Source organism: Anoxybacillus mongoliensis (genome assembly GCF_014201515.1).
Lineage (GTDB): Bacteria > Bacillota > Bacilli > Bacillales > Anoxybacillaceae > Anoxybacillus > Anoxybacillus mongoliensis.
Genome location: NZ_JACHEQ010000004.1, coordinates 115,343 through 173,013 on the forward strand (window position 1 = coordinate 115,343; position 57,671 = coordinate 173,013).

59 protein-coding genes and 1 other annotated feature (2 of these 60 running past the window's edge) are annotated in these 57,671 nt (G+C 40.3%); of the genes, 51 read left to right on the forward strand and 8 right to left on the reverse strand.

Annotated features, from left to right (window positions below; translation table 11 throughout):
• From HNR43_RS05585 to HNR43_RS05595, 3 genes are all read left to right on the forward strand, one after another.
• A protein-coding gene (locus tag HNR43_RS05585; protein WP_183242012.1) for an ABC transporter substrate-binding protein crosses the window boundary here: on the forward strand, positions 1-974 show its 3' portion. 226 nt of this gene lie to the left of the window's left edge; the window shows 974 of its 1,200 coding nt (coding positions 227-1,200); its start codon lies beyond the left edge, outside the window; its stop codon occupies positions 972-974.
• Positions 975-1,035: 61 nt separating this feature from the next.
• Positions 1,036-1,824: an ABC transporter ATP-binding protein gene (locus tag HNR43_RS05590; protein WP_183242014.1), complete on the forward strand. Its 789-nt coding sequence runs from the start codon at positions 1,036-1,038 to the stop codon at positions 1,822-1,824.
• On the forward strand, positions 1,824-2,954 hold the full coding sequence (locus HNR43_RS05595; RefSeq protein WP_183242135.1) for a phenylacetate--CoA ligase family protein: 1,131 nt from the start codon (positions 1,824-1,826) through the stop codon (positions 2,952-2,954). Before HNR43_RS05590 ends, HNR43_RS05595 begins: the two co-directional genes overlap by 1 nt.
• 21 nt (positions 2,955-2,975) lie before the next feature.
• Here the strand turns inward: HNR43_RS05595 and HNR43_RS05600 are convergent, their stop codons facing one another.
• Positions 2,976-3,779, reverse strand: a complete 804-nt coding sequence (locus HNR43_RS05600; protein WP_183242016.1) for an NAD kinase — start codon at positions 3,777-3,779, stop codon at positions 2,976-2,978.
• Positions 3,780-3,905: 126 nt separating this feature from the next.
• Between HNR43_RS05600 and HNR43_RS05605 the strand changes: the two genes are divergently transcribed.
• The 5 genes from HNR43_RS05605 (at position 3,906) to HNR43_RS05625 (ending at position 7,981) form a co-directional block, all read left to right on the forward strand.
• Positions 3,906-4,544, forward strand: coding sequence for a DUF2953 domain-containing protein (locus HNR43_RS05605; RefSeq protein ID WP_183242018.1), 639 nt, complete (start codon positions 3,906-3,908; stop codon positions 4,542-4,544).
• Between the two features lie 11 nt (positions 4,545-4,555).
• Positions 4,556-4,984, forward strand: a complete 429-nt coding sequence (gene ytfJ, locus HNR43_RS05610; RefSeq protein WP_183242020.1) for a GerW family sporulation protein — start codon at positions 4,556-4,558, stop codon at positions 4,982-4,984.
• Between the two features lie 77 nt (positions 4,985-5,061).
• Complete coding sequence (tpx, locus tag HNR43_RS05615; protein WP_055440098.1) at positions 5,062-5,568, forward strand: thiol peroxidase; 507 nt, start codon at positions 5,062-5,064, stop codon at positions 5,566-5,568.
• 87 nt (positions 5,569-5,655) lie between these two features.
• On the forward strand, positions 5,656-6,630 hold the full coding sequence (locus HNR43_RS05620) for a class I SAM-dependent methyltransferase (protein WP_425486521.1): 975 nt from the start codon (positions 5,656-5,658) through the stop codon (positions 6,628-6,630).
• Positions 6,631-6,787: 157 nt separating this feature from the next.
• A complete protein-coding gene (locus HNR43_RS05625) occupies positions 6,788-7,981 on the forward strand; it encodes an acetate kinase (protein ID WP_183242024.1) in 1,194 nt (397 codons plus the stop codon).
• A 202-nt stretch (positions 7,982-8,183) separates the two neighbouring features.
• Here HNR43_RS05625 and HNR43_RS05630 read toward each other — a convergent pair whose 3' ends face one another.
• Complete coding sequence (locus HNR43_RS05630) at positions 8,184-8,498, reverse strand: hypothetical protein (protein WP_055440095.1); 315 nt, start codon at positions 8,496-8,498, stop codon at positions 8,184-8,186.
• 146 nt (positions 8,499-8,644) lie between these two features.
• Between HNR43_RS05630 and HNR43_RS05635 the strand changes: the two genes are divergently transcribed.
• Both HNR43_RS05635 and argH read left to right on the forward strand, forming a co-directional pair.
• A complete protein-coding gene (locus HNR43_RS05635) occupies positions 8,645-9,853 on the forward strand; it encodes an argininosuccinate synthase (RefSeq protein ID WP_055440094.1) in 1,209 nt (402 codons plus the stop codon).
• Entirely contained in the window at positions 9,850-11,226 is a 1,377-nt protein-coding gene (argH, locus tag HNR43_RS05640) for an argininosuccinate lyase (RefSeq protein ID WP_183242026.1), read from the forward strand. Before HNR43_RS05635 ends, argH begins: the two co-directional genes overlap by 4 nt.
• A 12-nt stretch (positions 11,227-11,238) precedes the next feature.
• Here the strand turns inward: argH and HNR43_RS05645 are convergent, their stop codons facing one another.
• Positions 11,239-11,691: a universal stress protein gene (locus HNR43_RS05645; RefSeq protein ID WP_009361531.1), complete on the reverse strand. Its 453-nt coding sequence runs from the start codon at positions 11,689-11,691 to the stop codon at positions 11,239-11,241.
• A gap of 105 nt (positions 11,692-11,796) precedes the next feature.
• Between HNR43_RS05645 and HNR43_RS14265 the strand changes: the two genes are divergently transcribed.
• Both HNR43_RS14265 and HNR43_RS05650 read left to right on the forward strand, forming a co-directional pair.
• Positions 11,797-11,925: a hypothetical protein gene (locus HNR43_RS14265; RefSeq protein WP_255350591.1), complete on the forward strand. Its 129-nt coding sequence runs from the start codon at positions 11,797-11,799 to the stop codon at positions 11,923-11,925.
• Positions 11,926-11,999: 74 nt separating this feature from the next.
• Positions 12,000-12,779: an SDR family oxidoreductase gene (locus HNR43_RS05650; RefSeq protein ID WP_183242027.1), complete on the forward strand. Its 780-nt coding sequence runs from the start codon at positions 12,000-12,002 to the stop codon at positions 12,777-12,779.
• 17 nt (positions 12,780-12,796) lie between these two features.
• Here the strand turns inward: HNR43_RS05650 and HNR43_RS05655 are convergent, their stop codons facing one another.
• Positions 12,797-13,891 (reverse strand): M24 family metallopeptidase, encoded by a 1,095-nt coding sequence (locus HNR43_RS05655; protein ID WP_183242028.1) that lies wholly within the window; start codon positions 13,889-13,891, stop codon positions 12,797-12,799.
• Positions 13,892-13,997: 106 nt separating this feature from the next.
• On the opposite strand from HNR43_RS05655, the gene HNR43_RS05660 reads away from it, so the two are divergent.
• Together HNR43_RS05660 and HNR43_RS05665 are read left to right on the forward strand one after the other, a co-directional pair.
• Positions 13,998-14,675: a metal-dependent hydrolase gene (locus HNR43_RS05660; protein ID WP_183242029.1), complete on the forward strand. Its 678-nt coding sequence runs from the start codon at positions 13,998-14,000 to the stop codon at positions 14,673-14,675.
• A 73-nt stretch (positions 14,676-14,748) separates the two neighbouring features.
• On the forward strand, positions 14,749-16,059 hold the full coding sequence (locus HNR43_RS05665) for a CBS domain-containing protein (RefSeq protein WP_183242031.1): 1,311 nt from the start codon (positions 14,749-14,751) through the stop codon (positions 16,057-16,059).
• Positions 16,060-16,074: 15 nt separating this feature from the next.
• Here HNR43_RS05665 and HNR43_RS05670 read toward each other — a convergent pair whose 3' ends face one another.
• Complete coding sequence (locus tag HNR43_RS05670; protein ID WP_183242033.1) at positions 16,075-16,374, reverse strand: YtpI family protein; 300 nt, start codon at positions 16,372-16,374, stop codon at positions 16,075-16,077.
• 99 nt (positions 16,375-16,473) lie between these two features.
• Here HNR43_RS05670 and HNR43_RS05675 point away from each other — a divergent pair, with 99 nt between their 5' ends.
• Positions 16,474-17,421 carry a DHH family phosphoesterase gene (locus tag HNR43_RS05675; protein ID WP_183242035.1) on the forward strand — a complete coding sequence of 316 codons (948 nt, stop codon included), beginning with the start codon at positions 16,474-16,476 and terminating at the stop codon, positions 17,419-17,421.
• Between the two features lie 8 nt (positions 17,422-17,429).
• Here the strand turns inward: HNR43_RS05675 and ytrI are convergent, their stop codons facing one another.
• On the reverse strand, positions 17,430-17,930 hold the full coding sequence (gene ytrI, locus HNR43_RS05680) for a sporulation membrane protein YtrI (RefSeq protein ID WP_183242037.1): 501 nt from the start codon (positions 17,928-17,930) through the stop codon (positions 17,430-17,432).
• A complete protein-coding gene (gene ytrH, locus HNR43_RS05685) occupies positions 17,927-18,265 on the reverse strand; it encodes a sporulation membrane protein YtrH (protein ID WP_043965430.1) in 339 nt (112 codons plus the stop codon). Before ytrH ends, ytrI begins: the two co-directional genes overlap by 4 nt.
• 113 nt (positions 18,266-18,378) lie before the next feature.
• Between ytrH and dnaE the strand changes: the two genes are divergently transcribed.
• From dnaE to HNR43_RS05725, 8 genes are all read left to right on the forward strand, one after another.
• Positions 18,379-21,600 (forward strand): DNA polymerase III subunit alpha, encoded by a 3,222-nt coding sequence (gene dnaE, locus HNR43_RS05690; protein ID WP_183242039.1) that lies wholly within the window; start codon positions 18,379-18,381, stop codon positions 21,598-21,600.
• Between the two features lie 88 nt (positions 21,601-21,688).
• Positions 21,689-22,942: an NADP-dependent malic enzyme gene (gene ystJ, locus HNR43_RS05695; RefSeq protein WP_183242041.1), complete on the forward strand. Its 1,254-nt coding sequence runs from the start codon at positions 21,689-21,691 to the stop codon at positions 22,940-22,942.
• Positions 22,929-23,531, forward strand: a complete 603-nt coding sequence (locus tag HNR43_RS05700; RefSeq protein ID WP_183242043.1) for a FadR/GntR family transcriptional regulator — start codon at positions 22,929-22,931, stop codon at positions 23,529-23,531. The genes ystJ and HNR43_RS05700 overlap by 14 nt, the downstream gene beginning before the upstream one ends.
• A gap of 69 nt (positions 23,532-23,600) precedes the next feature.
• Positions 23,601-24,473, forward strand: coding sequence for an acetyl-CoA carboxylase, carboxyltransferase subunit beta (gene accD, locus HNR43_RS05705; RefSeq protein WP_183242045.1), 873 nt, complete (start codon positions 23,601-23,603; stop codon positions 24,471-24,473).
• Positions 24,458-25,435 (forward strand): acetyl-CoA carboxylase carboxyl transferase subunit alpha, encoded by a 978-nt coding sequence (gene accA, locus HNR43_RS05710; RefSeq protein ID WP_183242047.1) that lies wholly within the window; start codon positions 24,458-24,460, stop codon positions 25,433-25,435. The genes accD and accA overlap by 16 nt, the downstream gene beginning before the upstream one ends.
• A 189-nt stretch (positions 25,436-25,624) precedes the next feature.
• Positions 25,625-26,584, forward strand: coding sequence for a 6-phosphofructokinase (gene pfkA / locus HNR43_RS05715; protein ID WP_055440081.1), 960 nt, complete (start codon positions 25,625-25,627; stop codon positions 26,582-26,584).
• A 48-nt stretch (positions 26,585-26,632) separates the two neighbouring features.
• A complete protein-coding gene (pyk, locus tag HNR43_RS05720) occupies positions 26,633-28,393 on the forward strand; it encodes a pyruvate kinase (protein WP_183242049.1) in 1,761 nt (586 codons plus the stop codon).
• A 45-nt stretch (positions 28,394-28,438) separates the two neighbouring features.
• Positions 28,439-28,831 carry an FxsA family protein gene (locus HNR43_RS05725; protein WP_183242051.1) on the forward strand — a complete coding sequence of 131 codons (393 nt, stop codon included), beginning with the start codon at positions 28,439-28,441 and terminating at the stop codon, positions 28,829-28,831.
• A 23-nt stretch (positions 28,832-28,854) separates the two neighbouring features.
• On the opposite strand, the gene ytvI is transcribed toward HNR43_RS05725, so the two are convergent.
• The gene (gene ytvI, locus HNR43_RS05730) at positions 28,855-29,973 is read right to left on the reverse strand and encodes a sporulation integral membrane protein YtvI (RefSeq protein ID WP_055440078.1); all 1,119 of its coding nucleotides are present in this window, start codon (positions 29,971-29,973) and stop codon (positions 28,855-28,857) included.
• Between the two features lie 87 nt (positions 29,974-30,060).
• Here ytvI and HNR43_RS05735 point away from each other — a divergent pair, with 87 nt between their 5' ends.
• From HNR43_RS05735 to HNR43_RS05870, 28 genes are all read left to right on the forward strand, one after another.
• A complete protein-coding gene (locus tag HNR43_RS05735; RefSeq protein ID WP_183242053.1) occupies positions 30,061-30,516 on the forward strand; it encodes a DUF441 family protein in 456 nt (151 codons plus the stop codon).
• Positions 30,517-30,777: 261 nt separating this feature from the next.
• On the forward strand, positions 30,778-31,896 hold the full coding sequence (gene citZ / locus HNR43_RS05740) for a citrate synthase (RefSeq protein WP_183242055.1): 1,119 nt from the start codon (positions 30,778-30,780) through the stop codon (positions 31,894-31,896).
• A 70-nt stretch (positions 31,897-31,966) separates the two neighbouring features.
• Positions 31,967-33,241, forward strand: coding sequence for an NADP-dependent isocitrate dehydrogenase (gene icd, locus HNR43_RS05745; protein ID WP_343055729.1), 1,275 nt, complete (start codon positions 31,967-31,969; stop codon positions 33,239-33,241).
• 23 nt (positions 33,242-33,264) lie between these two features.
• Positions 33,265-34,203 carry a malate dehydrogenase gene (gene mdh / locus HNR43_RS05750; protein WP_183242057.1) on the forward strand — a complete coding sequence of 313 codons (939 nt, stop codon included), beginning with the start codon at positions 33,265-33,267 and terminating at the stop codon, positions 34,201-34,203.
• Between the two features lie 53 nt (positions 34,204-34,256).
• Complete coding sequence (locus tag HNR43_RS05755; RefSeq protein WP_183242059.1) at positions 34,257-34,727, forward strand: MaoC/PaaZ C-terminal domain-containing protein; 471 nt, start codon at positions 34,257-34,259, stop codon at positions 34,725-34,727.
• 90 nt (positions 34,728-34,817) lie between these two features.
• Positions 34,818-35,534, forward strand: a complete 717-nt coding sequence (locus HNR43_RS05760; RefSeq protein WP_183242061.1) for a response regulator transcription factor — start codon at positions 34,818-34,820, stop codon at positions 35,532-35,534.
• Positions 35,527-37,290 (forward strand): two-component system histidine kinase PnpS, encoded by a 1,764-nt coding sequence (pnpS, locus tag HNR43_RS05765; protein WP_183242063.1) that lies wholly within the window; start codon positions 35,527-35,529, stop codon positions 37,288-37,290. Before HNR43_RS05760 ends, pnpS begins: the two co-directional genes overlap by 8 nt.
• Before the next feature lie 194 nt (positions 37,291-37,484).
• Positions 37,485-40,112 carry a DNA polymerase I gene (gene polA, locus HNR43_RS05770; protein WP_183242065.1) on the forward strand — a complete coding sequence of 876 codons (2,628 nt, stop codon included), beginning with the start codon at positions 37,485-37,487 and terminating at the stop codon, positions 40,110-40,112.
• Between the two features lie 16 nt (positions 40,113-40,128).
• Positions 40,129-40,950: a DNA-formamidopyrimidine glycosylase gene (gene mutM, locus HNR43_RS05775; RefSeq protein WP_183242067.1), complete on the forward strand. Its 822-nt coding sequence runs from the start codon at positions 40,129-40,131 to the stop codon at positions 40,948-40,950.
• A 67-nt stretch (positions 40,951-41,017) separates the two neighbouring features.
• On the forward strand, positions 41,018-41,641 hold the full coding sequence (gene ytaF, locus HNR43_RS05780; RefSeq protein WP_055440071.1) for a sporulation membrane protein YtaF: 624 nt from the start codon (positions 41,018-41,020) through the stop codon (positions 41,639-41,641).
• An 8-nt stretch (positions 41,642-41,649) separates the two neighbouring features.
• Positions 41,650-42,255, forward strand: a complete 606-nt coding sequence (gene coaE, locus HNR43_RS05785) for a dephospho-CoA kinase (protein WP_183242139.1) — start codon at positions 41,650-41,652, stop codon at positions 42,253-42,255.
• Positions 42,256-42,362: 107 nt separating this feature from the next.
• The gene (locus HNR43_RS05790) at positions 42,363-43,391 is read left to right on the forward strand and encodes a glyceraldehyde-3-phosphate dehydrogenase (RefSeq protein ID WP_183242069.1); all 1,029 of its coding nucleotides are present in this window, start codon (positions 42,363-42,365) and stop codon (positions 43,389-43,391) included.
• Between the two features lie 240 nt (positions 43,392-43,631).
• On the forward strand, positions 43,632-44,006 hold the full coding sequence (gene speD, locus HNR43_RS05795; RefSeq protein WP_012574217.1) for an adenosylmethionine decarboxylase: 375 nt from the start codon (positions 43,632-43,634) through the stop codon (positions 44,004-44,006).
• 74 nt (positions 44,007-44,080) lie between these two features.
• Complete coding sequence (locus tag HNR43_RS05800) at positions 44,081-44,473, forward strand: cytosolic protein (protein WP_183242071.1); 393 nt, start codon at positions 44,081-44,083, stop codon at positions 44,471-44,473.
• Positions 44,474-44,535: 62 nt separating this feature from the next.
• Positions 44,536-45,006 (forward strand): transcriptional regulator NrdR, encoded by a 471-nt coding sequence (nrdR, locus tag HNR43_RS05805; RefSeq protein WP_032100345.1) that lies wholly within the window; start codon positions 44,536-44,538, stop codon positions 45,004-45,006.
• Between the two features lie 33 nt (positions 45,007-45,039).
• On the forward strand, positions 45,040-46,437 hold the full coding sequence (locus tag HNR43_RS05810; protein ID WP_183242074.1) for a replication initiation and membrane attachment family protein: 1,398 nt from the start codon (positions 45,040-45,042) through the stop codon (positions 46,435-46,437).
• Between the two features lie 10 nt (positions 46,438-46,447).
• Entirely contained in the window at positions 46,448-47,380 is a 933-nt protein-coding gene (gene dnaI, locus HNR43_RS05815) for a primosomal protein DnaI (protein ID WP_183242076.1), read from the forward strand.
• Positions 47,381-47,442: 62 nt separating this feature from the next.
• Positions 47,443-48,297, forward strand: a complete 855-nt coding sequence (gene ytxC / locus HNR43_RS05820) for a putative sporulation protein YtxC (RefSeq protein WP_183242079.1) — start codon at positions 47,443-47,445, stop codon at positions 48,295-48,297.
• A 295-nt stretch (positions 48,298-48,592) separates the two neighbouring features.
• A complete protein-coding gene (gene thrS, locus HNR43_RS05825; protein ID WP_183242081.1) occupies positions 48,593-50,524 on the forward strand; it encodes a threonine--tRNA ligase in 1,932 nt (643 codons plus the stop codon).
• A 118-nt stretch (positions 50,525-50,642) separates the two neighbouring features.
• Positions 50,643-50,766 (forward strand) — a sequence feature (ribosomal protein L20 leader region).
• Positions 50,765-51,334, forward strand: a complete 570-nt coding sequence (gene infC, locus HNR43_RS05830) for a translation initiation factor IF-3 (RefSeq protein ID WP_183242141.1) — start codon at positions 50,765-50,767, stop codon at positions 51,332-51,334. (Overlaps the previous feature by 2 nt.)
• Positions 51,335-51,353: 19 nt before the next feature.
• Positions 51,354-51,554, forward strand: a complete 201-nt coding sequence (rpmI, locus tag HNR43_RS05835) for a 50S ribosomal protein L35 (RefSeq protein ID WP_003397838.1) — start codon at positions 51,354-51,356, stop codon at positions 51,552-51,554.
• Between the two features lie 18 nt (positions 51,555-51,572).
• Positions 51,573-51,932 carry a 50S ribosomal protein L20 gene (gene rplT / locus HNR43_RS05840; protein ID WP_003397837.1) on the forward strand — a complete coding sequence of 120 codons (360 nt, stop codon included), beginning with the start codon at positions 51,573-51,575 and terminating at the stop codon, positions 51,930-51,932.
• Positions 51,933-51,992: 60 nt separating this feature from the next.
• A complete protein-coding gene (locus tag HNR43_RS05845; RefSeq protein WP_183242083.1) occupies positions 51,993-52,481 on the forward strand; it encodes a dUTP diphosphatase in 489 nt (162 codons plus the stop codon).
• A gap of 55 nt (positions 52,482-52,536) precedes the next feature.
• Positions 52,537-53,622, forward strand: a complete 1,086-nt coding sequence (locus HNR43_RS05850; RefSeq protein WP_183242085.1) for a M20/M25/M40 family metallo-hydrolase — start codon at positions 52,537-52,539, stop codon at positions 53,620-53,622.
• Positions 53,623-53,765: 143 nt separating this feature from the next.
• Positions 53,766-55,076 (forward strand): ABC transporter substrate-binding protein, encoded by a 1,311-nt coding sequence (locus HNR43_RS05855; RefSeq protein WP_183242087.1) that lies wholly within the window; start codon positions 53,766-53,768, stop codon positions 55,074-55,076.
• A 154-nt stretch (positions 55,077-55,230) separates the two neighbouring features.
• Positions 55,231-56,097 (forward strand): carbohydrate ABC transporter permease, encoded by an 867-nt coding sequence (locus HNR43_RS05860; protein WP_183242089.1) that lies wholly within the window; start codon positions 55,231-55,233, stop codon positions 56,095-56,097.
• A complete protein-coding gene (locus HNR43_RS05865; protein ID WP_183242091.1) occupies positions 56,094-56,900 on the forward strand; it encodes a carbohydrate ABC transporter permease in 807 nt (268 codons plus the stop codon). Before HNR43_RS05860 ends, HNR43_RS05865 begins: the two co-directional genes overlap by 4 nt.
• Position 56,901: 1 nt before the next feature.
• Positions 56,902-57,671: the 5' end (the start) of an alpha-galactosidase gene (locus HNR43_RS05870; protein ID WP_183242093.1), read on the forward strand. The gene runs 1,492 nt beyond the window's last position; the window shows 770 of its 2,262 coding nt (coding positions 1-770); its start codon is at positions 56,902-56,904; its stop codon lies off the right edge, out of view.

Below are 57,671 nucleotides of genomic sequence, written 5' to 3' on the forward strand. Positions count from 1 at the left end.
GTGGGGTAAACGGTTATAAAATTGAGCTTGTTGGTCAAGATTACGCATACAAAATTCCAGAAGCGCAAAAGTTGTATCAAAAGTACAAATCGAGTGATAAAGTATCCGCTATTTTAGGATGGGGAACAGCGGATACGGAAGCGTTGCGTCAACAAGTTGCAACAGATAAAATACCATTTTTCTCAGCTTCTTATTCAGAAAATTTAAAAAATATAAAAGAAAGCCCATATAACTTTTTAACAGCTGCATCGTATTCTGATCAAGCTCGGTCGGTGCTTCGTTGGATTAAAGAAAATCATACAGGGGGTACGCCGAAAGTCGCTCTTATTTACAATGACACAGCATTTGGAAAATCGCCAATTCAAGATGCAAAAGATTTTGCGAAAGAAATTGGGGTGGAGATTGTAGACGAACAAATTGTTGATTTAAAAGCGCTTGACGCGACGTCACAGCTTCTAAATATGAAGAAAAAAGCACCTGATTATGCAATTATTCAACAAACTTGGGGCGCGACAGCAACCATTTTAAAAGATGCAAAAAAACTAGGCATTGAAACGCAATTTATTGGTTTAAACTGGACAACGGGCGAAGGATTACTTCCGATTGCTGGAGATGCGGCAGAAGGGTTTATTGGTGTTGTCACGCATGCATTTCCATATGAAGATTTACCAGGCATGGCTGAAGTCAAAGAGTATTTAACAAGCAAAGGTGAGAAATTAGAGGATAAAAACCAAAAGTTTATTCAAGGATGGGTGACAGCGAAAATTCTAGTAGAAGGAATTAAGCAAGCAGACGATCCAACGACGGGAGAAGGCATTCGTCAAGGATTAGAAAAATTAAAAGATCTTGATTTAGGTGGATTAGCTGCGCCTGTTACGTTTACAGCTGACAACCATGCTGGAACAAATCAAATTCGTTTAGCAAAAGTAGAAAACGGACAGTTTAAAGTGTTTACAGACTACTTCGGATATTAAAGTGAATGAAAGGGTGTTTTCAACAGGAAGCACCCTTTCGCTTTCAGAAAGGGGGAAAACTATGCTTACGTTAAATAATGTGGAAGTTATGTATAATCGCGTCATTCTCGTGCTCAAAGGGATGTCGATGGTCATTCCGGAAGGAAAAATTGTCGCTTTGCTTGGCAGCAATGGGGCAGGAAAAACGACAACATTAAAGGCGATTTCAGGATTGTTAAGAAGTGAAGATGGGGAAGTGACGGACGGATATATTGAGCTATATGGAGAACGAATTGAAGGAAAAGATGCAGAGGAAATTGTGAAGAAAGGTATTTTTCAATGTATGGAAGGGAGACGAGTATTCGAGCATTTGACGGTAGAAGAAAATTTAATCGTCGGTGCCCATACACGAAAAGATCGTCACAACATAAAAGCAGATTTACAAAAAGTGTATCATTACTTTCCGAAACTTCATATGTTGCGTCATCGGCAAGCGGGGTACTTATCGGGCGGAGAACAACAAATGTTAGCGATCGGTCGTGGGATGATGGCAAAGCCGAAAATTTTATTGCTTGATGAACCATCGCTAGGGATTGCCCCGCTACTTGTAAAAGAAATTTTTTCAATCATTAAAAAGATTAACGAAGAGGAAGGAACGACCATTCTCGTCGTTGAACAAAATGCGAATATCGCCTTATCGATTGCCCATTATGGATACATTATGGAAAATGGTCGCATTGTGATGGACGGTCCGATTGAGAGACTACTTGAAAATGAAGATGTAAAAGAATTTTACCTTGGTATGAGCGAAAAGGGGCGTAAAAATTATCGCGAAGTAAAGTCGTATAAACGGAGAAAGCGGTGGTTGTAATGGAAGGATGGAAATCGTTCTTGATAGACGCATACAAACTGTCGCCAGCATTACGTGAGCGGTTAGACGCTGAAAACATCAATCCGCATGAACTGAAAACGATTGAACAGCTTAGCCGTATCCCTGTATTGAAAAAAGAACAATTACCTCTTCTACAAAAACATGAGTTGCCATTTGGAAAGATGATCACAAAAAAAACAAATGAACTTGCGCGCATATTTATGTCCCCTGGTCCGATTTATGATCCACAAGGAGATGAGCAAGATGAATGGGGATTTTCAGAGGCGCTTCAAGCAGCAGGGTTTACGAGAGATGACATCGTTCAAAATACATTTTCTTATCATTTATCTCCGGCAGGTTTTATGTTTGATAGTGCCCTCCGTCAGATCGGAGCAACTGTCATTCCAGCCGGTCCGGGCAATCGTGAATTGCAAGTGCAACTTATGAATGATTTGCAAGTTACAGGGTATGTTGGTACGCCAAGTTTTCTACACTTATTGTTGCAGTATGCCGACGAAAAAAGGTTACATGTAGCGGTGAAGAAGGCGTTTTTTACCGCAGAAAAACTAACAGAAAGTATGCGTGAACAGTTTGAACAAAGAGGTATTCGTGTTTTTGAAGGATATGGAACGGCTGATTGTGGTTGTATCGCATTTGAGGATCGGAAAGGCCCGGGCTTAAAAATTAGTTCACGTGCGATCGTTCAACTGTGCGACCCAATTACAGGAGTGCCGCTTGATGAAGAAGGTGAAATCGTTGTTACAATATTTGATCGTACGTATCCGCTTGTTCGGTTTGGCACAGGGGATGTTTCGCGTTGGGTAGAAGGTTATAAAGGTGAGCGTATCGTCGGTGTGCTTGGACGTGTCGGTACGAGTGTAAAAGTGAAAGGGATGTTTGTTCATGAACAACAGTTAAAGCAAGTGATGACTGAAGTAGGATGCCCAATATTTCAAGCGGTTGTGACGAAGGAAAATGATCGTGATCAATTAACGATTTACATCGAAAAAGAACTTGATGAAGAAGCGAAACAAAAAATTAACAACGTGATTCGTGTAACGCCAACATTCGTTTGCGTACATCGTGTAAACGAAGAGGAACGGTGTCTTGTTGATCGAAGAAAATGGTAAAAAGAGGCGTTATGCCTCTTTTTACAAAAATGTTCGTTTTACTTTTTCCCAAAATGAGTTATCTTTTAGTTTGACGGTTTTAATGACTTTTCCACTTAATGCAATATCAATTTTTTCGACATGTTGAATGCTTAATGCTTCATTATCCATACCGATAATTGGATAATCATTTCCGTCTTGTACTACTTTCAATGTAAGTTTGCGATTTCCGCTTAAAATAAATGATGAGCCGAGGGTACGATAACGATTATTGTTCAATGATGCTAATTCGCTTACTTGAAAGCAAGGGAGCATGGGATCAACGACTGCACCATTGACTGATTTATTGTAAGCGGTACTTCCTGTAGGTGTAGCAATGATCATTCCATCACCACGGAATGTTTCAAAATGCAAATGGTCAATAAATACGTCCATGACAAACGTTTTAATAACACTTGAACGAATTGAGCACTCATTTAAACAATAAAAAGATGTCGAGTCATTGACTGTAACATAAATCGTTGGATATTTACGCACTTCAATTTGTTCCGTTGTCATCGCTTCAATCATTTTTTCTGTATCGTGAATATGGAAATCACAATACATACTTAATGAACCTAAGGTTGAAATACCAGCGTATAAGCAGTCGTCACGAAAACCTGTTTTTCTGACGGCTTGTAAAAATGTTCCGTCTCCACCAACGCTTACAATAATGTTTGCATGTTTAGCATCGTCTACAACTTCAAATTCGTACTGTTTAGCCAGTTCAATAAGTGGTTGTACTTGTTTTTTCGTTTCGTCATCATGTTTATGAAAGAAGTACATACGATTGCGTCGTTCAGTCATCGACTTTCCCTCCGTTAAAATGTCCTCATGCTTATTTTATCATTTATTTTCCATTCATAGCGAATTTATTCGTTTAATTTCACTCATTTTTGTCGAAAATGTCATCGGGAGGGAAGTGAACAACCGATGATTTTCGTTATTGTCATCATCCTTATAGCCTTCTTAGCGCTTATTCCTTTTTTATATGTGCACATTACGATTCAATTTCAACATGCACAAGATAATGATCAATTAACTATACACATTCGTATTCTCCGTTTTTTTCACTACCGTTTTACCGTTCCTCTTATTGAAATATCGAAAAGAGAAGCGGGTATTGTGACAGAACAAAAAACGAATACCGGGAAAGATGAAAAAACGACGTTTACTGTTACGGATGCTCGTGAGCGTCTAGTCCAAGTGAGGCAGTGGCTAAATCGAATCGTTCATTTACATACAATCATAAAAAAGTTTTTACAAAAAGTTTCTGTTTTACAGCTTCAATGGCATACGCAAATTGGGGTGGGTGACGCCGCGAAAACAGGGATGATTGTAGGAATTGGTTGGTCGATTAAATATTATATCGTAGCCATGGTCAGTAAATATATGAATGTTTGTATCGCTCCTTCTATTTCAGTTATTCCTTTTTTTCAAGGAGCGGTATCGCGTACGTCGTTTACATGTATGATCCGATTTCGAATCGGTTATGCTATATTAGCAGGACTGAAGGTCGTCAAACATTGGAAAAAAGGAACACGGATCACGAACGACGTGGAAAGTTGTTAGGAGGAATGAAAATGAGTGGACATCCAATTGAAGGATTAATGACGACAGCGATGGAAAACTTAAAGCAAATGATCGATGTCAATACGATTATTGGTGATCCTGTGGAGACACCAGATGGAAGTGTCATTTTAACTGTATCGAAAGTCGGTTTCGGTTTTGCAGCAGGCGGCAGTGAGTTTATGTTAAACAACGGAAATGAACAACAAAAAGAAGCGCATCCGTTTGGTGGCGGAAGCGGTGGTGGTGTGTCGATTACCCCGATTGCTTTTTTAATTGTAAATAGTTCGGGTGTGAAACTGTTGCATGTTGATGAAAGTACGCATTTGTATGAGAAAATTTTAGATCTCGCCCCACAGGCGATTGAAAAAATTCAGCAAATGTTTGAGAAAAAAGAAAAACCGAAGCAACAACATGATGCAGCATCTGATTTTGATATTTAGTCTCAATCGAAATAATTGAATTTTTCATCTAATTACGTTATGATGAGCCTGTATCTTATATAAAGAGGAGGCTTACTATGGCGAGTGTTACATTTAAAGGAAATCCTGTCACATTAATCGGTCAAGAAGTGAAAGTCGGTGATGTCGCTCCGAATTTCACCGTACTTGCAAACGATTTATCGCCAGTGACATTAGATGATACAAAAGGATTCGTTCGTTTAATTAGCGTTGTCCCATCGATCGACACGGGGGTTTGTGATGCCCAAACACGTCGTTTTAATGAAGAAGCAGGAAGCATTGAAGGAGTAAAGGTATTAACGATTAGCGTTGATTTGCCATTTGCTCAAAAACGCTGGTGCGCAGCGAACGGATTAGAAAACGTTGTCACATTATCTGATCATCGCGACGTATCGTTTGGTCAAGCCTACGGTGTGCTTATTCAAGAGTTACGTTTACTTGCTCGTGCTGTATTTGTCGTAGATCGCAATGATCGTGTGACATATGTCGAGTATGTATCGGAAGCGACAAACCATCCAAACTATGAAGCGGCGATCGAAGCTGCGAAACAAGCGGCTCAACAATAATTGTGAGAGGCTATCTCAAAAAAAGGGATAGCCTTTTTCGTTTACATTCTCTAAAATAAAATGTCGGACAGAAAGGAGTGAATGATATTGGAAAAGCTATTTACAGTCATTGATGAAACAGCAACATGGCTTCAAGAAGAATTGAAATGTTCTTATTTAGAAGCTGTCGCTGAAACGGGTGAAAACATATTTCATGAAGAAATTCTGCAAGAAGAAGTAAGTGAGTTGTTAAAAAAACGACTGAAAAAAGCGTATGAATCTATCAGTTTACACGATTGGAAAAATGAACATATTCGTAAAGCGTTGCAATTAGCGATGTTAAAAGGAATGAAGGAATATGTACAGCCTCACCATCAAATGACACCAGATGCAGTATCAGTATTTATCGGTTATTTAGTTGATGAATTTACAAAAACGTATTTTTCGCTATCGCTTCTCGATCCTGCTATTGGCACAGGAAATTTAATGACGGCTGTACTAAATCAACTGACAAATAAAAAAGTAAGAAGTTACGGAGCGGATGTAGACGATTTATTATTGAAACTCGCTTATGTAAGTGCAAATTTACAACAACATGAAATTCAACTATTTCATCAAGATAGTTTAAAGCCGTTGTTTATTGAGCCAGTTGACGTAGTTGTGTGCGATTTGCCGATCGGATATTATCCAGATGACGAAAACGCCAAGTCGTTTCGCCTACATGCAAAAAGCGGTCATTCATATGCTCATTATTTGTTTATCGAGCAAAGTATTCGTTATACGAAAGAAGGTGGGTATTTATTTTTCTTAGTTCCAAATACGCTGTTTACATCAGATGAATCAAAAGATTTGCATGCGCTCATCAAAGAAGAAACGTTTATTCAAGGTTTGTTGCAGCTTCCGCTTTCGATGTTTAAAAATGAAGCGGCAGCGAAAAGTATTTTTATTTTGCAAAAGAAAGGTACATATGCAAAAGCTCCAAAACAAACGTTGCTTGCTCAACTTCCTAGCTTTTCAAATAAGCAGGCGATGCAAGCGATGGTGTTGAAGCTCGAACAATGGCTAAAAGAAAATCGTTCATAACCTTCTGAATATAACAAATATGTGAAGAAAACGTTTTCGTCAAGTTTGTGTACTTGAAAAGAGCGACGAACGACCCGTAAAATGAGAAACGTACCGATGAAATTCGCATATTTGCATACAATAACTGTGAACGATGTTAAAGGAGCTGTTTAGTCAAATGCCAAAAGTCATAGCCATTAATGCGGGAAGTTCTTCGTTAAAGTTTCAATTGTTCAACATGCCGAGTGAAGAAGTATTAACAAAAGGTGTTGTTGAGCGAATTGGTTTTGAAGATGCGATTTTTAATATTACAGTAAATGGTGAAAAAATAAAAGAAGTAACACCAATTCCGGATCATGCGGTTGCTGTAAAAATGTTACTTGATAAATTAATTGAGCTTGGCATTATTCAATCGTTTGATGAAATCGAAGGAATCGGTCATCGCGTTGTGCATGGTGGTGAGAAATTTAGCGACTCGGTTTTAATTACAGATGAAACGTTAAAAGAAATTGAAGATTTATCTGACTTAGCGCCATTACACAACCCAGCGAACGTTGTTGGCATTAAAGCGTTCCGTGAAGTGTTGCCGAACGTACCAGCTGTTGCGGTGTTTGATACAGCATTCCATCAGACGATGCCAGAGCAGTCGTTTTTATATAGCTTGCCGTATGAGTATTATGAAAAGTTTGGCATTCGTAAATACGGATTCCACGGCACATCGCATAAATATGTGACACAACGGGCAGCTGAACTATTAGGTCGCCCAATTGAGCAACTTCGCTTAATTTCTTGTCACTTAGGAAATGGAGCGAGCATTGCAGCAGTAGAAGGTGGAAAATCGATTGATACGTCGATGGGCTTTACGCCGCTTGCTGGTGTAGCGATGGGAACGCGTTCTGGAAACATTGACCCAGCGTTAATCCCATACATTATGCAAAAAACAGGAAAAACAGCAGAAGAAGTGATTGATATTTTAAATAAGAAAAGTGGTATGCTCGGCTTAACTGGTTTTTCAAGCGATTTACGCGATATTGAAGAAGCGGCGGCTAAGGGCGATCAACGTGCGGAATTAGCGCTTGAAGTGTTTGCAGGGCGCATTCATAAATATATCGGTTCATACGCAGCGCGCATGTGTGGTGTAGATGCGATTATCTTCACAGCGGGCATTGGAGAAAACAGCGATGTTGTGCGCGCAAAAGTATTACGTGGTCTTGAATTCATGGGTGTTTACTGGGATCCAGCATTAAATAAAGTGCGCGGCAAAGAAGCGTTCATTAGCTATCCACACTCTCCGGTAAAAGTATTAGTCATTCCGACGAATGAAGAAGTGATGATCGCTCGCGACGTCATGCGATTAGCAAACTTGGTGTAAAAAAGGTGTCCTTATGGGCACCTTTTTTAAAAGATAAGAAAGTATAAAATTTCAGATTTGGGGAGCTGTCTAGCTCCAAGCGCCATCTGCTCGAGTCGCTCCGCCCCACGCTGCGGCGGCGACAGCCTCCTCGGTGGGGCTTGTGCGCTCTTCGGTGGGGCTTGTGCGCTCTTCGCCGATAGGCGGGCGCTTTGCGTTTTTCCTATTGATGTATGCGATTTGTAACCGTTTGGTTCATCCGATACCAAATCCATAAATCGTTAATGATTGAAGCGAGGGCCGCGATTTCAAAGTTGAGCGTGCATGAACGAGCAAAATCATTTTCTTCCCCAAGCTGTCTTTGTTTTTCATTAATTTGCTGTTCTAGCTCGATAATTCGATCAGGGATTTTTCCACGAATCGTCTCCCACTCTAATAAAATCGCCGCTTGTTCTTCTTTTGTATACATCTCCCACGCCTTCTGTAAATGTGGCAGTCGAATGCCTAGCCGTTCATCATATATAAAATGTGTACTCATTTTATTCTCCCATCCTTTTCATTTATTAATTTTTATTTTAATCAAAATAGTTATTGAAAAAAAGAAAAATAGTTGTTACATTATTAATATGCAAAATGAATAAATATTAAAAAACAAGTATTTTTATTCTTTAAGGAGGAACGATCATGGCAAATCCAAAAGTAGTGCTCGCTTATTCAGGAGGTTTAGATACATCGGTAGCTATTAAATGGCTGCAGGAACAAGGATATGATGTTGTTGCTTGTTGTTTAGACGTCGGTGAAGGGAAAGATTTAGAGTTTGTGAAAGAAAAAGCGTTAAAAGTAGGCGCTGTACAATCATATATGATTGATGCGAAAGAAGAGTTTGCGAATGAATATGCGCTTGTTGCTCTGCAAGCACATGCGCTGTATGAAGGAAAATATCCGCTCATCTCTGCGTTGTCCCGTCCGTTAATTTCAAAAAAACTCGTTGAAATTGCTGAATTAGAAGGAGCAGTTGCTGTGGCGCACGGTTGCACAGGAAAAGGGAATGACCAAGTGCGCTTTGAAGTGTCCATTCAAGCATTAAATCCAAATTTAAAAGTGATTGCACCTGTTCGTGAATGGAAATGGTCGCGTGAAGAAGAAATTGAATATGCGAAACAACATAACATTCCGATTCCAATCGATTTAGATAGCCCATTTTCCATTGATCAAAACTTATGGGGAAGAAGTAACGAGTGCGGCATTTTAGAAGATCCATGGGCAGCACCGCCAGAAGAAGCATACGAGTTAACAGTTGCACTTGAACATACACCAAATGAGCCAGATATCATTGAAATCGGCTTTGAGCAAGGGGTACCGAAAACAATTAATGGAAAAGCGTATTCGCTCGCAGAGCTTATTCTTGAACTGAATGCATTAGCTGGCAAACACGGTGTTGGTCGCATCGACCATGTTGAAAACCGACTCGTTGGGATTAAATCGCGTGAAGTATACGAATGCCCAGGAGCGATGACACTTATTAAAGCGCATAAAGAATTAGAGGACTTAACACTTGTCAAAGAAGTCGCTCATTTCAAGCCGATCATTGAGCAAAAAATTGCGGAAGTCATTTATAACGGTCTTTGGTTTTCCCCATTAAAAGATGCGCTTGTCGCATTTTTGAAAGAAACACAAAAAAATGTCACCGGTGTTGTTCGAGTGAAATTATTTAAAGGTCATGCCATTGTAGAAGGTCGGAAATCACCGTTTTCGCTATACGATGAAAAATTGGCGACGTATACATCAGAAGATGAATTCGATCATCAAGCAGCTGTTGGGTTTATTTCTCTATTTGGTTTGCCGACAAAAGTGTACAGTATCGTCAACAGCCAAAAGAAGGTGAACGTGTGAAAAAGTTATGGGGAGGACGGTTTACAAAAACAGCAGCACAATGGGTCGATGATTTTGGCGCATCGATCCATTTTGACCAACAACTCGTCGAAGAAGACATTGAAGGAAGTATCGCGCATGTGACGATGCTCGGTGAATGTGGCATTTTACCAAAAGAAGATGTCGAAACGATTAAAAAAGGGTTAATGGAGTTATTAGAAAAAGCGAGAAATGGTGAACTTTCCTTTTCTGTTGCCTATGAAGATATTCATTTAAACATTGAAAAAATGTTGATTGATGAAATTGGTTCTGTTGGAGGGAAACTTCATACAGGAAGAAGTCGAAACGATCAAGTTGCGACGGATATGCATTTATATTTGCGAAAACGGGTCATCGAGATCATCGAGCTAATTCGTCAATTGCAACATGTGCTTGTGGAAAAAGCAGAACAGCATATTGAAACGCTTATTCCTGGTTATACGCACTTGCAACGAGCACAACCGATTTCATTTGCTCATCATTTGATGGCGTATGTATGGATGTTTGAACGTGATCGAGAGCGATTTAAAGAATCGTTAAAGCGGATTAACAAATCGCCGCTTGGTGCGGGAGCGCTCGCAGGGACGACGTTTCCGATCGATCGTCATTTGACAGCCAAACTTCTCGGTTTTGATAGCATATATGAAAACAGCTTAGATGCGGTGAGCGATCGTGACTTTATTATCGAATTTTTAAGCCATAGTTCCCTTTTGATGATGCATTTATCTCGCTTTTGTGAAGAGCTTATTCTTTGGTCGAGTCAAGAGTTTCAGTTTATTGAAATAGATGATACGTTTGCGACAGGAAGTAGCATAATGCCGCAAAAGAAAAATCCGGATATGGCGGAGCTCATTCGTGGAAAAACAGGACGAGTGTATGGGCATTTAATGGCCCTACTGACCGTTATGAAAGGGTTGCCCCTCGCTTACAACAAAGATATGCAAGAAGATAAAGAAGGCATGTTTGACACGGTTCAAACGGTCATTGGTAGCTTAAAAATTTTCACCGGCATGATTGAAACGATGACGGTTCGTACTGATGTAATGGAAAAAGCAACGAGACAAGATTTTTCAAATGCAACAGAACTGGCGGATTATTTAGCGAAAAAAGGTGTGCCGTTTCGTGAGGCGCATGAAATCGTCGGGAAACTCGTGCTTACATGCATTGAACGAGGCCTTTTTTTAGCCGATTTACCACTTGATGTATATCAACAAGCTTCGCCATTATTTGAGGAAGATATTTATGAAGCACTTGATCCGTATACAGCTGTCAACCGTCGCATGAGTGCAGGTGGAACGGGATTTAAAGAAGTGAAGCAAGCAATCGAAAAAGCGAAACAAATAATAGAGGCATAAAAGCGAACGCTTTTATGCCTCTGTTTGTTCTGGTGTACGTACGACAAGTACATCGCATTTTGCATATCGTGTAATATGTTCAGAAACGCTTCCAATGAAGAAACGTTCCACAGCGCTCATTCCTGTTGCGCCACAAACGATTAGATCGACCTCATATTTTGGAGCGACTTCTTTTGAAATTTTCACTTTTGGGGAACCGTACTCGATATCTGTGACAACCTCTTTGACGCCTGCATCGACTGCTTGTTTTTCATACGATTGCAACAATTCTTTAGCAAATTTTTCTGCTCGCTCTGCCACCGTTCGATCGTATGCTTCAATGGTCGCGAATGAACGAACGTCAATAATGTGTGAAAGAACGAGTGAAGCATCGTTTCGTTTAGCAATTTCAATTGCTTTTTTAAACGCCCATTCTGCTTCTTTTGAGCCGTCAACTGCCACTAAAATTTTTTTATACTTGTACATAAACATTCCCCCAATAAAAAATTTTCCTTCCAATTCAAGTATATCATTTTTTGTAAAACAAACACTACGTATTGTCGAAAAATTTATGACGAAAGGGGTAAAACAATGCGTGAGAAGGAACAAAAAGAACAACTGTATTATGATGAAAACGGCGTTTCAGAAGTGACCGAACAAATTACAGATGCATACATTAGCGGGGTCATTGAACAGGAAGATGAACAAAAGAGGCGATAACGCCTCTTTTGTTTCTAGCGAGCATAACAAGTGTTTTCCTCCGCCTATTTGTAGTACGATAAACATAGCAAAGCATGGATGGAGGGATGAGTGTGAGACATGCCATTATAACCGCAGGATCGAAAGGACTAGGAAAAAAAGTGACGGAACGATTTTTAAACAAAGGATATGCCGTTACTGTCCATTATCGAAGTGACATACAAGCTGTTGAAGCGTTGAAAGAAATGTATCGTGATTGTCACGACCGACTTCATTTTGTACAAGGGGATGTGACGAATAAAGAAGATTTAATTCGCCTTGTCGATGAAGCCGTTGCCAAATTCGGACGTATCGATTATTTAATTCATAATGCAGGACCTTACATATTTGAACGAAAAAAGTTAGCCGATTATACCGACGGTGAGTGGTATGAGATGATTGAAGGAAATTTAAGCGCCATGTTTCACCTGTTTAAACGTGTAGTACCGATTATGCGTAACCAACATTTCGGTCGCATTGTGACATACGGTTTTCAAGGAGCAGATCACGCCCCGGGGTGGATGTATCGTTCAGCATTTAGTGCAGCGAAAGTGGGGCTCGTTTCACTTACAAAAACGATTGCGCTTGAAGAAGCGGAGTATGGCATTACAGCAAATATGGTTTGTCCGGGAAATATTATTGGAGAAATGAAAGAAGCGACCATTGCATATGCTCGCCAGATGAAAGATAATATGACGCCGATTGGTCGTTCAGGGACAGGGGAAGATATTGCCCGCGTCGTTGAATTTTTATGTGATGATCACTCCGATATGATTACAGGGACAGTCATTGAAGTGACAGGCGGTCTTGATGTCATTCATCGGTATCGAAAATAGGCTGCCAAGATGACAGCCTATACGATTTGTAGCTCTTTTGGATATGTTGTTAAAATGAGCGGTCCTTTTTCAGTCATATATACATCGTCTTCAATGCGTACGCCACCGATCGATGGGACGTAAATACCAGGCTCAATTGTAAATACCATTCCAGCTTGAAGAGCCATCGAGTTTGTTGCGTTCATAGAAGGATATTCATGAACATCAATGCCAAGACCATGACCAATTCGATGCGGGAAGTACGCACCGTAACCTTCTTGTTCAATCCGTAAGCGAGCTGCCTGATCGATGCTCCCAATCGTCACGCCAATTTGGCAAGCATCAATTGCTGCTTGTTGTGCTTCGAGAACAATATTGTATATTTGCTTTTGTTGTTCGCTTGGTTGCCCGAATACGACTGTGCGCGTAATATCGGAACAATATCCATCAAGTACGACACCGAGGTCAAATAACACGAAATCGCCTGCTTGAATGCGATTCATTCCTGGGACACCATGGGGATGTGCGCTATTTGTTCCGGTAAGAACCATCGTATCAAACGCCATCGCGCGCACCCCTTGTTTTTTTAATTCATATTCAATAGTGGCGATGATTTCTAATTCTGTTTTCCCTTCCTTCAGCGAACGGACACCGACATCGACGCCGAAGTCAGCTAATTCGGCTGCCTGCCGAAGCGTTTGTAGCTCTTTTTCATCTTTTGTCATACGTAGTTTATGGATTGTGTCTGTCAAATCGAAACATGATGCATGAGAAAAGCACGAACGAAGTTGATCGAAACGGCTTACGGTCATATGAGATTTTTCGATACCGATTCGTTCTGTTTGTACATTTCGTCTATTTAATTCATCGCGCAACATATGCCATGGATCATGCACATCATCATAGCTGACGATGGAATATGACCAACCTGACTGTTTAGCTTGATTCACATCCATTTCTGGACAAATGAGAAACGGTTCGTCATTTGGAAATACGACAATAGCTAATAGCCGTTCATGTGGGTTGGTGTAAAAGTTGCTAAAATAAAAAACGTTTGCTGTCGATGTAATGAACGCCCACGATGCATTTGTTTCTTTCAGTTTTTGTTGAAGTTTACTTATCCGTTCCATCATACTCACATCCTTTCTTTTTCAGCTTATCATGAACGAAAAAAGAAGGAAATAGTGCAAAAATGAAGAAACAAAATCATGTAAAAAAACGAAGAAAGGAGAATGAAAAATGAAACTGACTTACCACGGACATTCAGTCGTAAAAATTGAAACGAACGGAAAAACGATTTTCATTGATCCTTTTATTACAGGAAACCCACTAACAGATTTAAAAGCAGAGGATGTTCATGTCGATGTTATTTTATTAACACATGGTCATAATGATCATGTCGGAGATACAGTTGCATTAGCAAAGCAAAACGATGCGCTTGTTATTGCTCCTTATGAATTGGCTACATATTTAAGTTGGAAAGGTGTTCGGACTCATCCGATGCACATCGGTGGATCATTTACGTTTGAGTTCGGTAAAATAAAGTTGACACAAGCGTTTCACGGCTCTAGCTATGTAGAAGAAGACGAAACGATTGTTTATACAGGAATGCCAAGTGGCATTTTATTTCATGCAGAAGGGAAAACGATTTATCATGCCGGGGATACAGCGTTATTTTCTGATATGAAGCTCATCGGCGAAATGAATGATATTGATGTTGCCTTTTTGCCAATTGGAGATAATTTTACGATGGGGCCAGAGGATGCAGCGATTGCAGCAAAATGGTTAAAGGCGAAAATAGTTGTTCCAATTCATTACAATACATTCCCTATCATTCAGCAAGATCCTCAACAGTTTGTAGAAATGATTGGACGGGTCGGACGCGTTTTACGTGTTGGGGAAAGCATTGAACTGTGAAAACGTTCATTGAATGCAGTCATGCACACCCTTATAATAAGAGTAAGAAACTGTCGAAAAAGGGTGGGGCAACTTGACGATTACGAAGCACGAACAAATTTTGCAATATATTGAGAGCTTACCGATCGGAGAAAAAATATCCGTTCGCCAAATCGCAAAAGAAATGGGAGTAAGTGAAGGAACGGCTTATCGTGCTATTAAAGATGCTGAAACAAAGGGATATGTAAGCACGATCGAACGGGTCGGGACGATTCGAATTGAACAAAAAAAGAAAGAAAATATTGAAAAGCTAACGTATGCTGAAGTTGTTAATATTGTTGATGGGCAAGTGCTCGGAGGAAAAGAAGGATTACATAAAACGTTAAATAAATTCGTCATCGGTGCGATGAAGCTTGAAGCAATGATGCGTTATACAGGTGCAGGCAATTTGTTGATCGTTGGGAACCGAACGAAAGCACACGAATTAGCCCTTGAAGCCGGGGCAGGCGTGCTCATTACAGGCGGTTTTGATACAGAAGAACATGTAAAAAGATTAGCAGATGAGCGGCAGTTACCAATTATTTCGACAAGTTACGACACGTTTACGGTTGCGACGATGATTAATCGTGCTATTTATGACCAGTTAATTAAAAAAGAGATTGTGCTCGTTGAAGATATTTTAACGCCATTTGAAAAAACAGCATATTTGTATGTGACAGATCCAATCGAGCGGTGGTATGAACTTAATCGCGAGACGAAGCATAGCCGTTTTCCAGTCATTGATCAGCAATTAAAAGTGCAAGGAATTGTGACGGCAAAAGATATTATGGGATATGAGCGTGACGTGCTCATTGAAAAAGTGATGACGAAACATCCGATTACGGTAAGTGGGAAAACATCAGTCGCTTCCGCTTCACATATGATGGTGTGGGAAGGCATAGAAGTGTTGCCTGTAGTCGATGAATACAATCGACTTCAAGGAATTATTAGTCGTCAAGACGTATTAAAAGCGTTACAAATGGTCCAACGTCAGCCACAAGTCGGGGAAACTATTGATGATATTGTCACAACCCAGTTTTTAACTGAAACAGTTGATGGTTTTTTTCGTTGTAACATTACTCCGCAAATGACAAATCATTTAGGAACATTATCGTACGGCGTATTTACGACGATTGTAACCGAGGCTGCTACGCGTGCGCTTCGTTTGCATAAACGAGGTGATCTTGTTGTAGAAAATATTACCATTTACTTTATTAAACCCGTACAGATTGATACCGTCATCGATATTAAGCCAAAGTTGTTAGAAATCGGTCGTAAATTTGGGAAGGTTGACGTTGAAGTGTTTAATGAAGGGACGCTTGTCGGAAAGGCGTTAATGATGTGTCAATTGTTTGAACGACAATAGGCTGCATACGGCAGCCTATTTCGTTTCTTCCGCTTCTTTTACTGCAAGCGGAAAATAATAGCGATGGGCACGGTAACCTGCCCATATGCTTCCCGCACCGACAAGAAGAAGCACAATACCAACGATGAGAGATACCGTTGACCGATGAATGAAAAATTGGTTGATCGCAAAGAAAAATACAAATGAGCCGAGCGCAATGCTTGATTTTGCGCTAATCCATTTCCGCTCCATCGGTTTTTTACTTCGGAAATATTTTATTTTGTAATACAAATAAAACGAAAGCGAAAAAACGATAAGTATAACAAATATTGGCATATTCAGTCCTCCAAAAGAAAAAATTGTTGCGTGATTATTTTACATCTTTTCGAATCATAATAAAATATGTTTTAATGGAGAAAAAAAGGGAGAAGCGCCATGGAACAAAAAGTTTTGGAAATTATTGATCATATTCGGCAATTTGATACGATTATTATTCATCGGCACGTTCGACCGGATCCCGATGCGTACGGTTCACAAGGAGGATTAGCCGAGATCATTCAAGCGTCGTTTCCAGAAAAACGAGTATATACAGTTGGAAAGGACGAGCCATCGCTTGAATTTTTACGTAAAATGGATGTTATTTCGGATGAAATGTATAACGATGCGCTTGTGATTGTTTGTGATACAGCAAATGAAGAGCGCGTATGTGACCAACGCTATAAACTAGGGAAAGAGATTATTAAAATCGACCATCATCCAAATGAAGATCCATACGGTGACATCTTGTGGGTAGATACAAATGCAAGTTCCGTTAGCGAAATGATTTATGAGTTATATTTAATTGGAAAGGAACATGGTCTTGTTTTAACGAAAGAAGCTGCTCGGCTTATTTATGCGGGCATTGTTGGTGATACAGGACGTTTCCTTTTCCCAAGTACAAATCCGAAAACATTTAAATATGCAAGCGAGTTAGTTGAATACGGGTTTTCGTTTGTCGATTTATATGATCAACTGTATCGGACGAAATTATCGATTGCCCATTTAAGTGGATATGTGTTGCAAAATTTTGAGCTATCTGAACATGGGGTGGCCCATATTATATTAACAAAAGAGTTGTTAAAACAATATGATGCAACGCCGTCAGAAGCTTCGCAACTTGTGAGTGTGCTTGGAAATATTGAAGGAATAAAAGCATGGGTGTTTTTTGTAGAAGAAGATGATCAAATTCGTGTCCGTCTTCGTTCAAGAGGCCCGATCGTCAATGAAGTGGCGAAAAAATACCGTGGTGGGGGTCATCCGCTAGCCGCAGGTGCGTCGATTTATTCGTGGGAGGAAGTTGAACACGTATTAGCAGATTTAAACGAAGTGTGCAAGCAACAGTAGGATACTTTCTACTGTTGCTTTAATTTTAGTTCAATAGATATATTGGTGAAAAATAAAATGGTTTCGATATCGAGATGATACGTCCGATTGTCTATAATGTATGTTTTATTTTCAATTGCTTTTTTTAATAGCTCTTTACTTTTATATACGGTTTCGATATCTTTGGCAGTTATATGTTGAATATCTTTTTTTATATCTTCTTCAATGCGGAAGGTTGTGTACGTATCGATGCCATATGATTGGGCGTTAATGACTTTCACATCAATTGATTGAATCGTCAGTCGTTTTTTATTTTCTTTGTTTAGTTGAATGTAATCTTGTTGCCAAATGTTTAAATCATGTTTTAATTGAACAATGATTTCTTGTTGGGTTTTGAGTTGACGCACTTGTTTTTCTTGTAAAATGCCAAAAATTTGTGTGAAAACGATCCAGCTAATAATTGCTCCAATTGCCGCTCCAGCAAAAAAGCGTTGCCATCCTGGATCGCGTGAATATGGTGGAACTCTCATGCGCTATGCTCCTGCGTAAACCAGCGAATAAATGTCATACCTGTCTGTGCGCCGCCGGTTGCCGATAAAATGAGTAAAAATTGTTTAATGACATCCCGTGTTTCTCCTTGGAAAAATCCGCGTTCCACGCTATAAAACGTATCAAACGTACCACCAATGGCTGCAATTAACGCCCAAATTTTTAAACTGCTCGCAAAGCGATACATCATCGTCAGTGGCGGTTCGCCGGACAAAAAAGCCCCAAATCCCCCGATGAGAGCCCCTCCAACTAACACGCCTAAAGCAATGAAATAGCTTTGAATAAAAGCAGGTAAAAACGCTGTTTTCATCTCCATACCTCTCACTCCTTCTGTATACTATGTATATGGGACAAACGAACAAGGTATGTTTTGCTTTTTAGCTTTTACAGAGCCTATAATAGAAAAAAATAGAAAAGGTGGGAGACACATTGTCGTTTATCCATCTACAAGTGCGAAGTGGTTATAGTTTATTAAGTAGCACGGTCAAAATCGAGGAGCTCGTCACACGTGCACGCGAGCTTCAATTTCTAGCGATCGCATTAACAGATGAAAATGTGTTGTACGGCGCCATTCCGTTTTATGAGACGTGTCAAGCACATGGAATTAAGCCAATCATTGGTATGATAGCAACGGTCATTCATGAATATGGTCATACAGATCAGCTTGTGTTGTTAGCAAAAAATAACGACGGTTATCGTCAACTTGTCCATATTGCTACAATGATTCAAATGAATGATGGAAAGGGGATTTCTTTATGTGACTTATCCCGTTACACGAGCGAACTAATTGGCATCACAAGCGGATTGCATGGGCGAATAGAACAGCACTTGTTAAATGGCGAAATTGCTCAAGCAGAAGCACTTGCTCAAATGTACACTGAAATATTCCAGAAAGGCGATTTTTACATAAATGTTCAACAACACGGGTTGCAAGAGCAAGCAAAATTATTGCCGCTACTTCTTGAATATAGTAAACGATGGAACATTCCGCTCGTTGCAACAAACGATGTACGTTACATCTATAAAGAAGATGCGCTTGCATGCGAGTGTTTGCTTGCTATGAAACATGGAAAGAAAATGAATGACACAAGCCGTCCGCGTTTGGCAGCAAATGAGTATGATTTAAAAAGCGCAGATGAAATGGTCTCTTTATTTTCTATGTGTCATGAGGCGGTGAAGGAAACGATCTGCATTGCAGAACGATGCCATGTGACATTTGAACATGAACAATGGCATATGCCGCGTTACCCCGTTCCTTCAGAGACGACAGCGGATGAATATTTACAAACATGGTGCTTTAGAGAGCTGACAAGACGCTTTCCAGAGCGCCCACAAGCATATGTTGACCGACTGCAATATGAGCTGCAAATCATTCAACAAATGAACTTTAGCGATTACTTTTTAATTGTTGCCGATTTTGTCCGTTTTGCACGTGAGCGAGGCATATTCATCGGGCCGGGACGTGGATCAGCCGCAGGTTCGCTCGTTGCTTACATACTCGGTATTACCCAAGTAGACCCGTTGCAATATGGGTTATTGTTTGAGCGTTTTTTAAATCCAGCTCGTTTATCTCTTCCAGATATTGATATCGATTTTGCAGATGATCGTCGTGAAGAAGTGATTCGTTACATTGAGCAAAAATATGGAGCCGATCATGTTGCACAAATTATTACGTTCGGGACTTTCGGGATGCGTTCTGCTATTCGTGAAGTTGGTCGTATTTTTGATGTCGATGAACACGAAATTCAACAAACGTTAGCAACGGGAATCTTCAATCGTACGCGGCCATGGCATTACGTTGCACAACGAATCGAAGGACTACCGAAGCATACGTCCGTTCATGCTGCCGGCCTTGTGATTAGCCCGCATCCATTAACTGATGTCGTTCCTCTTCAAAGGGGGCAAACGACAACATATGTGACGCAATATGCGATGGATGCGCTTGAACGACTAGGATTACTAAAATTTGATTTGCTTGCGCTTAAAAATTTAACGCTGATTGAGCAAATGATTCAAAGTATTGAACAGCGCACAGGTCATCGCTTGAGTTTTGAAAACATGCCAATGGATGATCAAAAAACGTATGCGCTCTTAAGTCAAGGGGACACCTTTGGTGTGTTTCAGCTTGAGTCAGAAGGAATGAAGCGGGTATTGCGCGAATTACAACCGACAACGTTTGAAGATATTGTTGCAGTGAACGCCTTATTTCGTCCAGGACCGATGGAGCAAATTCCAACATATATTTCTCGTAAACATGGCCGCGAACAAATCCGTTACATGCATGATGATTTGCAACCGATTTTGCAGTCGACATATGGCGTCATCGTGTATCAAGAACAAATTATGAAAATTGCTGAACAAATGGCGGGGTTTTCATTAGCTGAGGCAGATTTATTACGGCGAGCAATAAGCAAAAAAGATGTTGAACAAATGGAAAAAGAGAAAAAGCACTTCGTTGAGGGATGCATACAAAATGGATATGATGCCGATCTCGCAAACGAATTGTATGAACTCATCGTTCGCTTTGCTGGATATGGTTTTAATCGTAGCCACGCGGTAGCATATAGCTACATCGCATATATGTTGGCGTATATTAAAGCGCATTATCCGCTCGATTTTTATGCAACATTATTAACAAACGTAAGTGGACAAAAAGAAAAAATGATGCAATGTGTATACGAGCTTCGGAACAAAAAAATACGTTTACTTCCCCCTTCTATTGCGCGAAGCGAAGGGCACTTTACCGTTGATGACAACGGCATTCGTTTTGGGTTGTTAGCGATTAAGCAAGTGAGTTCCACCTTTGTCAAGCAAATGATCAGGGAGCGTCAAAAACGCCCATTTGCCGATTTTTTTGATTTTGTTTTACGACTACGTATTGAGCCTTCGCAAAAAAAGATAATCGAAGCACTTATTTTTTCTGGCTGCTTTGATGAATTTCAGATCGGGCGTGCCACTCTTTATGCAAGTATCGATGTTGCGATTGAGCATGCAGAGTTGATGAATGTCCCTCTGAATATACGGCCAAAATACGTTCATGCTGAACCGCTATCACTTATCGATCAACTGAAATATGAGAAACAATGGCTCAATGTATACGTGTCCCCTCATCCTGTTGAATCATTTTCACATTTTTACTCGATGTGGGGAGCAAAACGTATGTATGAATGGATCATAGAAAGGGCAAAGGACGGAAAGGTGATTGTATATGTTGAGGGGGTGACGAAAAAGCGGACAAAAAAAGGGGAAGAAATGGTGTTTGCTACAATTTGTGACGATAGTGATGAGTGGCATGCAATTGTATTTCCAACGAGCTATAGGCGGTTTCATGCTTTATTGCAACAAGGAAGCGTATTGTATATGGAAGGCAAAATAGAGCAGCGACCGAGTGGTTGGCATCTCATTGTACAACAAGTGAGAAAGCCGGTATGCGTGTATGTCAAAATTGATGAACAACATGCGTCACCAGTTGTGTTAAAACAGTTAAAAGATGTGTTAACTGCTCATCGAGGATATGCACCTGTTATTTTGTATTATGAAAAAGAACGAAAAAAAGTGCAGCTTTCCTATGAGCACGCAGTATCTCCAAGTGATGAGGTAATCAGGAAATTGACAACATTGCTTGGGGATGGGAATGTCGTTGTGAAATAAAAATGCTTTACTATTTTTCATTTTTATTATATTTTTATAGAAGTTAAGTGGTCAGACCAGTGGCGACCACTTCGTGGGGGGATTGTTAGTGTCGTTGTTTAAAGAAGCGCTTCATATGCATGGACGTTATCAAGGAAAGCTAGAAATAAAAGCGAAAGTACCGTTAAAGAATGCTTACGATTTAAGCTTGGCTTATTCTCCTGGCGTAGCAGAACCGTGCAAAGTTATCCATCATGAACCGAACAAAATATACGATTATACGTTAAAAGCGAATACGGTAGCTGTTGTATCGAATGGAAGCGCGGTATTAGGACTTGGAAATATTGGAGCTGAAGCAGCGTTGCCAGTCATGGAAGGAAAGGCCGTGCTTTTTAAAAGTTTTGCTGGAGTTGATGCGTTTCCGATTTGCTTAAATACATCGGATGCAGAACAAATTATTCAAACAGTGAAGCTACTTGAGCCGACATTTGGTGGAGTTAACTTAGAAGACATTGCGGCTCCACATTGTTTTATTATCGAAGAGCGCTTAAAGAAAGAACTAAACATTCCGGTCTTTCATGACGACCAACATGGAACAGCGATCGTGACTGTTGCCGGTTTAGTAAATGCATTGAAATTAGTCAACAAGAAAATAGAACATATTCAAGTTGTGATTAATGGAGCTGGGGCAGCAGGGATAGCGATCATGAAGTTGCTTCGTTGTTATGGTGTAAAACATATGATCATGTGTGATTCCAAAGGGGCAATTTATGAGGGGCGCCCGTACGGAATGAATAAGATGAAGCATGAAGTTGCACAATGGACAAACCATGAGAAAAAAACTGGCACGTTAGAGGAAGTGATCGTTGGTGCCGATGTATTTATTGGTGTGTCTGTTGCAGGAGCATTGACAGCTAGCATGGTTGAAACGATGAATCGAGATGCAATTATTTTTGCGATGGCAAACCCGACGCCAGAAATTATGCCGGAAGAAGCGTTGCAAGCAGGGGCAACAGTTGTTGGTACAGGACGTTCTGATTATCCGAATCAAGTGAATAACGTGTTGGCATTTCCAGGTATTTTCAGAGGGGCGCTTGATGTGCGTGCAAAACAAATTAACGAACAAATGAAAATAGCAGCAGTCGAAGCAATAGCACATTTAATTGCAGAAGATGAGTTGCGTGCGGATTATGTGATTCCTGCTCCGTTCGATCCGCGCGTCGCTCCAGCAGTTGCTGCTGCTGTGGCAAAAGCAGCAATCGAAACAGGAGTGGCTCAAGTGATTGTTGATCCAAAAGAGATAGAAAAACGAACACGACAATTAGCTTTGATTGCAGGTGAGGACACCGATGACTACTTCTAAAGTGTATATTGAAACGTTTTGGCAAATTCATCGCATGATTGAAGAAGCGGGGCTTCAACCAGGGGATCGATTGCCTTCTGAACGAGAGTTAGCGGATCGGTTACGAGTCGGTCGATCTTCCGTTCGTGAAGCGCTGCGAGCGTTAGAGTTGCTTGGATTAATCGAAACGCGTCGCGGGGAAGGAACATTTATGAAACCGTTTGGTGATCACCAGCTCATTCAACTACTCGGTTCGTTTATTTTGCAAGGAAATCGGGAAAAACGAGATTTAATCGAAACAAAAATGTTTATCGAACGAATGTGTCTGCAGCTTGCTTGTGAGCGACTAACAGATGAGAAGCTCGAGCATATAGCTCGTGCTGAGCATACGTATGATTTATTTTTTCAACGAGTTGTGGAAGCAACCGACAACTATTTATTGTTACGCATTTGGCTTGTATTAAACGACTTTTTTGAACACGTATATACGTTGACTCTCCCTTCCGAGTTTTATGAACAAATGTGGACAGCGCTACAAAAACGGTCTTGTGAAGAAGCGACAGCGATTTATGAACAATACGTGATGCAAAAAATGTCGAAAGCAAACTGACACAATATGACAAACAAAGTCGTCTCTATTCGGTAAAGTAGAAATGGACTAAGTAGGGGAGGGAAACATGTGCTGAAAGATTTGTTCTCTAAAAAGAAAAAGTATGCCACCATTCCGTCTGAACAAGCGAAGCAAGATGTACCAGAAGGCATTATGACGAAATGTCCAAAATGTAAAAAAATTATGTATACAAAAGAACTAGTGAAAAACTTACGCGTTTGTATATCATGCGGTTATCATCATCCGATGTCTGCTCCAGAGCGCATTGCGTGTTTATTAGATGAAGGAACGTTTCAAGAATACGATCGTCACCTTCTTTCTAAAAATCCGCTCGATTTTCCTCAATATATCGAAAAAGTCGAGGAAGATCGTGAAAAAACAAAACTAAATGAAGCGGTCGTCACAGGGGAAGGAATGATTAACGGGTTTCCTATCGTCATTGCCGTAATGGATTCTCGCTTTCGCATGGGAAGTATGGGATCGGTTGTCGGAGAAAAAATCGCACGTGCCATCGAACGAGCAATGGAAAAATCAGTGCCTTTTATTATTTTCACCGCTTCAGGTGGGGCGCGCATGCAAGAAGGTGTATTAAGTTTAATGCAAATGGCGAAAACGAGCGCAGCGTTAAAACTGTTTAGTGAACAAGGTGGACTTATTATTTCAGTGATGACTCATCCGACGACAGGTGGTGTATCAGCAAGTTTCGCCTCGCTTGGAGATTACAATTTCGCTGAGCCGGGGGCGCTCATCGGTTTTGCAGGACGACGTGTCATTGAACAAACCGTTCGTGAAGAGTTGCCAGAAGATTTTCAAACAGCGGAATTTTTATTGAAACATGGACAACTAGATGCTGTGATTCCGCGTCACGAGCTAAAAGACGTATTAACGAATGTATTAGACATTCACCAATCGCGAGGTGGAGACGAATGGCATACGAATTAGAATTTGAGAAACCGCTTGTAGAATTACGGAAAAAAATTAGTGAATTGAAAGAATTTACAAAGCATCGCGACGTCGATTTTTCCGATGAAATCAACAAATTAGAAGCTCGACTTGAAAAACTTGAGAATGACATTTATGCCAATTTAGGTCCATGGGATCGTGTACAAATTGCACGTCATCCGAATCGCCCGACAACGCTTGATTATATTGAACGTTTGTTTACAAACTTTTTTGAATGTCACGGTGATCGTTGTTTTGGTGATGATGAAGCGATCGTAGGGGGAATTGCAAAATATTACGGATTACCCGTGACGGTCATTGGCCATCAGCGTGGGAAAGATACGAAAGAAAATATTCGTCGCAATTTTGGTATGCCACATCCAGAAGGATATCGAAAAGCGCTTCGTTTAATGAAACAAGCTGAAAAGTTTGGGCGTCCGATTATTTGTTTTATTGATACGAAAGGGGCATACCCTGGAAAAGCGGCAGAAGAACGAGGACAAAGCGAGGCCATCGCGCGAAACTTATTTGAAATGGCGGGATTGACGGTTCCCGTTGTATGCATTGTCATTGGCGAAGGGGGAAGCGGTGGTGCGCTTGCACTCGGTGTCGGAAACTACGTTCACATGCTTGAAAATTCAACGTATTCCGTTATTTCGCCAGAAGGAGCAGCAGCAATTTTATGGAAAGATGCATCACTTGCAAAAAAAGCTGCAGAAACGATGAAAATTACGGCGAAAGATTTGAAACAGCTTGGTATCATCGATGAAGTGATTCCTGAGGTGCGCGGTGGTGCCCACCGAAATGTAGATGAACAAGCGAAATATATTGATGATGTGCTTAAGCGTTCCTTGCGTGAATTACTTCCATTACATGCTGAACAGTTGATTGCTCAACGATACGAAAAATATAAGAAAATTGGCGATTTCATTGATTCCGAACAGCATGTTTCGGTTATGTAAAAAAGGTCATCCGTTCAGATGGCCTTTTTCTTTACATGAAATAGACGACTTTGGGCAAACTTTTTGTAGTGCAAAAAAATCAACGTTTTGTGAAACATTTCATTATGTATTGTGTTCCATATACCTTCATGTTATCTTAAAGTAAGAGGTCATACTTCTTATTTTATTTTTTTAAAGAGGTGAAGAGCGATGAAAAGAATTGGTGTGCTTACGAGCGGTGGCGATTCGCCGGGAATGAATGCTGCCATTCGTGCAGTCGTCCGAAAGGCGATCTATCATGGATTAGAAGTGTACGGCATTTACCATGGATATGCAGGATTAATTGCCGGTCAAATTAAAAAGCTTGAAATCGGGGATGTTGGCGATATTATTCATCGTGGTGGAACGATGTTATATACTGCCCGTTGCCCAGAATTCAAAACGTTAGAAGGACAGTTAAAAGGAATTGAGCAGTTGAAAAAACATGGGATTGAAGGACTTGTTGTCATCGGTGGTGACGGCTCATATCAAGGAGCGAAAAAGTTAACAGAACACGGTTATCCGTGTGTCGGTGTGCCAGGAACAATTGATAACGACATTCCAGGAACAGATTTTACGATCGGTTTTGATACAGCGTTAAATACGGTCATTGACGCGATTGACAAAATTCGCGATACAGCGACATCTCATGAACGTACATATGTCATTGAAGTCATGGGACGTCATGCAGGTGATATTGCGCTTTGGGCAGGTCTTGCAGGTGGAGCAGAAAGCATTTTAATCCCAGAAGCCGATTATGATATGGACGAAATAGTCGCGCGTCTCAAACGCGGACATGAACGTGGTAAGAAACATAGCATCATCGTTGTTGCAGAAGGTGTCGGTAGCGGTGTGGAATTCGGTAAGCGCATCGAGGAAGCAACAGGGTTCGAAACGCGTGTGACAGTATTAGGTCACGTCCAACGCGGTGGTTCACCAACTGCTTTTGACCGTGTCCTTGCAAGTCGTCTAGGTGCGCGCGCAGTAGAGTTGTTACTTGAAGGAAAAGGCGGACGTTGCGTTGGTATTCAAAATAACCAACTGGTTGATCATGATATTATTGAAGCGTTAGCACAAAAACATACAGTTGACCAAAAAATGTATCAATTGTCCAAAGAGCTTTCAATTTAATGTATATTTATGGTATCGTTTCCATATGCAAAGTGTAGGAGGGTATTTATGCGCAAAACGAAAATTGTTTGTACGATCGGTCCTGCGAGTGAAAGCGTAGAGAAACTTGTACAACTTATCGAAGCGGGAATGAACGTTGCACGTCTTAACTTTTCTCACGGAAGCCATGAAGAGCATGCTGCACGCATCCGCAACATTCGTGAAGCATCAAAAATGACTGGAAAAACCGTTGCTATTTTATTGGATACAAAAGGTCCAGAAATTCGCACGCACAACATGGAAAATGGTGCAATTGAGTTAAAAGCAGGTACTGAAGTCACCATTTCGATGAACGAAGTACTTGGTACACCAGAAAAATTTTCGATTACTTATGAAGGGCTCATTGATGATGTACATGTCGGTTCAACCATTTTATTAGATGACGGGTTAATTGGTTTGGAAGTATTAGCTGTTGACAAAGAAGCGAAAGAAATCAAAACAAAAGTGTTGAACGGTGGCGTATTAAAAAATAAAAAAGGTGTCAACGTGCCGGGCGTAAAAGTGAAATTACCGGGCATTACGGAAAAAGATGCAGATGACATTCGTTTCGGTATTGAACAAGGCATCGACTTCATTGCTGCATCGTTTGTTCGACGTGCTTCTGATGTGCTTGAAATTCGCGAATTGCTCGAAGAACATAACGCATTACACATTCAAATTATCCCGAAAATTGAAAATCAAGAAGGCGTAGACAATATTGATGAGATTTTAGAAGTGGCAGACGGTTTAATGGTTGCTCGCGGGGACCTAGGTGTCGAAATTCCAGCGGAAGAAGTGCCACTTGTCCAAAAAGAGTTAATTAAAAAATGCAACGCGCTTGGAAAACCGGTCATCACAGCGACACAAATGCTCGATTCAATGCAACGCAACCCACGACCAACTCGTGCAGAGGCAAGCGATGTGGCGAACGCTATTTTCGATGGAACAGATGCGATTATGCTTTCCGGAGAAACAGCAGCAGGGGCTTACCCAGTTGAGGCGGTACAAACGATGCACCGCATTGCTTTGCGCACGGAGCAAGCGTTACAATATCGCGATTTATTATCAAAACGGAGCAAGCAAAGCGGAACAACAATCACAGATGCAATTGGACAATCGGTTGCTCATACAGCACTAAACTTAGATGTTGCGGCAATTGTGACGCCGACAGTAAGCGGTCATACAGCGCGTATGATTTCGAAATATCGCCCGAAAGCGCCAATTATCGCCGTTACATCAAATGAAGCTGTCTCCCGTAAATTAGCACTCGTTTGGGGTGTTCATCCACGCGTTGCCCAACATGCGACCTCAACGGATGAGATGCTTGATATTGCTGTTGAGGCAGCTCTCGATACAGGTATCGTGAAACATGGTGATCTTGTTGTCATTACAGCAGGCGTTCCGGTTGGAGAAACCGGATCAACCAACTTAATGAAAGTACACATGATCGGCGATATGATTGCGAAAGGCCAAGGCATTGGTCGTAAATCAGCATTCGGAAAAGTCGTTGTAGCTAAAACGGCTGAAGAGGCGCTTGAAAAAATGATGGAAGGCGGCATTTTAGTCGCCCCAGCAACAGATGCAGACATGATGAAAGCGTTAGAAAAAGCTGTGGCTATCATCACTGAAGAAGGTGGCTTAACGAGCCACGCGGCTGTTGTTGGCTTAAGCTTGGGGATCCCGGTCATCGTCGGTGTAAACAACGCAACAGCTATCTTAAAAGATGGACAAGATATTACGGTAGATGCAAGCTTCGGTGCCATTTATCGTGGCCATGCAAGCGTGCTATAATAAAGAAGGGGACATCCCCTTCTTTATTATTTTGGAGGGATGTATGTGCGAAATATCTTTTTTCTTCTTTTTATTGTTATTCCAGCGCTAGAAATTGTTGTGCTTGTTTTGTCGGGGAAGGCGATCGGCATATGGCCAACGTTTGCACTAATCGTTGTGACAGGTATGATTGGTGCGTTTTTAGCCAAAAAACAAGGATTGCATACGCTACAACGGGTAAAATATGAGTTCATGAACGGACGCATACCAAGCGATGCCCTATTAGATGGTGTTTGTATTTTAGTGGGGGGAACGTTATTGTTAACGCCGGGATTTATTACAGATACGACAGGTTTTATTTTACTTCTCCCGTTTGCGCGTGAAAAAATAAAACCGTGGCTTGTTCGTTTATTTAAGAGGATGTTCTATACAAAAACATGGATTTACATTCGAAAATAAAAAAGCATAAGCTCAAATTTGGCTTATGCTTCCTTTTTTCCGATAATAAAGTTCCAAATATCTTGAAAAACGCCAGCGTGATGTAGTGTTCGACCAATGACAAGTAATACCGGTCCAACGATTAATCCGAGAAACCCGATCAGTTTGAAACCAACAAATAAAGCGATCAATGTGGCTAATGGATCGAGTCCGATATTAGAGGAGAGGAGCTTTGGTTCCATCACTTGTCGCTGTACGAGAACGACGAGATATAACACACCGAGGCCGATAGAAAAGTGAGTATCGCCGCTCATCGCTGCGTAAACAATCCATGGAACAAACACTAATCCTGTTCCTAAATACGGTAAAATATCAACAATGCCGATAATAAGAGCGATCGTAATTGCGTATTCTACTCGCAACACAAGTAAGCCGACTAATACGATCAGCGTTGTAATCGAAATGAGTGTCGCTTGCGCTTTAAGAAACCCAAATAGCGCCTTTTTTAATTCAGCAAACACTTTTGTCGTGCTCGTTTGCACTTTGTTTGGTAACAATTTTTGAAACAATGCTTTTAGGCGATACCAGTCTTTGCATATAAAAAATGTGGCAAGCAACGAGAAAATAAAAATTGTTGCAAAATTAGGCAACCATCCAATGATAGAAGGTATATTTTGTAATATGTTTTGGATAAATTGTCCGACCGTTGTAGCAATTTTCGTTCCAACAGATTGAATGTTTGACATAATCGTATCTTGTTGTGATGTGTCTAAATTTTTAAAAAGTGTAGCTAGTTGGTTATAGAGTGGAATGATTTGGCTTGCCACAAACTGTTCTATATAAATAACGAGTTTTTGAAAATGATTTGGCACCACTGTTGCTAAGTATTGTGTTCCAGTCACGATTTCTGCAACAAGAAGGGTGACAAGCCCAGCAACGAGTGCAAGTAAAAGAATTAAAACAACGATGACTGCCAACGCCCTTGGCATTTTCATTTTTTTCTCCATTACATCGACAATCGGATTGATGAAAAAGGCGATCGCTAACGCAATTAAAAACGGGTACGTTAACGTGGACAAATAATATAAGCTTGCTAATCCGGCGATAATCACAACGATCACAAATAAAAAACGAAGGGAACTGTACAAATATTGATTCGACATTCCCTCACCTCCCGTCTTTTGTCATTTACAACTATTATAATATACAATGCGAAGGAAGAAAAAGTTTCAAAGAAGGGGGCGTATTTCGTGCAACCATTTATTTTTTTATTTATTCTTCTTGTCATTGGTATGATAGCAAAAAATCATTCCCTTATTGTTGCTGTACTTTTTTTACTCGTTGTGAAAAGTATCGGATTAAGTTCTAAAATATTTCCTTATTTAGAGCAAAAGGGAATTAATCTTGGTGTGACGATGATTACGATTGCTGTACTAGTTCCGATTGCAACTGGAAAAATAGGTTTGAAAGAACTGACAGAGTCTGTTCGCTCGATTTATTCCTGGATTGCCATGTTATCAGGGGTTGCTGTCGCTTTGTTAGCAAAGGGAGGGGTTACACTGCTTGCGAAAGATCCGCATATGACGACTGCACTTGTTCTTGGGACGATTTTAGCTGTATCTGTATTTAAAGGGGTCGCTGTCGGTCCGTTAATAGGTGCTGGCATTGCATATGTAATCATGAAAATAGTCGATGTATTTTCTTAATTGATTACTTTTTTATAATAATATTTTTGAATTATGATTTCTTTTAGTTCACAAAAGTCTGATAATTGTTTATAATGGTAGTGGAGCATGTACGAAACTATCGTATATATTCCCCTGCTCGCTTCGTAAAGCGGATAGGTGAATATATAACAAAATGTAAGCATTTTCTTTGCATTTTTATTCAGCTGTTTTGAGCAATCGCTCGACGACGCGTTTCAACATGGGAAAAGGGGAATAAAAGAGAAAAAGGAGAGATGTAAGATGACAGTAACTCGCGGTCTCGAAGGGGTTGTAGCAACCACTTCCACAATTAGTTCAATCATCGATGATACGCTCACATATGTTGGGTATAATATCGATGACTTAGCTGAACACGCTACGTTTGAAGAAGTCGTTTATTTGCTTTGGCATCGCAAACTGCCGAATAAGGAAGAACTAGAAATGTTAACAAAACAGTTAGCGGAAAATGCCGATATTCCGCAACAAGTCATTGATCATTTTAAAATGTATCCGCTTGATCAAGTTCATCCGATGGCAGCGCTTCGTACAGCCATTTCATTTCTTGGCTTATACGATGAAGAAGCAGAAGCGATGAATCCGGAGGCGAATTATCGGAAAGCCATTCGATTACAAGCGAAAATATCAACGATTGTCGCTGCATTTTCGCGCATTCGAAAAGGATTAGAACCTGTGCCACCGCGCAAAGATTTAAGTTTTGCGGCGAACTTTTTATATATGCTAACAGGTAAAGAACCAGATCCGATTGCTGAGGAAGCGTTTAATAAAGCGCTCGTGCTTCATGCGGATCATGAATTAAATGCTTCAACGTTTACTGCGCGCGTCTGTGTGGCCACGTTATCAGACGTATACTCAGGCATTACAGCAGCGATTGGCGCGTTGAAAGGTCCGCTTCATGGTGGAGCAAACGAAGCGGTGATGAAAATGCTGACAGAAATCGGCACACTTGAAAATGTAGAAACATACATTCTCAACAAATTAAATAACAAAGAAAAAATTATGGGGTTCGGTCATCGCGTTTATCGCCAAGGCGACCCACGCGCTAAGCATTTAAAGAAAATGTCTGAAAAATTGACGAAGTTAACAGGTGAGCCACATTGGTATGATATGTCGGTGAAAATTGAGGAGATTGTCACATCAACAAAAGGTTTACCGCCAAATGTTGACTTCTACTCGGCTTCTGTTTACCATAGTTTAGGAATTGATCATGATTTATTTACGCCGATTTTTGCGATTAGCCGCATGTCGGGATGGCTTGCGCACATTTTAGAACAGTACGAAAACAATCGTCTCATTCGTCCGCGTGCTGAATATACGGGACCTATGAGACAAGTATACGTGCCGCTTGAAGAGCGAGCGTAAGGATGGCTGCAAAAGGTGAGAAACTCGCCTTTCTCACCTTTTTATACTACATAATTTGGAGGTCGTTATTGTGATGCAAGGTGAAAAAATTACGGTTACAAATGGGGTATTAAACGTTCCAAACTATCCAATTATTCCATTTATTGAAGGAGATGGAACAGGTCCAGATATTTGGGCAGCTGCATCTCGGGTGCTAGAAGCGGCTGTGGAAAAAGCTTATAAAGGTGAACGCAAAATTGTTTGGAAAGAAGTGCTTGCTGGTGAAAAAGCGTTTAAATTGACAGGTGAATGGTTGCCACAAGAAACGCTTGATACGATTCGTGAATACATAATTGCCATTAAAGGACCGTTGACAACGCCAGTAGGTGGTGGGATCCGTTCATTAAACGTTGCGCTTCGTCAAGAGCTCGATTTATTTGTATGCTTACGCCCGGTTCGTTATTTCAAAGGAGTTCCTTCTCCGGTTAAGCGTCCTGAAGATACAGACATGGTTATTTTCCGTGAGAATACGGAAGATATTTATGCGGGAATTGAGTATGCCAAAGGAACACCAGAAGTGAAAAAATTAATTGATTTCTTGCAAAACGAAATGGGTGTGCGTAAAATTCGCTTCCCTGAAACATCTGGAATTGGTATTAAGCCGATTTCAGAAGAAGGTACGAAACGATTAGTGCGCGCAGCAATTAAATATGCCATTGAGCATGGTCGGAAATCGGTTACGCTCGTTCATAAAGGAAACATTATGAAATACACAGAAGGCGCATTTAAAAACTGGGGTTATGAATTAGCTGAGCAAGAATTCGGCGATCAAGTATTTACTTGGGCTGAATATGACCGCATCGTTGAAATGCATGGAAAAGAAGCTGCAAACCGAGCGCAAGCAGAAGCAGAAGCAGCAGGAAAAATTATTATTAAAGATGCGATTGCAGATATTTTCTTACAACAAATTTTAACTCGTCCACGTGAGTTCGATGTCGTTGCGACAATGAACTTAAACGGCGACTACATTTCGGATGCCCTTGCAGCACAAGTAGGCGGCATCGGCATTGCTCCAGGTGCAAACATTAACTATGAAACAGGTCATGCGATCTTTGAAGCAACGCATGGAACTGCACCGAAATATGCGGGATTAGATAAAGTGAATCCATCGTCTGTCATTTTATCTGGCGTTATGATGTTTGAACATCTCGGTTGGAATGAAGCGGCGAAATTGATTATTGACTCCATGGAAAAAACAATTGCATCTAAAGTGGTCACATACGATTTTGCACGTTTAATGGAAGGCGCAACAGAAGTGAAATGTTCTGAATTCGCGGATGCTCTCATTCAAAATATGGGAGAATAAAACGAAAAAGGGGATGGAAGAACGTGGGTATGAAACGTAAAAAAATCTCAATTATCGGTGCTGGATTTACAGGAGCAACAACAGCGTTCATTTTAGCGCAAAAGGAGCTTGGGGACATAGTTCTTGTCGACATTCCACAGTTGGAAAATCCAACAAAAGGAAAGGCGCTCGATATGCTTGAGTCAAGCCCGGTTCTTGGATTTGACGCGAACATCATCGGTACGTCGGATTATGCGGATACAGCTGATTCAGATATCGTTGTGATCACTGCTGGCATTGCGCGTAAACCAGGCATGAGCCGCGATGATTTAGTCACGACAAACCAAGGGATTATGAAGGCGGTCACAAAAGAAATCGTCAAATATTCGCCGAACTGTTTTATTATCGTACTAACGAATCCTGTTGACGCGATGACATACACGGTGTTTAAGGAATCTGGCTTTCCGAAAAACCGTGTGATCGGTCAATCTGGGGTGTTAGATACCGCACGTTTCCGTACATTTGTTGCACAAGAATTAAATTTATCTGTAAAAGACATTACAGGATTTGTTTTAGGCGGTCATGGAGATGATATGGTGCCACTTGTGCGTTATTCGTATGCGGGTGGTATTCCGCTTGAGACGTTAATTCCAAAAGATCGTTTAGACGCCATTGTTGAACGTACCCGGAAAGGTGGCGGTGAAATCGTCAACTTGCTTGGTAACGGCAGTGCTTATTATGCGCCCGCTGCATCCCTTGCTGAAATGGTTGAAGCAATTGTGAAAGACCAGCGCCGAGTTCTTCCAGCCATCGCTTATTTAGAAGGCGAATACGGATATGAAGGCATTTATTTAGGTGTGCCAACCATTTTAGGTGGCAACGGAATTGAAAAAGTCATCGAATTAGAGCTAACAGAAGAAGAGAAAGCAGCGTTAGCAAAATCCGTTGAGTCGGTGAAAAATGTGATGAAAGTATTACAATAATAAAAATTCGGGGGGAATCCCCGAATTTTTATATATGGTCAAACAAAGGGGAGATGTGTATGCTAAGCAAAAAACGCAAACTTGGACGTTTAATTTCGGACATTTCCGTTGGTGAGAAGCTCGTATTAACGGAAGCGATCGAAGATAAAGATTTATTGTTATATTTAGGTCTCACAAATGATGCCAATCCGCTTTATATTCAACATGACTACGCATCGCAAACACCATGGAAACGCCCGATTGTACCAACCATTATGTTAACAGGTATCATTACGTCGGCTGTTTCAAAATATTTGCCGGGACCAGGAAGCCACATCATTTCCCAAACGATTGAATTTAAACGACCGGTATATCATTACGAACATGTTGAATTTTTATTTGAAGTGACTGAAGTGGATGAAGAAAATAACGAAATTCATATTTCGATTCAAGCTGCGCGAGATGGAGAAGAAATATTAGTTGGAGCATTGCGTGTCGTTCCGCCATATCCGTTCGTTGAAGAAAAAGCACTAGATAACTTTTAAAAAGGAGGCGTTGCCTCTTTTTTATTTTTTTCTTTTTACATCATTCGTTATAATAAAAATGTAACAAATTTACGTTGTTGGAGGATGGTTATGTCGAAACGTGTGTTAGTTGTCGATGATGAGCAGTCGATCGTTACGTTGTTAGAGTACAACTTAAAACAGGCAGGGTTTATCGTATTGACAGCCTATGATGGAGAAGAAGGGCTTCATAAAGCGTTAGAGGAGCGTCCCGATTTTATCATTCTTGATTTAATGTTACCGAAATTAGATGGGATTGAAGTATGCAAACAGTTGCGCCAACAAAAAGTAATGACCCCTATTTTAATGTTGACAGCAAAAGATGATGAATTTGATAAAGTACTTGGGCTTGAATTAGGTGCCGATGACTATATGACAAAGCCATTCAGTCCACGTGAAGTTGTGGCACGCGTTAAGGCGATCTTACGACGAACGACCATACCTGGACAAGAAGAAAAACAAGAAAGTAGCGACGATTCGCTCGTTGTCGGACAACTAAAAATTTTCCCAGATCGTTATGAGGCATATTTTGCACAACAAAGATTAGAACTCACTCCGAAAGAATTTGAATTATTAGCATACTTAGCGAAATATAAAGGACGTGTATTGACACGTGATCAATTATTAAGTGCAGTTTGGAACTATGACTTTGCGGGGGATACACGCATTGTCGATGTGCATATTAGTCATTTGCGTGACAAAATCGAACATGATACGCGAAAGCCTGTATATATTAAAACGATACGGGGCTTAGGATATAAATTGGAGGAGCCAAAAGCGGATGAATAAATTTCGCTCCCGGCTATTGCTCGGGCTTATTTCCGTCATTTTGTCGGTTTTATTCGGTCTAGGTTTGCTATTAGGTCAATTGTTCCAAAAATTTTATGCAGATACTGTGCATGATCGAATGGAGAAAGAGGCAAAACTTTTAGCCTTATATATGGAAAATAAATCGCTCCAGTCCGATATGTTTGAACAACGATTGAACGCCATTAGCGATATGCTGTCTGCTCGCATCACCATTGTTGATCGAGACGGAAAAGTTCTGTTAGATACAAACAATTACGTATTGATTGATAAAAAACGTCATCAAAAGCTCATTCAAACGTTATTAAAAAAAGAAGATGAATCAGTTATATTTGAAGAAGAACAAGACTTATATTATTATGCAGTTTCATTTTGGCAACGTGATCAACAACTCGGATATATTGTCATAAGTTTGCCGATGGATGCGATTGAGCGGGTGGACGAACAAATTTGGTTGTTGCTCACGTTCAGCTTGAGCATTGCTTTTTTCATCATTCTTTTATTAGGTATTAAAATTACAAACCAGTATACGAAACCGATCGAAGCAGCAACAAAAGTGGCGATGGAGTTGGCACGTGGCAATTATAAAGCTCGAACGTATGAAAGTCGAGAAGACGAAACAGGCATGCTTAGCCAGTCGCTAAACATTTTGGCGCGCAATTTACAAGAGATGGTTCGTACACAAGAAATGCAACAAGATCGATTGCGGGCATTGATTGAAAATATGGGGAGCGGCTTAATTTTAATTGATCAGCGTGGGTACATTTCGTTAATGAATCGATCGTATAAAGAAATGTTTCATATTGATCCATCAGATTACATACATCGCTTATATTATGAAGCGTTTCCGCATCAAGAAGTCATTGCCCTTGTAGAAGAAATATTTATGACAGAAATAAATGTACGGAAACAAATGCTTCTTCCGATTGGTATTGAACGAAAACATTTTGAAGTGTACGGAACGCCAATTATCGGAACAAATGACGAATGGAAAGGGATTATCGTTGTGTTCCACGATATTACTGAACTTAAAAAGCTTGAGCAAATGCGAAAAGATTTTGTGGCCAATGTCTCCCACGAATTAAAAACGCCGATTACATCAATTAAAGGTTTTGCAGAAACGCTATTAGATGGGGCGATGAATGATGTTCAAACACTTGAATATTTTTTAACGATTATTTTAAAAGAAAGTGAGCGTCTTCAACATTTAATTCAAGATTTGCTTGATTTGTCGAAAATTGAACAGCAAGGATTTACGTTAAATATATCCGTTGTTGACTTGAATGAGGTATTGAAAGAAGTCATTGTCATGCTTGAATCAAAAGCGAACGATAAACAAATTACATTGACATGTACATCGAATGCAACGCTTTGTTATATGTATGGTGATTTACATCGTTTAAAACAAATTTTTATTAATTTAATTAATAATGCTATTGCTTATACACCAGCTGGTGGGCGTGTAACAGTTTATGTGGAGAAAGACGATAAAGAGTTACGCGTTCATATAAGTGACACAGGCATCGGAATTGAACAAAAAGAAATTCCGCGTATTTTTGAAAGATTTTATCGTGTAGACAAAGCACGAAGTCGCAACTCAGGTGGGACGGGTCTTGGATTAGCGATTGTGAAACATTTAGTAGAGGCGCATCATGGTACAATTTCTGTAAAAAGTGAAGTAGGGGTAGGGACGACGTTCACCGTCCATTTTCGTGCAGATGCTTGTGCAGACGAATGATTTTTAACGATATATTTACAATTCGTTTACCATATATTAAAAAAAAATTGATAACATAACAAGTGAAAACCCCTTCATCCAAGAAGCCGATTGTCTTGGAATAGGCGAGGACAACGAATGTTCTCGTCTTTTTTCTTTTTTGGCGGTGATCGTGGTAAAATAAGCGTAAATGAATAAAAGAGGGGGTTTTCTGTTTGGCGAACAAATTAGTCTTAATTGACGGCAACAGCATCGCTTATCGCGCTTTTTTTGCATTACCGCTCTTACATAACGATAAAGGTGTTCATACAAACGCCATTTACGGCTTTACAACGATGTTAATGAAGCTTATTGAAGAAGAGCAACCGACGCATATGCTCGTTGCGTTTGATGCAGGAAAAACGACATTTCGACATGAAGTGTATACAGAATATAAGGGCGGAAGACAAAAAACGCCACCAGAATTATCAGAACAGCTTCCTTTTTTACGTGAACTGCTTGATGCATATAACATTCGTACGTATGAACTTGAAAATTATGAAGCGGATGATATTATCGGGACGCTCGCAACACAGGCGGCAAAAGAAGGATTTAACGTTGTCATCATTTCGGGTGATCGTGATTTAACTCAATTAGCGTCTGAACGCATTCATGTGCATGTGACAAAAAAAGGAATAACAGATATGGAACGATATACGCCAGAACATATCTTTGAGAAGTATGGATTAACGCCTGGACAAATTGTTGATTTAAAAGGATTAATGGGGGATGCATCAGATAATATTCCGGGAGTTCCGGGAGTGGGAGAGAAAACGGCATTAAAATTATTAAAAGAATACGGAACAGTTGAACGTGTGCTTGCCTCACTTGAACATATTTCTGGAAAAAAACTAAAGGAAAACTTGCGAACGTACCGTGAACAAGCGTTACTAAGTAAACAGTTGGCAACCATTCGTCGCGATGTTCCGCTGACGCTATCGCTCGATGAATTAGCATGGCAGTCGTATGATGCAGGGAGATTGGCATCTTTATTTCAAGAGCTAGGTTTCACATCGCTAATGGACAAAATTAGTAATAATTCGAAAGAACAACCAACGTTAACGGATATTTCATTTGTTACTGTTCAAACGATTGATGAACACATGTTGACAAATGAAGGTTCACTTGTTGTTGAAGTGATGGATGCGAATTATCATCGAGCGTCTATTCTTGGCTTTGCGCTTGTCAATGAACGCGGACACTTTTTTATCCCGACGGACGTTGCTTTAGCGTCGTCTGCATTTAAAACGTGGCTTGAAGATGAGCAATGTAAAAAAAGTGTATTTGATGCAAAACGAGCGATCGTTGCGCTAAAGTGGCACGGTATTGACCTCAAAGGTGTCGATTTCGATTTATTATTAGCCGCATATTTACTCAATCCGACAGATGCTAATGGCGATGTGGCAGCTATTGCAAAAACGAAACAATATACAGATGTACAAAGTGACGAAGAAGTATACGGAAAAGGCGCAAAACAAGCCGTTCCGTCGACAAGTGTATTAGCTGAACATCTTGTCCGAAAAGCAAGAGCGGTTGCTTCGTTGAAAGAAACATATATTCATGAACTAAAACAAAATGAACAATTTGAATTGCTTATTCACTTAGAGTTACCACTTACGTTCATTTTGGCACAGATGGAGTTCTACGGTGTAAAAGTGGATGTAAATCGTTTGCAAGATATGGGGAAAGAATTCGCTGCTCAACTTCAACAAATTGAGCAACGCATTTATGAATTAGCAGGAACAACATTTAACATCAATTCCCCAAAACAACTAGGGACGATTTTGTTTGAGAAATTACAGTTGCCGGTTGTAAAAAAGACGAAAACAGGTTATTCAACCTCGGCGGATGTTTTAGAAAAATTAGCGCCGTACCATGAAATCATCGAGCAAATTTTACATTATCGTCAGCTCGGAAAATTACAATCGACATATGTAGAAGGATTAATGAAAGTTGTTCGAAAAGATACAGGAAAAGTGCATACCATTTTCCAACAAGCGCTCACTCAAACAGGACGTTTAAGTTCAACGGAGCCCAATTTACAAAACATTCCGATTCGTATTGAAGAGGGAAGAAAAATTCGCCAAGCGTTCGTCCCATCTTTTGATGATTGGGTGATTTTTTCTGCTGACTATTCGCAAATTGAGTTGCGGGTGTTAGCTCATATCGCTAACGATGAAAATTTAATCGCAGCATTTCATCATGATCTCGACATTCATACGAAAACAGCGATGGATATTTTTCATGTGAAAGAAGAAGAAGTGACTGCTCAAATGCGCCGGCAAGCAAAAGCTGTCAACTTCGGCATCGTTTATGGGATTAGCGACTACGGATTGTCGCAAAACTTAGGCATTACACGCAAAGAAGCAGCGGAATTTATCGAGCGCTATTTCCAGAGTTATCCGGGCGTAAAACGGTATATGCAAGAAATTATACAAGATGCAAAACAAAAAGGATATGTCACGACGTTGCTTCACCGTCGCCGTTATTTACCGGATATTACGAGCAGTAATTTTAATGTTCGTAGCTTTGCGGAGCGAACAGCGATGAACACCCCTATTCAAGGAAGTGCAGCGGATATTATTAAAAAGGCGATGATTGATTTAGCTAGCCGTTTACGTGAAGAAGGACTACAAGCTCGTTTGTTGCTACAAGTACATGACGAACTCATTTTAGAAGCGCCAAAAGAGGAAGTTAATTTGTTGAAAAACATTGTTCCCGATGTAATGGAAAATGCTGTTTCATTACGTGTTCCGCTAAAAGTCGATTATCATTTTGGACCGACGTGGTATGACGCAAAGTAAGGAAGGGTGAACATGCATGCCAGAATTACCGGAAGTCGAAACGGTGCGACGTACATTACTTCCTCTTGTTGTCGGTAAAACGATCGAACGTGTGAACGTGCTTTGGGAGAAAATCGTTCAACACCCTGAAGTAGAGACATTTTGCGAACGATTGAAAGGGCAAACAATTTACGACATCCAGCGGAGAGGGAAATTTTTAATTTTTCAATTGGATAATGTCGCTCTTGTTTCCCATTTGCGTATGGAAGGGCGTTATATATATGAAAAAGAAGATACACCATTTGATCGGCATACGCATGTCTTTTTTACATTTACCGATCGCACGGAACTTCGTTATCGCGATGTGCGGAAATTTGGTACGATGCATCTGTTCGATAAAGGAAAAGAATTACACGTTCCTCCTTTGTCAAATATCGGACTTGAGCCACTTGACGAGCAGTTTACTGTTTCATGGCTTAGCGACCAGCTTCAACGCACGAAGCGAACGATTAAAGCGACATTGCTTGATCAAACAATTGTCGCAGGATTAGGTAATATTTATGTCGATGAAGTGTTGTTTCGTTCTTCCATCTCTCCAGAGCGTGTAGCAACTACGCTAACTGTCCAAGAAATCGAAGCGTTACATAAAGCGATCATTCAAACGATACAAGAAGCGATTGAAAAAGGCGGAAGTACCGTTCGAACGTACGTTAATACGCAAGGGAAGACAGGGACGTTTCAAACGCAATTATATGTATACGGCCGAGCAAACATGCCGTGCCGTCGTTGTGGGACACCTATTATAAAGACAACTGTGGCTAATCGCGGTACACATTATTGTCAGCATTGTCAAACATAGCATAAGAACATTGCCTAGGCCTCTTCCATATACTATGGTAGCTTTTCAAAGGAAGGGGCGGGCGTATATGATTACGTGGTCTTTAGTTTTGCTTGCTTTAGCTGTGAGCATCGACGGTTTGACTGTCGGTGTTACGTATGGTATGCGGAATGTACATATTCCGCTTCGTTCGTTGCTTATTATTTCGCTTTTTTCATGCATGACATTTTTAGTAGCGATGGGCATTGGTCGCATGCTTTATATGTTTTTTTCACCAACCGTTGCTAATGCAATGGGTGGGAGTATATTAATCATATTAGGATTATGGATGATCATTCAATTTATGCTTAAAAGAGATGACAATGAAGAAAAGTTTTTAATGAACGTAGAAATTCGTTCGCTCGGTATTGTCATTCAAATTTTACGCAAACCGACGATGGCTGATTTTGACCGCTCGGGAACGATTACAGGGATGGAGGCGGTATTTTTAGGCATCGCCCTGTCGCTCGATGCGTTTGGAGCAGGCGTGAGCGCGGCGCTTTTAAATTATTCTGTGTTGTTTACTACATTTCTCGTTTGTTTGCTTAGCTTTAGTTTTTTATTTAGTGGATTAAAAATTGGAAAATCGTTTAGGAAGTATGACTGGCTACAAAAATACTCGTTTTTACCTGGGATTATGCTTATTGTTATTGGTATTTTTAAAATGAGGTAGGGGTGAGGATGGTGTTAACGATCGGATTAACTGGGGGCATCGCTAGTGGGAAAAGTACGGTCGCGGCAATGTTCCGTGACTTACATATTCCTGTCATCGATGCAGATGAAATCGCTCATCGTGTCACATCAGTTGATGGCGAGGCATATCAACCGATTATAGAGACGTTTGGGAGCGACATTTTAGATTCAAATGGTGCAATTGATCGACGTAAGCTTGGTGCGATCGTATTTCATGATGAACAAAAGCGAAAACAGCTAAATGCCATTGTCCATCCCCTTGTTCGCAAACATATGTTGCAACAAAAAGAGCAATATGCAAGAGAAGGGAAAAAAGCAGTTGTTCTTGACATTCCGCTTTTATTTGAAAGTAAATTACAGCATCTCGTTGACCGTATTCTCGTTGTGTATGTGGATGAACAAACTCAACTTCGTCGCCTTTGTGAGCGCAATGGATTTTCCGTTGAAGAAGCATGGGCGCGGATAAAAGCACAAATGCCACTTGAAGAAAAAAGAAAAAAAGCAGATGAGATCATCGATAATAATGGAACGATCGAAGAAACGAAACAACAATTGCACACCTGTTTAATGCGCTGGGGTGTCCTTGAAAAATAGGATGCCCTTTTTTTATTTTTTTATAGCATAAACACCTTAAAAATGTTATACTATTTTTGTATATAACAGATAAATAGTATAACACATATATCGAAAGGGGCTATATAATGAAAGCGAGAGTAGCAATTAACGGATTCGGACGCATTGGACGTATGGTGTTCCGAAAAGCTATTATGGAACATGATGTTGACATTGTAGCGATTAATGCGAGCTATCCGCCTGAAACGTTAGCTCATTTAATAAAATATGATTCAAATCACGGTAAATTTGATGGGGACGTCATTCCAGTTGAAGACGGCTTAATTGTGAACGGAAAAAAAGTACAATTATTAAATTCACGTGATCCACGAGCACTGCCATGGGGGGAGCTTCAAATCGATATCGTTATAGAAGCAACCGGAAAGTTTAATGCAAAAGAAAAAGCTATGATGCACGTCGAAGCAGGAGCAAAGCGCGTCATTTTAACTGCACCTGGAAAAGATGAAGATGTAACGATTGTTATGGGAGTCAATGAACATATGCTTTCTCCAGAGCACGTCATCATTTCAAATGCTTCGTGTACAACAAACTGTTTGGCGCCTGTTGTGAAAGTGCTTGATGAAGCATTTGGGATTGAAAATGGACTCATGACAACTGTCCATGCATATACGAACGACCAAAAAAATATTGACAATCCGCATAAAGATTTACGTCGTGCACGTTCATGCGCACAATCGATCATTCCGACAACAACAGGTGCGGCGAAAGCGTTAGCGCTTGTATTACCACATCTAAAGGGGAAAATGCATGGTATGGCGTTGCGCGTTCCAACACCAAACGTTTCACTTGTTGACGTCGTTGTCGATGTGAAAAAAGACGTCACCGTCGATGAAGTGAATGAAACGTTTATGCAGGCTGCGCGTGGATCACTAAAAGGTATTTTAGACGTGACGATGGAACCACTTGTGTCAATTGATTTTAATACAAATCCACATTCTGCTATTGTTGATGGATTATCGACAATGGTCATCGAAAATCGAAAAGTAAAAGTATTAGCATGGTATGATAATGAATGGGGCTATTCATGTCGCGTTGTCGACTTAACAAAGCTTGTTGCGAAACAGTTGTTAAAAAATGAAACGGTTACGATGTCATAACGCTGGGGGTTCCAGCGTTATTTTTTTACCCATTTTATAAAAAAATAAAAAACGATATTGAAAAAAAGATATAAACGAAGTATACTATTTTTCGTGAACTTCTTGAACGCGTGGTAATGTGACTACTTAAAGGGTTAGGACCTCTTTGGACTAACTTTCCCCCGTGGTAGTTGTACATTCCAGAAAGCAAAAGAAATTCATCGTTTATTTTTTTAAAATTCATAAAAGGGGGATACGATCATGGATACAATGGGTCGTCACGTTATCTCAGAACTTTGGGGATGCGATTTTGATAAGTTGAATGACATGGAGTTTATTGAAAAAACATTTGTTGATGCAGCATTGAAGTCTGGTGCTGAAATTCGTGAAGTTGCGTTTCATAAATTTGCACCACAAGGCGTTAGCGGTGTTGTTATCATTTCTGAATCACATTTAACTATTCATAGTTTTCCAGAACATGGTTATGCGAGCATCGATGTTTACACATGTGGACATCTAGATCCAACGATTGCAGCTGACTATATTGCAGAAGCATTAGGTGCGCAAACGCGTGAAACAATTGAATTGCCTCGTGGTATGGGCCCAATTGAAATTAAACAAGCAAAAGCTTTATAATAAAATGTAAGAGAAAAAGAGGTGTAGATTCTGCACCTCTTTTTATCATTCATTGAAAAGCGAGGAGACGAACGGTGAAATGGAAATACGTATTAACAAATCATAATGAAACATCTGAACGTCACCCGGATGAACAACTAAAAAGTCGCTATTATAAAACAACACAGTCTGCTGCATTACAAGCGGTAAAAGAAATATTTGAACAAATGGATGGATGTCGCATTGTGGCGATTTCAGCAGAACACGGAGAAATAAGCGTATCACTCACGAAAGGAAAAAAAGCATTTATTGTTGCGACAATCGTTTCTGTTCGCCCATTTGAAACAGCCGTTGATTTTTCAGTAACGACAGAAACAACATGGTTGCCGATTGATTTTGGATTTAGTCGCCAACTTATTATTCGTTTATACGATCAATTAGCTAAACGATTCACATATATCGGATCAGGAATATATGGCGATAAATAGTTGTATATACGCCTTTTTTTGTCTACTATAAGGGTAAGATTACTGCTAGGGAGCTGATACATATGAAATGCCCGTCGTGTCACCACAATGGAACGCGCGTGCTCGACTCGCGTCCGGTTGATGAAGGGCGTTCCATTCGCCGTCGGCGTGAATGTGAACGTTGTCATTTTCGGTTCACAACGTTTGAACGGATTGAAGAGACGCCGTTAATTGTTGTGAAGAAAGAAGGAACGAGAGAAGAATTTAGTCGTGAAAAAATATTACGAGGGCTCATTAAAGCGTGTGAAAAACGTCCGGTTGCGCTTGAACAGCTAGAGGAAGTGACGCAACAAATTGAACGAGAGCTGCGCAATAGCGGTATAAATGAAGTGAAAAGCGAAACAATTGGAGAAATGGTCATGGAACGGTTATCGAAAATTGATGAAGTCGCTTATGTTCGTTTTGCTTCTGTATACCGTCAATTTAAAGATTTAAATGTCTTTATCGAGGAATTAAAAGAACTTATTAAAAAAGAACAAGGAGAAAGGGCATAATGTGCTCTTTTTCATATGAAGAAGGTCGATAATATGGAGTATAGTTGGAAAGAATTAATTGCCGTCGACCGATATATTGTGCATGCGAATGGGGTTTTAAGCGAACTAGACCGAAAAGTATTGACGCTTTTATATCAACCTTTAATCGGGGCTCAAGCGTACAGCTTATATATGACGTTATGGAGTGAACTGGAGCAAGCACGCTTATGGAGCGAGGAGACAACACACCATAGTTTAATGGCAATTATGCAATGCAGTTTGCCAACGATATATGCTGAACGTTTAAAGCTTGAGGGCATTGGGCTGTTGAATACGTATGTGAAGCGCACAAATGAAAATGATGAACGCGTATTTATTTATGAACTTTGCCTCCCTCTTACACCAGAACAATTTTTTACTGATGGTGTTTTAAACGTATTTTTATATGATCGTGTCGGAAAAACAAAATTTCAAAAGTTGAAAAAGTTTTTTTCTGATCGTGCCATCGATCGCACTTCTTTCGTACCCGTTACTCGCTCATTTCACGATGTATTTTCATCGATCCAACCTGAAAAAATGATTCATAAGTTAAGCGACGAAGCGAAACAAGAAGTCATGTTGCAAGACGGACATCAGTATATTGGAAAAGAACAAGCGATGTATACGATGCGAGATGATATATTTGATTTTGACACATTTTATGCAGGACTGTCCCATCATCTCGTCCCACGTCGTGCGATTACTGAAAAAGTGAAAGATGCGATCAAAAAGCTAGCCTTCTTATATGGCATTGGCCCGCTGGACATGCAAAAAATTGTGATGAGCGTTATCGATCCGGCAGAACAAATTGATATCGAAGCATTAAGAAAAGCAGCACAAGAATGGTATCAATTTGAACGTGGTGAGTCGCTTCCGCGTCTATATGATCGTGTGCAGCCGTTAGAGGAGCGCACGATGGCGCATGTCGAGCCAAAAAACGAAGAAGAATATTTAATGAAACAGCTCGAAACCGTTTCACCGAGACAACTACTTATGGACTTCTCTGGTGGCGTTGAGCCAGCGCTAGCAGACTTGCAGCTCATTGAAGAGATTATGTTTAAACAAAAATTGCCACCAGGTGTTATGAATGTGCTTATTTATTACGTCATGTTGCGTACAGATATGAAGCTTCCGAAAAAATATGTAGAAAAGATCGCTAGTTCATGGGCGCGAAAAAAAGTGCGCACAGTGAAGCAAGCGATGGAATTAGCGAAAAAGGAAGCGCGTGAATACGAAACATTTATAAAAGAAAAAGAGAAAAAAGGTTCGAAAAAGCCGATTCGTACTGAGCTATTGCCAGATTGGTTACAAACAGATTACTCACAATTTGAGCGAAAACAAGTGAAATCGGAAGAAGAGCTAGAACAAAAACGGCGCGAGTTGGAAGAACGGTTGAAAAAGCCGAAAAGTTAGGGGATAAATGATGAAACCAATTCGGGAAACGATCCATCATTTAATGAATCGTCATGATTTTAAAGAGCGATATGAGGCGATGAAGCGCGATATTTTAAACGATCCACACGTTCAATCGTTTTTACGTGATCATGATGTGACGGATGCGATGTTGAATCGACATCTCGGAAAATTGTATGAGTTTGTGCAACAAAGTAAGCATTGTGAACGTTGTCCAAGTTTAGAACAATGTCCGAATTTGCTGAAAGGATACACACCTCATTTAATTTGGCAAGGGAAAAACATTGATGTACAATACGAGCGCTGTGCTCGCAAAGTACAAGACGATGAACGAAAAAAACAACAGTCGCTCATTCGCAGTTTGTTTATCCCGCGTGACATGTTACAAGCATCATTTGATCAATTAGAGACGGACGATCTTGGACGAATTGAAGCGATCGAACTTGCGAACACGTTTGCTTCAACATATGAAGTAGGTAAACGAACGAAAGGATTATATTTATACGGTTCTTTTGGCGTTGGAAAAACATATTTGTTAGCAGCGATGGCAAATGAGTTAGCTCAAAGACATATCGCTTCATTTCTTGTGTACGTGCCGGAATTTGTGCGTTCATTAAAGTCATCGCTTCAAACGGACGCGTTTCAAGATACGATTGAATATGCAAAACAAGTTCCTGTTCTTATGCTCGATGATTTAGGGGCAGAACTAATGTCAAGCTGGTGGCGCGACGAGGTGCTCGGTCCGATTTTACAATATCGTATGCTTGAGCATTTGCCGACATGCTTTACATCGAACTTTGATTTGAAACGTCTTACCCATCACTTAGCTCACTCACAACGAGGTGAAGAAGAACAGGTGAAAGCGGCGCGAATTATTGAGCGAATTGTTTATTTAGCTACTCCGATCGAGATGAAAGGAAAAAATCGACGAATCGAAATGTGATAAACAGACGGTGTTCCCCATATATATAAAACAAGCATGTTTTTGGAAAAGGGGGGGCACCGTTGATTTATATCGTATTTCAAGATGGACAAGATGCACAACGACTATTTTCAGAATTAAGTAAAGAGCCACAACCATATGGAAAATTGCTTTACGACGACAGGACGATTACTGTTTTCTTTCATGAATCGAACGTTGCACATATGCGCGCGTTGTTCATTCCGATTTTTACTTCATGCATCATTCAAGCGTTTGAAGCACGTTGGATTTTATCAATTATTTCTCGTACGTTCTTTTATGAAAATGAAGAAGAACAACAACAAATTTTACAGCTGACTTACTCGTTTATTGATGGAGAAAGGTACGACTATCGTCTCGGAAAAAAATTGATTATGCCGCGCGAGCAATTAATTGCTCAATCGCTACATGAATGTTTACATGAAGGTGTATTTTCGTTCGAGTCGCTTATGACTTTTCGGTTAAAGCCGTATTATGATCGATTGATGCATTACGTTGAATTAGCCATTGACGAATACAAACTAGAACAAGAATATCAAGCGTTTGTTCATATGTTGCGCGAAATTGTTGCATCACGTCAGCCGAAAATGAACGTGCTTCATGTAGTATATGAGAATGAAACGTTTCAATTTTTTGATGGTCAATTTCTGTACTTGTCACCGCAACAACTAAAGCAGTTCATCGATCGACGAATCATGGTGAGCCAGCCGATGTACATTGATACATCTGTATTAGCTCCGCTCGTATCGATGGCGCCGGAAAAAATATATATGTATACAGATGTCACAGATGTGGGAATGATTCAAACGATTCAAAATGTGTTTCAAGAGCGAATGGAGCTTCGAACACCTCTTGATTTTCCAAAAAAATATGCTTATAATGACATACATAATGAATAAGGTCAAAAGTGATGATGAGGACATGGGTGTATGTTTACGGTTCACAGAGAGGGAAGGCATAGGCTGAAACCTTCCTAACACGAAAGATGCACTTACCACCTCTAAACTTCAGCAGTGAACAATGGGACGATGCCCCGTTTAGTAATTGCTGACGGTTTGCGCCGTTATCGAAATGAAGCCGTTTATACGCTCGTTTGATATTTGTATAAACGGGAAGAAGGGTGGAACCACGAAGCCAACTCGTCCCTCGTTTTTGGGACGAGTTTTTTTATTTTTAAAAAAGGAGTGAATAGCTTTGGTGGATGTAGTAAAAATCACATTTCCAGATGGAGCAGTAAAGGAGTTTCCGAAAGGAGTGACAACAGAAGACATTGCAGCGTCAATTAGTCCAGGCTTGAAGAAAAAGGCAATTGCTGGGAAGCTGAACGATCGCATGATTGATTTGCGTACACCAATTGAAGAAGATGGCGCGCTTTCGATTATTACACAAGATATGCCAGAGGCGCTTGATATTTTGCGTCATAGTACAGCGCACTTAATGGCGCAAGCGGTGAAACGACTATATAAAGATGTAAAGCTTGGTGTTGGTCCTGTTATTGAAAACGGTTTTTACTATGATATTGATGTTGATGTGCCAATTACAGCAGAAGACTTACCGAAAATTGAACAAGAAATGAAAAAAATTGTAAAAGAAAACTTAGACATCATTCGTAAAGAAGTAAGTCGTGAAGAAGCGATTCGTCGCTATGAAGAAATTGGAGATCATTTAAAAATTGAACTCATTCACGACATTCCAGAAGGAGAAGTTGTCTCCATTTACGAACAAGGAGAATTTTTCGACCTTTGTCGCGGGGTGCACGTGCCATCAACAGGAAAAATTAAAGAGTTTAAACTGTTAAGTGTGGCGGGTGCGTACTGGCGTGGCGACAGCAAAAACAAAATGTTACAACGCATTTACGGAACAGCCTTTTTCAAAAAAGAAGATTTAGACGAATATTTACGCCTTTTACAAGAAGCGAAAGAACGCGATCACCGTAAGCTTGGAAAAGAACTCGACTTATTTATGACATCGCAAAAGGTCGGACAAGGATTACCACTTTGGCTTCCAAAAGGTGCAACGATTCGCCGAACAATTGAGCGTTATATCGTCGATAAAGAGCTGTCTCTTGGATATCAACACGTATATACACCAGTGCTAGGTAGCGTTGAGTTATATAAAACGTCTGGTCATTGGGATCACTATAAGGATGGCATGTTTCCACCAATGGAAATGGATAATGAACAGCTTGTGTTACGCCCGATGAACTGTCCACATCATATGATGGTGTATAAACATAAAATTCATAGCTATCGCGAGTTGCCAATTCGCATCGCAGAGCTCGGTACGATGCACCGTTATGAAATGTCTGGAGCGCTTACAGGTTTGCAACGTGTGCGTGGCATGACGTTAAATGATGCACATATTTTCGTGCGCCCAGATCAAATTAAAGACGAGTTTAAGCGCGTCGTCAATTTAATTTTAGACGTATATAAAGACTTCGGTTTAACAGATTATTCATTCCGTCTGTCGTATCGTGATCCACAAGATAAAGAAAAATATTATGATGACGATGCGATGTGGGAAAAAGCACAAAGCATGTTAAAAGAGGCAATGGACGAGCTCGGACTTGACTATTATGAAGCGGAAGGGGAAGCAGCGTTTTACGGTCCGAAATTAGACGTTCAAGTGCGTACAGCGCTCGGAAAAGACGAAACATTGTCTACTGTGCAATTAGACTTTTTACTGCCAGAACGTTTTGATTTAACATATATTGGGGAGGATGGAAAACCGCATCGTCCAGTCGTCATCCATCGTGGTGTCGTATCGACGATGGAACGCTTCGTCGCTTTCTTAATTGAAGAGTATAAAGGGGCGTTCCCAACATGGTTAGCACCTGTACAAGTGCAAGTGATTCCAGTCGCTCCATCTGTCCATATGGACTATGCGTATGAAGTAAAACATGCGTTACAAGCGGCAGGCATTCGCGTTGAAGTCGATGAGCGTGAAGAAAAAATCGGTTATAAAATTCGTGAAGCACAAATGCAAAAAATTCCGTACATGCTCGTTGTCGGGGATAATGAAGTGAGTGAAAGAGCAGTAAACGTGCGAAAATATGGGGAACAAAAGAGCGAAACGATGCCGCTCCATGCGTTTGTCGATCTCATTCAAAAAGAAGTGCGTAAATAATATAGTTGCATTTTTTCTTCATGTTTGTTATAGTTTTATTTGTTGTGATGAATTGACATCAGTTGACAATGTATTTCCGTTTATGGTATATATGTTAGAGTAAAAATAAATACTTGTTTGAAACAAGCAGAAGCACCCGCTTCTCACCTGATCGACGCCATATGGCTGTTAACAGGTTTATGACAAAACAAATGTTGTCAGCGAGACGTGTGGGTGTATTATGCCCACACGTTTTTTGTTATGTGCGTTCTGCTTGAGCAAACAAGTTTGAAAAAACCGTGGAGGTGGCTAGTTATTAGCAAAGATTTTATTATTAATGAAAACATTCGGGCACGTGAAGTTCGTTTAGTCGATCCAAACGGCGAACAACTTGGGATTAAGACGAAACAAGAAGCGTTAGAAATTGCGGCGCGTTTAAATTTGGACTTAGTGATGGTTGCACCAAATGCGAAACCGCCAGTATGTCGCATTATGGACTATGGCAAATTCCGTTTTGAGCAACAAAAGAAAGAAAAAGAAGCGCGCAAAAAGCAGAAAGTAATCAACGTGAAAGAAATTCGTTTAAGCCCAACGATCGAAGAACATGACTTCAACACAAAATTGCGCAACGCGCGGAAGTTCCTTGAAAAAGGAGATAAAGTAAAAGCGACGATTCGCTTTAAAGGACGTGCGATTACGCATAAAGAAATTGGTCAGCGCGTGCTTGATCGATTTGCTGAGGCGTGCGCGGATATTGGTACGGTTGAAACGGCTCCAAAAATGGACGGCCGCAGCATGTTTTTAGTGCTAGCACCGAAAAACGACAAATAACAAAAGGGAGGAACACCTTATGCCAAAAATGAAAACTCACAAAGGCTCAGCGAAGCGTTTCAAAAAGACAGGAACAGGCCAATTAAAACGTTCACACGCATTCACTAGCCACTTATTCGCAAACAAAACACAAAAGCAAAAACGTAAACTTCGCAAAGCAACACTTGTATCAAAAGGCGATTTCAAACGCATTCGTCAATTGTTAGATAACGTAAAATAATTTTAGGAGGGAAATGTTATGCCACGTGTAAAAGGCGGTACAGTCACACGCAGACGTCGTAAAAAAATTCTTAAACTTGCAAAAGGATATTTCGGTTCGAAACATCGTTTATATAAAGTAGCAAATCAACAAGTCATGAAATCGTTAATGTACGCGTATCGCGACCGTCGCCAACGCAAACGCGACTTCCGTAAACTTTGGATTACGCGCATTAACGCAGCAGCGCGCATGAACGGTCTTTCTTATAGCCGTTTAATGCACGGATTAAAACTTGCAGGAATCGAAGTAAACCGCAAAATGCTTGCTGATTTAGCGGTAAACGATGCTGCGGCATTCACACAACTTGCAAACATCGCAAAAGAAAACTTAAACAAGTAATAAGGAAATGACCATTCTCCCTTGAGGGGATGGTCATTTTTTATAAGAGGGGGAGAACAAATGAATTTACAAACATTATTTTCTATGCAACGACAATTAGATGAGCGAATTGAGACAGAACGTGGATTGCGCGGTGAACGTTTAATTGAACGTAAGTTGTTAGCTCTTCTTGTTGAAATTGGAGAACTCGCGAATGAAACGCGCTGTTTTAAATTTTGGAGTTCAAAGCCGAAAGCGGCGGACGAAACGATTTTAGAGGAATATGTCGACGGTCTTCATTTTATTTTATCGCTCGGGCTCGATCTTTCCCTTTATGAACATATCCAATGGCCACATGTGCAAGAAAGTAAACCGCTTGTTGAACAGTTTTTATACGTATTTGAAGCCGTTCAGACGTTTCGCGAAAAGATGGACGAACAAGCATACGGTCGATTAGTATATGCGTATGCACAGCTTGGTCATGCGCTTCAATTCAATGCTGAACAAATTGAACGAGCGTATGTCGCAAAAAACGAAGTGAATCATGAGCGACAAAGTCACAATTATTAACAACTGTCAAAATGTTTAGTATAATGAGTGTTGTACATAGAGAGGAGTGACATACGTGAAAAAATTAGATGAAACGTTAACGATGTTGAAAGCGTTAACGGATGCGAAAGGCGTTCCAGGGAACGAACGAGAAGTACGCGAAGTAATGAAATCATACATCGCTCCATATGCGGATGAAGTGACAACGGATCGTCTTGGTAGCTTAATTGCAAAAAAAGTAGGAAAAGAAAATGGACCAAAAGTGATGATTGCCGGTCATTTAGATGAAGTAGGTTTTATGGTGACACAAATCGATGAAAAAGGCTTTATTCGCTTCCAACCGCTCGGAGGCTGGTGGGGGCAAGTGATGCTTGCTCAGCGAGTGACAATCGTAACAAAAAAAGGTGATATTACAGGCGTCATCGGTTCAAAACCGCCACATATTTTACCTGCTGAAGCAAGAAGGAAGCCGGTAGAAATCAAGGATATGTTTATCGACATCGGGGCTTCGAGCCGTGATGAAGCGATCGAATGGGGTGTACGTCCGGGTGATGCGATCGTTCCGTATTTTGAATTTACCGTGATGAATAATGAAAAAATGTTGCTTGCAAAAGCATGGGATAACCGCATCGGTTGTGCAGTTGCTATTGATGTGTTGAAACAATTAAAAGATGTTGAGCATCCAAACGTCGTATACGGTGTTGGAACCGTACAAGAAGAAGTAGGCTTGCGCGGGGCTCGAACATCCGCTTTTGCGATTGAACCAGATATTGCGTTTGCAGTAGATGTCGGCATCGCTGGCGACACACCAGGTGTATCTGAAAAAGACGCCATGGGGAAACTCGGCGGCGGACCGCATATTGTTTTATACGATGCAACACTTGTTTCTCATAAAGGATTACGTGAATTTGTCATTAGCGTAGCAGAAGAAATGAACATCCCGTACCGTTTTGACGCGATGCCAGGCGGTGGAACAGACGCCGGTGCCATTCATATGACGATGCGCGGCGTTCCAGCGTTAACGATCTCTATCCCAACGCGCTACATTCACTCCCATGCGGCACTTCTTCATCGCGATGACTACGAACAAACAGTAAAACTATTAGTCGAAGTTATTAAACGACTTGATGAAGATAAAGTGAAAGAAATTACGTTTGATTAACAAAAAACCGACTCGAATAGGGTCGGTTTTTTACTTTTTTTTCAGAAAATTTTTGTTGACTAAAACAAAAAAGTTTACTAAAATTTTTACTAGTAGGCGAAAACGCTTACATAAAACGTATCGAGAAAAGGGGAGGAGAATGGATGTTTAAACGTTATTGGAAATGGCTTGTCCTCATCGTAGCTTCAGCGGTTATGTTGGCAGCTTGTAGTGGCAAGCAATCATCGACGGACGACAAAGGGGAAGGATCGAGTGAAAAAATTGTATTGACAGCTTGGGCTTGGAACGTAAACGTTGGTGCTTTAAATGAAGCGATGAAAGAGTTTCAAAAAAGCAACCCGAACATTGAATTAAAAGTAGAAGATATTGGACGTTTAGATGTATATGATAAGCTATCTACAGGTTTAGCTGCAGGAGGAACAGGTCTTCCAGATATTGTCCTTGTAGAAGATGATCGTATCCATGGTTATGTGAATGCATTTCCGAAAGGATTTGTCAATTTATCAGAAAAAGGATTTGATCAATATAAAGACGTATTCCCGACATTTAAAAAAGATTTAACATCTGTTGATGGAAAGTTTTATGCAATGCCATTTGATGCGGGTCCAACAGGAATGTTCTACCGTACGGATTTGTTTGAAAAAGCAGGGGTAAAAGCAGAAGATATTGAAACATGGGATGACTTTTTGGCAGCAGCAAAAAAAATTAAAGAGGCGACTGGTGCATTTGCAATGCCTCTCGATAAATTTAAAGACGATCCGATTTTTCGTATGATGCTTAATCAACGTGGTATTTACTACTTTGATCAAGATGGGAAAATCGATTTAACAAATCCGAAAGCTGTAGAAGCAATGGAGATGTTGAAAAAATTTGACGATGCTGGACTCATTAAAGACGTTGACGGATGGAATGGGGTTGTATCAGCAACAGTAGATGGTTCTGTCGCTACGGTTCCATTTGGTGCATGGTATTATGGAACAATTGTTGATCAGGCAAAAGATACGAATGGCAAATGGGGAGTGTTTTTACTTCCAGCTTTTGAAAAGGGAGGTAATCGTGCTGCTAACTTAGGTGGTAGTAGTTGGATGATTCCTGCCTCTTCTAAACATATCGATGAAGCATATAAGTTTTTAGAATTTTTCTCAACAACGAAAGATATTCAGTTAATGGCTATGGAGAAATATGGATTATTCCCATCATTAGCGAGTGCATATGACTCTGAATTATTTACTAGTGGTGTACAATTTTTCGGAGGTCAAAAAATTTGGGAGTTATTCGCAAATGAAATGAAAGATATTCCAACAGCTTATTATACGAACGATTATGCTGTTGCTTTAGATGAAGCAATTAAGGCACAGGCAGACGTATTCAATGGAAAAGATCCAAAGAAAGCGCTTGAAGAGGCAGCGAAACGGTTGAAAGATCGAACAAAACGAGAAATGAATACTTACTAAAATACGGATATGTTGAAAAATGAATGAGAGATTTAGTGATATGGCTAAATCTCTCATTTCTACTTAAAAGTGAATAAGGAAAGGAAGAGGGGGTTTGAGTACAAAAATGGTGGAAGTAAACTCGATGACACCTAAAGTCGAGGGGCACACAAAAATGAAAAAACATGTATGGAAAAAGAAAATTGTGCCGTACATTTTCATTGCTCCTTCTGTAATTTTGTTTTCAATTTTTATGCTTTATCCGATCGGTTACTCTTTCGTTATGAGTTTTCAGACAAGTGCCGGCGGGGAGATGACATTTAACGGTTTAGAAAACTATAAGCGTTTATTTAACGATGACATTTTTTTGAAAGCATTAAAAAACACCTTTATTATTTTAGCTGTTCAAGTTCCGATGATGCTTTTTTTAGCGCTTATTTTAGCCGTCCTTCTTCATTCTTCACTTTTAAAATGGAAAGCGATGTTTCGTGTATCTTTTTTTCTACCAGCTGTGACATCGCTTGTAGCGTATTCAATCATTTTTTCAATTATGTTAATGAACGATGGGCTGATGAATCAACTGCTAGAATGGATCGGAATCAGCTCGATCCCATGGCTATCTCACCCGTTCTGGGCGAAAGTATCCCTTATTTTAGCCATGACATGGCGTTGGGTTGGATATAACATGGTCATTTATTTAGCAGCTTTGCAAAATATTTCGGAAGATTTATACGAAGCAGCGAGTATAGATGGGGCAAGTAAAGTAAGGCAATTTTTTTCAATTACTATTCCTCAGTTAAAGCCGGTCATTTTATTTACAGCTATTTTATCAACAATTGGAACACTTCAATTGTTTGATGAACCGTATACGCTTACAAAAGGTGGGCCAAGCGACGAAACGTTAACAATAGGAATGTACTTATATCAAACAGGGTTCCGTTATTTCGATTTCGGATATGCTTCAACCATTGCGTACGTCATTGTTGTTTTAATTGCCATTTTAAGTTTTATCCAATTTAAAGTATCGGGGGATGAGCGATGAAAAAAATTAGTTTATATATTACGTTGACTATTGGAGCGCTCATTTCGCTATTTCCATTTTATTGGGCGTTTATCGGTGCCACAAATGAGAGTGGAAAGCTTTTTTCTAAGCAGCTTTCATTTGTTCCAGGGACAAAACTCATTGAAAATGTGACAAATTTGGATGAATCTATCGGAATTGGTCGAGTGTTGTTTAACTCTTTGTTTGTTTCTCTTACGTATACGATTTTTAGTTTACTTATTTGCACGATGGCTGCATATGCATTTGCGAAATTTGAATTTAAAGGAAGAGACACGATTTTTGCTATTTTTTTATTGTCCATGATGATCCCATATCACGCTACTGTTATACCTTTATTTAAAATGATGGCTACATTCGGGTGGCTGAATACGTATAAAGCACTCATTTTACCGAATTTAGCATATCCATTTGCTATTTTCTTAATGAGACAAAATATGTTAGCATTCCCTAATGCTCTTATTGAAGCTGCAAGAATAGATGGGGCGGGAGAGTGGCGCATTTTCTTTCGTATCGTATTGCCGTCCATGAAACCAGCACTCGCAGCAACAGCCATTTTTCTATTCATGTATCAATGGAATAGCTTTTTATGGCCTTTAATTGCTGTGTCGTCAACCGATATGTATACGTTCCCTGTTGCACTTTCTAGTTTGTTTGGTTTATCACGTATCGATTACGGGCAAGTGATGGCGGGGGTAACGTTAGCTACTGTTCCAATCATTGTTTTCTTTTTATCATTACAAAGACATTTTATTTCGGGTATGTTGGGAAGCGCGGTGAAGTAAAATGCCTATCTTTATTAATGAGTCGCTACGACAGTTTCATCTTCAAACGAAGGAGAGCAGTTATATTTTTTGTGTGTTGAAAAACGGCCAACTTGGTCATTTGTATTATGGGAAAAAAATCAACCATCGTGAAAATTTCTCTCATCTATTTCAATTGCCGAATGAACCGATTGGAAATGCAACATTTTTGTATAAGGGAGATCAAACGTTTTCCCTTGAGGTGATCAAACAAGAATATCCATCTTACGGGACGACAGATTTTCGGGAGCCAGCATTCCATATATGGCATGAAAATGGAAGTCGTATTACTCGCTTTGTTTTTCAATCATACAAAGTGATAAAAGGAAAACCGAAGCTCGATGGTCTTCCTGCAACATACGTAGATGATGAGAATGATGCAACGACTCTTATTATTACGTTATATGACAAAGCGTCACGCGTACAGTTACAGCTACAATATAGTGTTTTTGAACATGAAAGTGTGATTACTCGAAGCGTTCGTTTAACAAATGATGGGCAACATCCGATCGCTATTGAGAGGATATTAAGTGCCGTTGTTGATTATCCAGATGCGCAATTTGAGATGATTCATTTAGATGGAGCATGGATTCGTGAGCGTCATGTCACATCGCGAGTGTTGAAAAAAGGAGTTCAGTTTATTGATAGCAAACGTGGCACAAGTAGTTCACAGCATAATCCTTTTTTTGCTCTAAAACGTATCGAGGCAACAGAACATACGGGAGATGTGTACGGCTTTAGTCTTGTATATAG

What these genes read in the sequence shown, in the direction of transcription:
- HNR43_RS05655 (WP_183242028.1), bottom strand. Translation starts at nt 13,891, where the DNA reads ATGATGGAACGGATAAGTAAACTTCAACAAAAACTGAAAGAAACAAAT.
- ytrI (WP_183242037.1), bottom strand. Translation starts at nt 17,930, where the DNA reads ATGAGAGTTCCACCATATTCACGCGATCCAGGATGGCAACGCTTTTTT.
- HNR43_RS14265 (WP_255350591.1), top strand. Translation starts at nt 11,797, where the DNA reads ATGCGTGAGAAGGAACAAAAAGAACAACTGTATTATGATGAAAACGGC.
- HNR43_RS05855 (WP_183242087.1), top strand. Translation starts at nt 53,766, where the DNA reads ATGTTTAAACGTTATTGGAAATGGCTTGTCCTCATCGTAGCTTCAGCG.
- ytaF (WP_055440071.1), top strand. Translation starts at nt 41,018, where the DNA reads ATGATTACGTGGTCTTTAGTTTTGCTTGCTTTAGCTGTGAGCATCGAC.
- HNR43_RS05630 (WP_055440095.1), bottom strand. Translation starts at nt 8,498, where the DNA reads ATGAGTACACATTTTATATATGATGAACGGCTAGGCATTCGACTGCCA.
- rplT (WP_003397837.1), top strand. Translation starts at nt 51,573, where the DNA reads ATGCCACGTGTAAAAGGCGGTACAGTCACACGCAGACGTCGTAAAAAA.
- coaE (WP_183242139.1), top strand. Translation starts at nt 41,650, where the DNA reads ATGGTGTTAACGATCGGATTAACTGGGGGCATCGCTAGTGGGAAAAGT.
- HNR43_RS05600 (WP_183242016.1), bottom strand. Translation starts at nt 3,779, where the DNA reads ATGACTGAACGACGCAATCGTATGTACTTCTTTCATAAACATGATGAC.
- ytfJ (WP_183242020.1), top strand. Translation starts at nt 4,556, where the DNA reads ATGAGTGGACATCCAATTGAAGGATTAATGACGACAGCGATGGAAAAC.
- HNR43_RS05605 (WP_183242018.1), top strand. Translation starts at nt 3,906, where the DNA reads ATGATTTTCGTTATTGTCATCATCCTTATAGCCTTCTTAGCGCTTATT.
- infC (WP_183242141.1), top strand. Translation starts at nt 50,765, where the DNA reads ATGTGCGTTCTGCTTGAGCAAACAAGTTTGAAAAAACCGTGGAGGTGG.
- nrdR (WP_032100345.1), top strand. Translation starts at nt 44,536, where the DNA reads ATGAAATGCCCGTCGTGTCACCACAATGGAACGCGCGTGCTCGACTCG.
- mutM (WP_183242067.1), top strand. Translation starts at nt 40,129, where the DNA reads ATGCCAGAATTACCGGAAGTCGAAACGGTGCGACGTACATTACTTCCT.
- HNR43_RS05790 (WP_183242069.1), top strand. Translation starts at nt 42,363, where the DNA reads ATGAAAGCGAGAGTAGCAATTAACGGATTCGGACGCATTGGACGTATG.
- HNR43_RS05595 (WP_183242135.1), top strand. Translation starts at nt 1,824, where the DNA reads ATGGAAGGATGGAAATCGTTCTTGATAGACGCATACAAACTGTCGCCA.
- HNR43_RS05635 (WP_055440094.1), top strand. Translation starts at nt 8,645, where the DNA reads ATGGCAAATCCAAAAGTAGTGCTCGCTTATTCAGGAGGTTTAGATACA.
- HNR43_RS05590 (WP_183242014.1), top strand. Translation starts at nt 1,036, where the DNA reads ATGCTTACGTTAAATAATGTGGAAGTTATGTATAATCGCGTCATTCTC.
- tpx (WP_055440098.1), top strand. Translation starts at nt 5,062, where the DNA reads ATGGCGAGTGTTACATTTAAAGGAAATCCTGTCACATTAATCGGTCAA.
- ytvI (WP_055440078.1), bottom strand. Translation starts at nt 29,973, where the DNA reads ATGTCGAATCAATATTTGTACAGTTCCCTTCGTTTTTTATTTGTGATC.
- HNR43_RS05675 (WP_183242035.1), top strand. Translation starts at nt 16,474, where the DNA reads ATGGAACAAAAAGTTTTGGAAATTATTGATCATATTCGGCAATTTGAT.
- citZ (WP_183242055.1), top strand. Translation starts at nt 30,778, where the DNA reads ATGACAGTAACTCGCGGTCTCGAAGGGGTTGTAGCAACCACTTCCACA.
- HNR43_RS05670 (WP_183242033.1), bottom strand. Translation starts at nt 16,374, where the DNA reads ATGCCAATATTTGTTATACTTATCGTTTTTTCGCTTTCGTTTTATTTG.
- HNR43_RS05660 (WP_183242029.1), top strand. Translation starts at nt 13,998, where the DNA reads ATGAAACTGACTTACCACGGACATTCAGTCGTAAAAATTGAAACGAAC.
- HNR43_RS05860 (WP_183242089.1), top strand. Translation starts at nt 55,231, where the DNA reads ATGAAAAAACATGTATGGAAAAAGAAAATTGTGCCGTACATTTTCATT.
- dnaI (WP_183242076.1), top strand. Translation starts at nt 46,448, where the DNA reads ATGAAACCAATTCGGGAAACGATCCATCATTTAATGAATCGTCATGAT.
- HNR43_RS05625 (WP_183242024.1), top strand. Translation starts at nt 6,788, where the DNA reads ATGCCAAAAGTCATAGCCATTAATGCGGGAAGTTCTTCGTTAAAGTTT.
- rpmI (WP_003397838.1), top strand. Translation starts at nt 51,354, where the DNA reads ATGCCAAAAATGAAAACTCACAAAGGCTCAGCGAAGCGTTTCAAAAAG.
- speD (WP_012574217.1), top strand. Translation starts at nt 43,632, where the DNA reads ATGGATACAATGGGTCGTCACGTTATCTCAGAACTTTGGGGATGCGAT.
- HNR43_RS05845 (WP_183242083.1), top strand. Translation starts at nt 51,993, where the DNA reads ATGAATTTACAAACATTATTTTCTATGCAACGACAATTAGATGAGCGA.
- accA (WP_183242047.1), top strand. Translation starts at nt 24,458, where the DNA reads ATGGCATACGAATTAGAATTTGAGAAACCGCTTGTAGAATTACGGAAA.
- HNR43_RS05755 (WP_183242059.1), top strand. Translation starts at nt 34,257, where the DNA reads ATGTGTATGCTAAGCAAAAAACGCAAACTTGGACGTTTAATTTCGGAC.
- HNR43_RS05650 (WP_183242027.1), top strand. Translation starts at nt 12,000, where the DNA reads ATGGATGGAGGGATGAGTGTGAGACATGCCATTATAACCGCAGGATCG.
- pfkA (WP_055440081.1), top strand. Translation starts at nt 25,625, where the DNA reads ATGAAAAGAATTGGTGTGCTTACGAGCGGTGGCGATTCGCCGGGAATG.
- pyk (WP_183242049.1), top strand. Translation starts at nt 26,633, where the DNA reads ATGCGCAAAACGAAAATTGTTTGTACGATCGGTCCTGCGAGTGAAAGC.
- HNR43_RS05700 (WP_183242043.1), top strand. Translation starts at nt 22,929, where the DNA reads ATGACTACTTCTAAAGTGTATATTGAAACGTTTTGGCAAATTCATCGC.
- pnpS (WP_183242063.1), top strand. Translation starts at nt 35,527, where the DNA reads ATGAATAAATTTCGCTCCCGGCTATTGCTCGGGCTTATTTCCGTCATT.
- HNR43_RS05810 (WP_183242074.1), top strand. Translation starts at nt 45,040, where the DNA reads ATGGAGTATAGTTGGAAAGAATTAATTGCCGTCGACCGATATATTGTG.
- HNR43_RS05865 (WP_183242091.1), top strand. Translation starts at nt 56,094, where the DNA reads ATGAAAAAAATTAGTTTATATATTACGTTGACTATTGGAGCGCTCATT.
- ytrH (WP_043965430.1), bottom strand. Translation starts at nt 18,265, where the DNA reads ATGGAGATGAAAACAGCGTTTTTACCTGCTTTTATTCAAAGCTATTTC.
- HNR43_RS05760 (WP_183242061.1), top strand. Translation starts at nt 34,818, where the DNA reads ATGTCGAAACGTGTGTTAGTTGTCGATGATGAGCAGTCGATCGTTACG.
- HNR43_RS05645 (WP_009361531.1), bottom strand. Translation starts at nt 11,691, where the DNA reads ATGTACAAGTATAAAAAAATTTTAGTGGCAGTTGACGGCTCAAAAGAA.